The following is a 56,059-nucleotide window of genomic DNA, read 5'->3' as shown; positions in this document are numbered from 1 at the left end:
CCAGACCTTTCGGCAACACGCGCGGCAGGTTCTCGGTGATGCCACCGCCGGTGATATGGGCTGCGGCATGAACACCGCCCGCGCGGATCGCGGCCAGAACCGGCTTGACGTAAAGCCGCGTCGGGACCAGCAGGGCCTGACCCAAAGTGCCTGTGCCGAAGGGCGAATCCGAATTCCAGTCCAGCCCCGCATGTTCCGCGACCTTGCGCACCAGCGAGAAGCCGTTGGAATGGACGCCATCCGAGGCAAGGCCCAGCAGCACGTCGCCATCCTGAACGTTTGCGGGCAGCGCGGTGCCACGCTCCATCGCGCCGACGGCGAAACCGGCCAGATCGAAATCGCCTTTGGCATACATGCCCGGCATCTCGGCGGTCTCGCCACCGATCAGGGCCGCGCCGGAGCGACGGCAGCCTTCGGCAATGCCGTTGATGACGCGCGTGGCCTCATCGACCGACAACTTGCCGGTGGCGAAGTAATCAAGGAAGAACAGGGGTTCGGCGCCTTGGCAGACCAGATCGTTCACGCACATGGCGACAAGGTCGATGCCCAGACCGTCCAACTCACCGGTGTCAATGCCGATGCGCAGCTTGGTGCCCACGCCATCGGTCGCGGCGACAAGGACCGGGTCCTGATAGCCCGCAGCGCGCGGATCGAACAGCGCGCCGAAGCCGCCCAGACCATCCATCACGCCGGGACGCTTGGTCGCGGCTGCGGCGGGCTTGATACGCTCGACAAGAGCGTTCCCTGCATCGATATCCACGCCTGCTTCGGCATAGGAAAGGCCAGTTTTACGCTCGGTCATGAGAGGGTCCCCTTTGGCTTTGCGCCCCGATAACGCAGGCCGCCCGCGCAGGCAATCATCCACAGCACCTAGCGGCGCTTTTCAGGCGATCCCGGTCGACAATTCCCGCCCCGCCGCGATGACTGCCCGCGCAATCGCGTCCAGACGCCCGTCGCTCATCCGATGGATGGGCCCCGAGACCGAGATCCCCGCCGCCGCCTCGCCGTTCAGATCGAAGATCGGCGCGGCGATGCAGCGCATCCCCGGAGCGCGTTCCTCATTGTCCAGCGCATAGCCGCGCTCACGGGTCAGGATCAGGTCGGCGGTCAGGTCCTCGGGCGTGGCCAGCGTCGTCGGCGTGAAGCGCTCCAGCCGCAGGCCCCGGATCATTTGCCGCAACTCCTCAGGCCCGGCATGGGCCAGCAGCGCCTTCCCGATCCCCGATGCATGCAGAGCCGAGCGCGTGCCGGGCGGAAAGAATGCGCGGATCGTCTCATGCGTCTCGGCCTGACTTATGAACAGGACCGCGTCGCCATTCAGGATGCCCAGATTGGCGGTCTCTCCGGTTTCCTCCATCAACCGGCGCAGCACGGGACGGGCGCGATCGACCAGCCCTGCCCTGCGCATGAAGGCCGAGCCCAGCCGGAACGCCGTCGGCCCGATCTGCCATTGCTGGTTTTGCCGATCCGTCTCGGCCATGCCGCGCGCGGCCAGCGTCACAAGAACGCGATGCACGGTCGAGGGCGCCTGATCCAGCCGCTGCGCGATCTCGCTCAGCGTCAGGCCATTGCCCGCCGCGATCACGTCGAGAACGTCGAGCGCACGCTCCAAAGCACGCACGCCTCCGCTATCCTCGCTGCCCTCTGCGCGACCTTTCGGGCGTCCCCTTTTTCGTGGCTCGGTCAACATTCAAGAAAACCTTTCGACAGCATTTTCATTTCGTTGAAAACGACAATTCCAGTCTGGAAAACAGCAAACACCTGATGGTTAACGGAAATCAATGCATTTTCCGCCATTGCGAAATCATTTTCAGAAAAATTGCCGGAATGGACAGCGCGGCCTAGCCTGAGAGACAAGTGCAGGAGGAAGCACCATGACCAGTCAGAACCCCATCTTCATCCCCGGCCCCACCAATATCCCCGAGGAATTGCGCAAGGCCGTGGACATGCCCACGATCGACCACCGCTCGCCGGTGTTCGGGCGCATGCTGCACCCCGCGCTGGAAGGCGTGAAAAAGGTGCTCAAGACCAGCCGCGCGCAGGTCTTCCTGTTCCCCTCGACCGGGACCGGGGGCTGGGAAACCGCGATCACCAACACGCTCTCGCCCGGCGACAAAGTGCTGGCTGCGCGCAACGGCATGTTCAGCCATCGCTGGATCGACATGTGCCAGCGCCACCGCCTCGAAGTCGCTACCGTCGAAACGCCTTGGGGTGAAGGCATCCCTGCCGCCCGCTTCGAGGAAATTCTGACCGCCGACAAGGGCCACGAAATCCGCGTCGTCCTCGCCACCCATAACGAGACGGCGACGGGCGTCAAATCCGACATCGCCGCGATCCGCCGCGCGCTGGATGCGGCGCGCCACCCGGCGCTGCTGTTCGTCGATGGGGTCAGCTCGATCGGCTCGATGGATTTCCACATGGATGAATGGGGCGTCGATATCGCCGTCACCGGCAGCCAAAAGGGCTTCATGCTGCCCCCCGGTCTGGCGATTGTCGCCTTCTCGCCGAAAGCCATGGCGGCAGTGGAAACCGCCAAGCTGCCGCGCACCTTCTTTGACATTCGCGACATGGCCACGGGCTATGCCCGCAACGGCTATCCCTATACGCCGCCGGTCGGGCTGATCAACGGGCTGAACGCGGCCTGCGAGCGTATCCTGTCCGAGGGGCTGGAGAACGTCTTTGCCCGTCACCACCGCATTGCGGGCGGCATTCGCGCCGCCGTCGATGCCTGGGGGCTGAAGCTTTGTGCCGCGCGGCCCGAGCTTTATTCCGACACGGTCAGCGCGATCCGTGTGCCCGAGGGGTTTGACGCTAACCGCATCGTCAGCCACGCACTCGAAACCTACGACATGGCCTTTGGCACCGGTCTGGGCGAGGTCGCGGGCAAGGTCTTCCGCATCGGCCATCTGGGCAGCCTGACCGACGCCATGGCGCTGTCGGGCCTTGCTGTCGCGGAAATGGTCATGGTCGATCTGGGACTGCCGATCCGCCTTGGCGCAGGTGTCGCCGCCGCGCAGGAGCATTACCGCCAATCGACGGTTTCGGCGCTTCGGAAGGCGGCCTGAGGATGCGTGACGCCATGTATATCCCGACGCTTTCGGACATGCTGATCGCGCGCAAGCGGATTGCGCCGCATGTGCATGTGACACCGGTACTGACCTCGCGGTTCCTCAATGACCTGACCGGGGCCGAGCTGTTCTTCAAATGCGAGAACCTGCAAAAAGCCGGGGCCTTCAAGGCGCGCGGCGCGAGCAACGCGGTCTTTGGGCTGACCGACGAACAGGCCGCGCGCGGCGTCGCTACCCATTCCAGCGGCAATCACGGCACCTGTCTGAGCTATGCCGCTGGCCGGCGGGGCATTCCCTGCACCGTGGTCATGCCCCGCACCGCGCCGCAGGCCAAGAAGGACGCCGTGCGCGGCTATGGCGGGCGGGTCGTGGAATGCGAGCCCTCGACCAGTTCCCGCGAGGCGGTCTTTGCCGAGGTCGTCGCCGAAACCGGGGCCGAGTTCGTCCATCCCTACAACGACTGGCGGGTGATCGCCGGACAGGCCACCTGCTCGGCGGAACTGGTCGAACAGGTCGAGCGCCTTGATGCGGTCGTGGCCCCGATCGGCGGGGGTGGCATGGTCTCGGGGACCTGCCTGACGCTCTCGAACCTTGCGCCAAAGACCCGGATCTTTGCCGCCGAGCCGCTGAATGCCGATGATGCCGCCCGCAGCTTCCGCGCCGGTCACATCATCGCCGATGACGCCCCCGAGACCGTGGCCGACGGGCTGAAAGTGCCGCTCAAGGAACTGACTTGGCATTTCGTCCAGAACCACGTCTCCGACATCCTGACCGCGACCGAGGATGAGATCGTGGACGCCATGAAGCTGATCTGGAAGCGCATGAAGATCGTGATGGAGCCCAGTAGCGCCGTGCCGCTGGCCACCATCATCAAGAACCGCGACATTTTCGCCGGCCAGCGCGTCGGCATCATCATCACCGGCGGCAATGTCGATCTCGACCGCCTGCCCTGGAACTGAGGACCTGCCATGAACGCCAAGACAGATTTCGCCGGTTTCGAAGTCGGCTATGACATCCCCGCTCTGCCCGGCATGGCCGAGGCCGATATCCAGACGCCCTGCCTGATCCTCGATCTGGACGCGCTGGAGCGTAACATCAGGAAAATGGGCGATTACGCCAAGGCGCACGGCATGCGCCACCGCAGCCACGGCAAGATGCACAAATCGGTCGATGTGCAGAAATTGCAGCAGGAACTGGGTGGTGCCGCAGGTGTCTGCTGCCAGAAGGTCTCGGAAGCCGAGGTCTTTGCCCGAGGCGGCATCAAGGACATTCTGGTGTCGAACCAGGTCCGCGATCCGGCCAAGATCGACCGCCTCGCCCGCCTGCCGAAACTCGGCGCGCGGATCATCACCTGCGTCGATGATCTGGCCAATGTCGCCGATCTGTCGGCGGCGGCGCAGCGCCACGGCACCGAGATCGAATGTTTCGTCGAAATCGACTGCGGCGCGGGGCGTTGCGGCGTGACCACTGCGGCCGCCGTGGTTCAGATCGCGAAGGCCATCGACGCGGCACCGGGCCTGAAATTCACCGGCATCCAAGCCTATCAGGGCGCGATGCAGCACATGGAAAGCTTCGTCGACCGCAAGGCCAAGCTCGACGCCGCCATCGCGCAGGTCAAAGAAGCCGTGGCGGCGCTGGAGGAAGTCGGCCTGTCGCCCGAACTCGTCTCGGGCGGCGGCACCGGCAGCTATTATTTCGAGAGCAATTCCGGCGTCTATAATGAGCTGCAATGCGGTTCCTATGCCTTCATGGATGCCGATTACGGCCGCATCAAGAACAGCGAAGGCACCCGCATCGACAAGGGCGAATGGGAAAACGCGCTGTTCATCCTGACCTCGGTCATGTCCCACGCCAAGGCGGATAAGGCGGTCTGTGATGCGGGGCTGAAGGCGCAATCGGTCGATAGCGGGCTGCCCTTCATCTATGGCCGCGACGATGTCGAATATATCAAATGCAGCGACGAGCATGGCGTGATCGCGGACCCCAAGGGCGTCCTTCAGGTCAATGAGAAGCTGCGCCTTGTCCCGGGCCATTGCGACCCGACCTGCAACGTTCACGATTGGTATGTCGGCGTGCGGAACGGCAAGGTGGAATGCGTCTGGCCGGTCTCGGCGCGCGGAAAGGGCTATTGATGCTGGTCGTCGCGGAACGCGAAATCGCGGGGCTGATGACCCCCGAGGCCGCCTATGACGCCATTGAGGCGGTCTTTGCCGCCATGGCCAAGGATCAAGCCTATAACTTCCCCGTGGTGCGCGAGGCCATCGGCCATGAGGACGCGCTTTACGGCTTCAAGGGCGGTTTCGACGGTGCCGCGCTGACGCTTGGCCTCAAGGCCGGGGGCTATTGGCCGCAAAACCAAAAGCACGGGCTGATCAATCACCAATCGACGGTCTTTCTGTTCGACGCCGATACCGGACGGGTCGCGGCGGCGGTCGGGGGGAACCTGCTGACGGCGCTTCGGACGGCGGCGGCCTCGGCGGTGTCGATCCGCTATCTGGCACCGAAAGGGGCGAAGGTTCTGGGCATGATCGGCGCGGGGCATCAATCCGCCTTCCAGATGCACGCCGCCGCCCGCGTCCATGGCTTTGAGAAGGTCATCGGCTGGAACCCCCATCCCGAGATGCTGACCCGCCTTGCCGACACCGCCACCGAGCTGGGCCTGCCCTTCGAGGCAGTGGACCTGCCGACGCTTGGCGCGGAAGCTGACGTGATCATCTCGATCACCTCGGCCTTCTCGCCGCTGCTTCTGGACGCACATGTCACGGGCACGACCCATATCGCCGCCATGGGCACGGACACCAAGGGCAAGCAGGAGCTTGACCCGGCGCTGGTCGCCCGCGCGCGTCTGTTCACCGATGAGGTCGCGCAATCCGTGGCCATCGGAGAATTCCAGCACGCCGTTGCGCAAGGGCTGATTGCAGAGGAGGCAATCACCCAGATCGGCGCCGTGGTGAACGGCATCCACCCCGGACGCGGGGATGCGGCACTGACGATTTTCGACGGCACCGGCGTGGGTCTGCAAGACCTCGCCGTTGCCCAGGCCGTCGTGAAACTGGCCCAAGCAAAGGGCCTCGCCCAGAAGGTCGAAATCTGACCAGGGGCTAGACGCAAGACAAGGGAGGAGAACCATGTCACACGAAACCGCCGGCCGGGGCATAGACCCGGTCGAGGAAATCCTGCCGGCTCCACGCCTGTTCACGCTGGGTTTCCAGCATGTGCTGGTCATGTATGCCGGAGCCATCGCCGTTCCCCTGATCGTGGGCCGCGCCCTGCAGCTATCGCCGCAGGACGTGGCCTTTCTGATTTCGGCGGACCTGTTCGTCTGCGGTCTGGTCTCGATCATTCAGTCGCTGGGCGCGACGCAATGGTTCGGGATCAAGCTGCCCGTGATGATGGGCGTGACCTTTGCCGCTGTCGGGCCGATGGTCTCGATCGCCAGTGCCCAGCCGGGGGCCGAGGGCGCGCGGATGCTGTTCGGCGCGATCATCGCCGCCGGCGTCATCTCGATCTTTCTGGCGCCCTATGTCAGCCGGTTGCTGCGGTTTTTCCCCAGCGTGGTGACGGGCACGGTTATTCTGGCCATCGGCGTCAGCCTGATGCCCATTGGCATCAACTGGATCTTTGGCCTGCCCTTTGGCCCGACCGCGCCGAAGCTGGTCGATCCCGCGCAGCAGGACTGGCTGAACGCCGCCATCGCCGCAGGCTCGGCCCCCGAGGGTGTCAAGCTGCTGCCGACGGTCCCGAACCCGGCCTATGCCTCAAGCCAGAACATCATCATCGGTCTGGTGGTGCTGGGCGCGATCCTGTTGCTCTCGCGCTTTGGTCGCGGCTTCGTCTCGAATATCGCGGTGCTTCTGGGCATTATCGGCGGCGGCGTGCTGGCTGCCAGCATGGGGATGATGCATTTCGATGCGGTCTCGCAGGCGGCATGGTTCGCGCCGATCCGGCCCTTCCATTTCGGAATGCCGATCTTTGACCCGGTGATGATCGCCACCATGCTGCTGGTCATGTTCGTGACCATGGTGGAATCGACCGGCATGTTTTTGGCGCTTGGCGAGATCTGCAACCGCAAGATCACGCCGAAAACCCTGTCCGCCGGACTGCGCGTCGACGGTCTGGGCACGGCGCTTGGCGGGCTTTTCAACACCTTCCCCTATACGTCCTTCAGCCAGAATGTCGGGCTTGTCGGGGTGACCGGCATCCGCTCGCGCTTTGTCTGCGTTGCGGGCGGCATCATCATGATCGTGCTGGGGCTGATCCCGAAAATGGGCGCGCTGGTCGAAAGCCTGCCGACCACGGTTCTGGGCGGCGCGGGTCTGGTCATGTTCGGCATGGTCGCGGCAACCGGCATCCGCATCCTTGCGAATGTCGATTTCGCGGGCAATCGGCACAACCTGTTCGTGGTCGCGATCTCGCTGGGGATGGCGATGATCCCGATGGTGGCGCCCGATTTCAACCAGTGGATGCCGCACGCTTTGCACCCGCTGATCCATTCTGGCATCTTGCTCGCGACGCTTTCGGCGGTGGCGCTGAACTGGTATTTCAACGGCGCGCCCCATGCGACCGAGGATGATATCCGCGCCGCTGGCCACGCCGCCGAAGCCCACTGAAAGGACCCAATATGACCCGAACCCTGATCCGCAAGGCCGAGGTGGTCGTCACCATGGACGGAACCCGGCGCGAGATCGCGGGCGGAGACGTGTTGATCGATGGCGGGGTCATCCTCGCCATCGGCACGAACCTTCCCGGTGAAGGTGCAGACGTGGTCGAGGCCAAAGGCTGCGTCGTCACCCCCGGCCTGATCAACACCCATCACCACCTGTTCCAGACCCTGACCCGCGCCGTGCCCGCCGCCCAAGACGCGGCGCTGTTTGGCTGGCTACGCACTCTTTACCCGATCTGGGCGCGGATGACGCCAGGCGACATCAAGCTTTCGGCCAAGGTCGGTCTGGCCGAACTGGCGCTGTCGGGCTGCACCTGCTCGTCCGACCATTTGTATCTTTTCCCGAACGGTTCGCGGCTGGATGACAGCATCGAGGCGGCCTCCGAGATCGGCATCCGCTTCCACGCCACGCGCGGCGCCATGTCTATCGGCGAAAGCAAGGGCGGGTTGCCGCCGGATTCACTGGTCGAGAACGAGGCCGCGATCCTGAAGGACAGCGAGCGCCTTGTTTCCGCCTTCCACGATCCCAATCCCGGCGCGATGGTGCAGGTGGGCCTTGCGCCCTGCTCGCCCTTTTCGGTCAGCCGCGAGTTGATGCGCGACGCCGCGATCCTCGCCCGCGAGAAAGGCGTGCGCCTGCACACCCACCTTGCCGAGAATGACGAGGACATCGCCTATTCGCTGCAGAATTTCGGCATGCTGCCGGGCGATTACGCCGAAAGCCTTGGCTGGACCGGCGACGATGTCTGGCACGCGCATTGCGTGAAGCTTTCGGACAAGGAAATCGACCTATTCGCCCGCACGGGCACCGGCGTCGCCCATTGCCCCTGCTCGAACGCGCGGCTGGCCTCGGGCATCGCGCCGATCCGGCAGATGCGGGATGCGGGCGTGCCGGTGGGGCTGGGGGTCGATGGCTCGGCCTCGAATGATTGCAGCCATTTGGGTCTTGAGGCCCGGCAAGCCATGCTGATGGCGCGGCTGAAAAACGGCCCTGCCGCGATGGGCGCGCGCGAGGCTTTGGAGATCGCCACACTTGGCGGTGCCCGCGTGCTTGGCCGCAGCGATCTGGGCAGCCTTGCCCCCGGCAAGCGCGCCGATTTGGTGCTGTGGGATATCACGGAACTCGCGGCGGCGGGCGAATGGGACCCGGTCGCGGCGCTGGTCTTCTGTGCGCCGATGCGCGCAAAATCCGTCTATGTCGAGGGCCTCGCGGTCGTCCGTGACCATCAACTGCTGACCGCCGACACCCGCAAACTGAACGATGAGGCCCGCACGGCCACCATCCGTCTCGCCAATTGAAAGGACCCATGATGGCCGGATTTCTGACCACCCATGTTCTCGACACCGCCAATGGCGCGCCTGCCCAAGGCATGCGGATCGAGCTTTACCGCCTTGATCCCGACCGCCGCTTGCTGAAGGAAACCGTCACCAACCATGACGGCCGCACCGATGCGCAAATCCTGCCTGCAGCCGAATTCGAGACCGGAGAATACGAGTTGCTGTTCCATGTCGGCGATTGGCTTGACGCGCAGGGGCATGAGGCGGCGAAGCCGCGCTTCCTTGACGTGATCCCGCTGCGTTTCGGCATGTCCGAGCAGGACCACTACCATGTGCCGCTGCTGATCTCGCCCTATGGCTATTCGACCTATCGCGGCAGTTGAGCCGCCGTCGCCGCGACGCTTTCCGAGGGGGCCATGCCCCCTCTTTTCATTTATCTTTGGCCCAACGCCTCGCTGATACTGGCGGTAACGAAGTCAGCCCGCGCGGCGATATCGGTCAACGGCAGATCGACGATCCGGTAGCCCAATGCCCGGTAGGTTTCAGCCATGACCTTGCCGGTCGCCTTGGCCTCGGCGCGGTCCTGCTTCCGTTCGGCATCATTGGTGAAAATCCGCTCCCAATAAGGCGCAAGGAAGACACAGGTGTTATAGCGGCGCATCCGACTCGCCTCGACGATATGCCGAGGCACTGGCAGACCGCAAAGCGTCAGATAGCCCATGACGTCGGGTATGCCGCGATCCATCACCACAACATCTGAAAGTGCTGAAGCCTCGCGATGGGACCGCAATTCCCAGCACAGCATCACCTCGGCGAACATGGCGCGATTGGCCCAAGGCAGGGCCGTGCCGCCGATGGCGACCTGATCCTGAATGATGGCCCTGCCTGCCTCGGGCATGGTGCGCAAGCCGCGTCGGGCCAAAGCCTCGATCAGGCTGGTCTTGCCCGAACCGGGGCCGCCGGTGACGATGAACAGATGATCAGTCACGACGCAATCCACCGGAAATCTGAAAATAAAGCGAATTGTTCGTTTCCGGTGGAAACATGGGTGGTCTCCTGCTTGATCTGGATATGAAGGAATGACGGGAATTGCAGCAGGAAGATCCTGCCCGATCACGGCAGACCGGATAAATTGCGCGAAAGATTTTCAATACAAGCTTAAGACAGCCACGGCACTCAAGCCGATTTCCCGGCAGGCCCTTGATGAGTTAGGATTTCCCCAGCAAGACAGGAGCACTGCATGTCCGATTTCGCCGTGATCTGGGACTGGCTGGCCTTTGCGATACGCTGGACGCATGTCGTCACGGCGATGGCATGGATCGGCTCGTCCTTTTACTTCGTCGCCCTCGACCTAGGCCTTCAAAAAAGCCCCAGCCTGCCCAAAGGCGCGCATGGCGAGGAATGGCAGGTTCATGGCGGCGGCTTTTACCATATCCAGAAGTATCTGGTCGCCCCCGAAAAGATGCCCGAGCACCTGACTTGGTTCAAATGGGAAAGCTACATGACCTGGATCTCGGGAGCGGCGCTTCTGATGGTCACCTATTGGGTCGGCTCCGAGTTGTTCCTGATCGATCCCGCCAAGATGGAGCTGGCCCCTTGGCAGGCGATCCTGATCTCGGCCGCGTCACTGTCGGTCGGCTGGCTGGTCTATGACTTCCTTTGCAAATCCAAGCTTGGCGAAACGCCGACGCTGCTGATGGTGTTGCTATTCGCGATGCTGATCGCGATGGGTTGGGGCTATAACCAGATCTTCACCGGCCGCGCGACCATGCTGCATCTGGGCGCCTTCACCGCGACGATCATGACCGCCAACGTGTTCCTGATCATCATGCCGAACCAGCGCATCGTGGTGGCCGACCTGAAAGCCGGACGTGCGCCCGATCCGAAATACGGCAAGATCGCCAAGCTGCGTTCGACCCATAACAACTACCTGACGCTTCCGGTCGTGTTCCTGATGCTGTCGAACCACTACCCGCTGGCTTTCGCATCGCATTACAACTGGGTGATCGCGGGCCTGATCTTCCTGATGGGCGTGACCATCCGCCACTTCTTCAACACCATGCATGCCCGCAAGGGGAAACAATGGTGGTGCTGGGCAATCACGGCGATCCTGTTCATCCTCGTGATGTGGCTCTCGACCGCGCCGATGTTCCGCGAGACACTTGAGCAATCCGAAGCCCGCATCCTGACCCCCACCCAGCAGGCGATGATCGATGCCCCCGGCTGGGACGATGCCCAAAACGCCGTCATGGGCCGCTGTTCAATGTGCCACTCACGCGAGCCCAGCTATGAGGGCATCCATACCGCGCCCAAGGGGGTCCTGCTGGAAACCCCCGACGACATCACCCGCGCCGCGCGCGAGATCTTCATCCAGGCGGGCGTGACCAATGCCATGCCCCCGGCCAATGTCAGCTTCATGGAGCCTGCCGAGCGGCAGGCGATCACCGACTGGTATCGCGGCCTGCCCAAAGCCCTTGCCGCGAACTGAGTCTTTCCCCGCGTCCCGATCCGGGCTAGTCGTTCCCGTCACTTGAGGAAGCGGGATCATGGACAGCGGCAACGGATGGGACGAAAGCGCCGAAGCCTGGATCGCCGATATGGGCGAGACCGGCGATTTCTCGCGCCGCAACGTGCTGGACGCCCCGATGCTGGACCGCATCCGGGGGCGCGGCTTTGAAAATGCGCTGGATGTCGGCTGCGGCGAAGGGCGCTTTTGCCGGATGATGGCCGAGCTGGGCCTTGCCACCACCGGCATCGACCCGACCGCCCGCCTGATCGAGACCGCCCGTGCCCGCCACCCGCAGGGCGAATATCTGGAAGCCCAGGCCGAGGCCCTGCCCTTTGCCGATGCCAGCTTCGATCTGGTGCTCAGCTACCTGACCCTGATCGATATTGACGACAGCAACGCCGCGATTGCCGAGATGGCCCGCGTGCTGCGCCCCGGCGGCACGCTGCTGATCTCGAACCTGAACTCGTTCAGCACCGCCGGCTCATGGCAGGGCGAGGGCGACAGCGCGCGGGGCTACCTGATCGACAATTACCTCGAGCCGCGCGCCGAATGGGTCAGCTGGCGCGGCATCCTGATCCGCAACTGGCACCGCCCCTTCCACGCCTATATGCAGCCGTTGCTGGCGCAGGGGTTGCGACTGGTGCATTTCGATGAGCCTGCGGCCAAGGGTGGCGAGCAAGGACGGATCGCACGCTATAACCGCGCGCCCTACCACCACGTCATGGAGTGGACGAAGCCCTAGGCGCCCAGATAGCGCTTGCTCTCTCGCGCGATGAAGTCTGCGAATAGCCGGACCTTGGGGTCCTGCAAACGGCGATGTGGAGTCAGCACGCCGAATTGCGCGGGCGACGGCGGGCATTCCGGCAGGACCATAACCAGCCGTCCGGCCTCGATGTGCTCCGATACCTCGTAGAAGGGACGGTTCGCGATCCCGCAGCCGTCCAGCGCCCATTCGGTCAGTACATCGCCGTCATCGGCGTCGAAATGGCCGTTGACCAGCAGCTTCTGCGGGCCTTCGGGCGTCTTCAGCACCCAGTAATATTCCGGGCTACGCGGATAGCGCAGCAGCAGGCAGTTGTGCTTGACCAGATCCTCGGGCTTCTCGGGCGTGCCGTGTTTGGCCAGATATTCGGGGGTCGCGACCAGCACACGTTTGCATTCCGCGATCCGCCGCCACTTCAGAGCAGAATCCTGCGGCTCGCCGAGGAAAAAGGCCAGATCGATACCGTCCGCGATGATGTCGACGTTGCGGTCGGAAAGGCGCAGCCGGATCTCGACGCCGGGATATTCCTCGCAGAACTTCGGCACCAAGGGCGAGATGAGTCGCCGCCCCAATCCTAACGGCGCAGTCACCCGAAGCGCCCCATGCGGCATGCCGGAAAAGCCCGAAACCACCGCCTCGGCCTCGTCCAAGGTCTCGATCACGCGGCGAGCGCTTTCGTAGAAGGCACGACCCACCTCGGTCGGGACCAGCTTGCGAGTCGTGCGATTGAGCAGCCGCACACCGAAGCGCGTCTCTAAGTCTTTGATGCGATTTGAGGCAACTGCCGGAGACATACGCAGATCGCGCCCCCCCGCCGTGATGGACCCAAGTTCGATGACGCGGACAAAAACCCGCAGACTTTCAAGGTATGGCAACGAACCGACCCGCTTCTTTCAATGAACGGCTGAAAGTCTTATGCTCATTCTGTGATTTCGCAAAGGTCAATTCGCATCTAGATTTTTCTATGAGCGACCCGAGCGAGGACTAGATGGGCAGCGAGCTGCGCTTTCTTCTGAACGATACCGAGATCCGCCTGACCGAGGCGGGGTCCCGAGACACATTGCTGGATTTCCTTCGGCTGAACCGCCGCCTGACCGGCACCAAGGAAGGCTGCGCCGAGGGCGATTGCGGCGCCTGCACGGTGCTGGTGGGCCGCTTGCATCACGGTCATCTGCACTATGAGCCGATCAACGCCTGCATCCGTTTCGTCGCCTCCTGCCACGGCTGCCATATCGTCACCATCGAGCATCTGCGCGGTCCCCAAGGTGGCTTGCATCCGGTTCAAGCGGCCATGGTCGAGCATCACGGCAGCCAATGCGGCTTCTGCACGCCGGGCTTCGTCATGGCGCTTTACGGCCTTTGGATGCAGAACCCCCGCCCCGATATGGGCGCGATCGAAACGGCGCTTCAGGGCAACCTCTGCCGCTGCACCGGCTATGAGCCGATCGTGAAAGCGGCCTTCGCCGCAGGCGAGGCCGGCGGCCAGCATATGGACGCCCTCGCCGTCGAGCGCGACCGCGTGACCGCATGGCTGAGCGCCCTCCCCCACGAACGGGTCGAAATCGCCCGTGGCGAAGACCGCGCCATCCTGCCGAAAGACGCCGCCGATCTGGCGCAAGTTCTGGCGGAAAACCCCAAAGCCACCATCGTTGCGGGTGCGACCGATGTGGGTCTGTGGGTCACGAAATTCCTGAAAGACATCTCGCCTGCCGTCTTCATCGGGCATCTGGCCGACCTGAAACGCATCGAGATCACGCCGGGCCAGATCACCATCGGCGCAGGTGTGACCTATACCGAGTTTGAGCCCTTCATACTGGCCCATTTCCCCGAGGCGCTGGATTACTGGCGGCGCATTGGCGGCTGGCAGGTGCGCAACGCCGGGACCATCGGCGGAAACGTGGCGAATGGCTCGCCCATTGGGGAAACACCGCCTTTGCTGATCGCTTTGGGCGCGACGATGACGCTGCGCAGCGCGACAGGCACGCGCGATCTGCCGGTCGAGGATTACTTCGTGGCTTACGGCAAACAGGACCGCCTTCCCGGCGAATTCGTGGAAGCGATCCATGTGCCGCTGAAGGGCGAGGCCCTGATTGCCGCCTATAAGGTCAGCAAGCGCCTGCACGCCGACATCACTGCCTCGGCTGCGGCCTTCCGCGTCGAAACCGATGGCGCGACCATCATCGACGCCCGCGTGGCCTTTGGCGGCATGGCGGCGACCCCCAAACGCGCCGCCCATGCCGAGGCCGCCCTTCGCGGAAAACCCTTCGCCGCCGAGACCTTTGAGGCCGCCGCAAAAGCCGTCGCGAATGACTTCCAACCGCTCAGCGACTGGCGCGCAAGCGCCGAATATCGCCAGCAACTTGCCGCCAATTTCTTCCGCCGCTTCTGGCTGGAACAGTCGGGCGCGGAACACCGTCTGAGGAGGGTCGAATGAAACAGGACGTGCAAGTCAAGGGCGCGGCCCATAGCTCGATCATTCACGATTCCGCCGTCAAGCACGTCACCGGGCGCGCGGATTATACCGATGATATCGCCGAACCCGTCGGCACGCTGCATGCCTATCTGGGGCTGTCGACCGTGGCCCATGGCCGTATCACGGAAATGGACCTGTCGGCGGTGCGCGCGGCCCCGGGCGTGCATCTGGTCCTGACCGCCGATGACATTCCCGGCGTCAACGACATCAGCCCGAACGGGCTGCATGACGATCCGGTCTTTGCCTTCCCCGAGGTGCAGTTCCACGGCCAGCCGATCTTTGCCGTGATCGCCGAAACCCGCGACCAAGCCCGCCGTGCCTGCCAACTGGCCCGCGTCAGCTACGCCGAACTGCCCTTCGCGCTGGACGCAATCAGCGCCCGCGACGCCGGGATGGGCTATGTGACGAAGCCCTTGAAGCTCGCGCGCGGCGATATGGCCGAACTGGCCCGCGCGCCCCGCCGCCTGTCGGGTCGGCTGACCGTCGGCGGACAGGAACATTTCTACCTTGAAAGCCAGATCGCCTTCGCCATTCCCGGCGAGGATGAGGATGTGATCATCCACACCTCGACCCAGCACCCGTCCGAGGTCCAGCACATGGTCGCCCATGTTCTTGGCACGGCGGCGCATTCGGTGGTGGTCAATGTGCGCCGCATGGGCGGAGGGTTCGGCGGCAAAGAAACGCAGATGAACATCTTCTCGGTCATCGCCGCTTTGGGGGCCAAGAAGCTGCACCGCGCGGTCAAGCTGCGCCCCGACCGCGACGACGATTTCCAGATCACCGGCAAGCGCCATGACTTCGTCATCGACTATGACGTGGGCTATGACGACACCGGCAAGATCCACGCGGTCGAGGGAGATTTCTACGCCCGCTGCGGTTTCTCGGCGGATCTCTCCGGCCCGGTGACGGACCGCGCGCTGTTCCATGCCGACAACGCCTATTATTACCCGGCGGTGGAACTGCGCAGCCATCCGATCAAGACCAATACTTGCTCGAACACCGCCTTCCGCGGCTTTGGCGGCCCGCAAGGCGTGATCATGGCCGAACGCGTGGTCGAGGATATCGCCTATGCCCTTGGCCGCGATCCCTTGGAGATCCGCAAGCTGAACCTTTACCAGAACGGCCAGCTGACCCCCTATCACCAAGAGGTCGAGGACCAGATCCTGCCGCGCATCTTCGAGGAGCTCGAAACCAGCAGCGATTACCATGCCCGCCGTCAGGCCGTGCTGGACTGGAACGCACGCGGCGGCACCATCCGCAAGGGCATCGCGATCACCCCGGTCAAGTTCGGCATCAGCTTCACCGCGACTTGGTTCAACCAAGCGGGCGCGCTGATCCACCTCTATTCCGACGGCTCGATCCATCTGAACCATGGCGGGACCGAGATGGGTCAGGGCCTGAACACCAAGGTCGCCCAAGTCGTGGCCGAGGCGCTTGGCGTCGATATCATCCGCATCAAGATCACCAAGACCACGACCGAGAAGGTGCCGAACACCTCGGCCACGGCAGCCAGTTCAGGCTCGGACCTGAACGGCATGGCGGCGCTGGATGCGTGTAACCAGCTCATCGCCCGCCTGACGGCTTTCGCGGCTGAAGCCAAGGGCGTGCCCCCGGAACTGGTGACAATCGGAGAAACCACCCGCATTGGCGATCAGGAATTCCCCTTCGAGGACTTCATCAAAACCGCCTATATGGCGCGGATTCAGCTTTCGGCGGCGGGCTTCTACAAGACGCCCAAGATCCACTGGAACCGCGATACCGGCCAAGGCCGCCCCTTCTATTACTACGCCTATGGTGCCGCCTGCGCCGAGGTCTCGGTGGACACGCTGACCGGCGAATATGTGATCGAGCGCGCGGATGTGCTCCATGACGTGGGCCGCAGCCTGAACCCGGCACTGGACAAGGGACAGGTCGAGGGTGCCTTTGTGCAGGGCACCGGCTGGCTGACCAGCGAGGAGTTGTGGTGGGACGCCAAGGGGCAGCTCAAGACCCATGCGCCGTCGACCTATAAAATCCCTCTGGCCTCGGATCGGCCCAAGGTCTTCAACGTCGCGCTGGCCGATTGGTCGGTGAACCGCGAGAACACCATCAAGCGGTCGAAAGCCGTGGGCGAGCCGCCCTTCATGCTGGGCATCTCGGTCTTTCAGGCGCTGAACATGGCGGTGGCCAGCTTCAACGACTACCGCGAAAACCCCCGCATCGACGCGCCCGCCACGCCCGAGCGCGTGCTGATGGCGATCGAGAGGCTCAGATGATCCGGGTCACCATCACCCGCACGCGCGGCTCGGCCCCGCGCGAAGCCGGCGCCACAATGATCGTGACGACCGACCAGACCAGAGGCACGATCGGCGGAGGGCAGTTGGAATATATGGCGATCGACCGCGCAAGGCAGATGCTGGCGCGCGGCGAGACCGACGCGACAATGGACGTGCCCCTCGGCCCCGAAATCGGCCAATGCTGCGGCGGTCGGGTGGAACTCTCTTTGACCCGCATCACCGAAATGCCCGCCCCGCCCGAGCATCCCCAAGTCCTGATCTTTGGCGCGGGCCATGTCGGGCGCGCTTTGTCCCGCGCTTTGGCCCTGTTGCCTTTACGCCCGATCCTGATCGACCAGCGCGCCGAGGAACTGGGCCTTGCGCGCGGCGAAACCGTCCTGACCCCCTTGCCCGAGGCCGAGATCCGCTCGGCCCCCCTCGGCACCTCCTATGTGATCCTGACCCATGATCACGCGCTGGATTTCCTGCTGACCTCCGAGGCGCTGCGCCGCAAAGACGCGCCCTATATCGGCATGATCGGCAGTAAGACCAAGCTTACACAATTCCGCCGCTTTGCCGGGGCACAGGACCTGACCACTGAGCGCCTGACTTGCCCCATCGGCGCCGGTTTCTCGAAGGACAAACGTCCCGAGATCATCGCCGCCTTCACCGCCGCCGAGATCATCGGCCGGCTTACCCAAACCATTTCGGCAGCCCAACTCACATGCGACAACTGATCCGAGGGCGGACGCTCTCTTTCCACGCGGACCCGGTGGAGTCCGAGGATTCCTTCACCTATCTCGAAGACGGCGCGATCTTGGTCGAGAATGGCAAGATCGCTGCCATCGGCGATTATGACTCGTTGCGTGCCGATGGCCTGTCCGAGATCGACCACCGCCCGAACCTGATCCTACCCGGCTTCATCGACCCGCATCTGCATTTCCCGCAGGTGCAGGTGATCGCCAGCTGGGGCGCGCAGCTTCTTGACTGGCTCAACACCTATACCTTCCCCAGCGAGGCTCAGTTCAGCGACGAGGCCCACGCCACCCGCATGGCCGACGCTTTCCTGAAGCTGCTCTTGTCGCATGGCACCACCTCGGCCGTGGCCTTCTGCTCGAGTCATGCCCAATCGGCCGAGGCGCTTTTCTCTGCCGCCGAGGCGCGCAATATGGCGATGATTGCGGGCAAGGTAATGATGGACCGCAACGCCCCGGCGGGCGTGCTGGACACCCCCCAGACCAGCTATGACGACAGCAAGGCGCTGATCCAGAAATGGCATGGCCGTGGCCGCCAGCGCTACGCCATCAGCCCCCGCTTCGCCATCACCTCGACACCTCAGCAGATGGAGTCCGCAGGTGCCTTGGTCCGCGAACACCCCGATTGCCACATCCAGACCCATCTGAGCGAGAACCTCGCCGAGATAGAATTTACCTTAAGCCTTTATCCCAAGGCACGGGATTATCTTGATATCTACGAGACATATGGTCTGCTCGGTCCGAAAATTCTGCTCGGCCATTGCATCCACCTACGCGAACGCGAAATCGCCCGCATGGCCGAAACCGGCAGCCGCGCGATTTTCTGCCCGACCTCGAACCTGTTCCTTGGCTCGGGTCTGTTCGACGAAGCGGGCCTGCGCGCCGCGGGCGTCCCCACCGGCATCGCGACCGACATTGGCGGCGGCACCAGCTACTCGATGCTGCAAACCCTGAACGAGGGCTACAAGATCCTGCAACTGCGCGGCCAGAAGCTGCACCCCTACGCCGCCTTCCACTGGGCGACCCGTGGCAACGCGCTGGCGCTTGGGATGGAGGACCGCATCGGCACCCTCGCCCCCGACACCGACGCCGACTTCGTCGTCTTGGATAGCCGTGCCACCCCCGCGATGGCACTGCGCATGGAAAAGGCCGGAACGCTGGCCGAAGAACTGTTCGTGCTGCAAATCATGGGCGATGATCGCGCAGTGACCCAGACCTATATCGCGGGTCAGGCAATGCTGTGATCCTAGCCGCCCCAGGAGCAGACTAATCAAAGGAATGCGCAACACCCATCAAGCCCTGATCTCAGCACACAAAAAATTGCCTTGTGGAGATCAGGGTTGAAAGGTCGCTGCGACGGCAAATCCGTCTTCTTCTGGCCACGGATGCGATGGCACCTCCAAGAAGGAGAACGTCAGGCTCCGCCCAAGTGAGGTCGGCGTCAGAGGTCAGGTTGCGGAAACTGATGAAGTCGCGATGTATCCCCCGACATCATCCTAGGTTGGCACGCGCCGCTCGCCTGCATTGCGAGACGACGCCGCGAGCCTCGATGTCGCCATCTCGCGATACAGGAAACCCAACATCTCGCTTTTCGAAATGCCCTGAGACACCGCGAAGAGTTCGGCAGATCGACGAGGATCGCGGCGTTCGACCGTCCCGGATCATTCTGATGATTTCGACCGCTATCGCCTCGGCCACCAGCCTATCGGCCAGCAGTCCGGCGCGGATCCATTCATGCAATTTGCCTACCGTAACTTCTGCAAAGGTTACGGAAGATATGATGGCGCAATCCCCTAGCGGATGTGAACTGCGCCACTGCCTCCGATGGCTGCGCCAGCAACCGCGCCGACCGGTCCGGCAACGAGCGCACCTGCGGCGGCCCCCGTCGTAGCGCGCGTTGCTGTGTTCGGCCCGCAGGCGCTGACGGCAAGCGTCAAGGCACAAACAGCAATGACAGTCAATTTTGGCATAGGCCCATCTCCCATCCCCACCGATTGCCGCTGGGGTTCCGTTCATCTCGATCGGACGGCTTAGATGGTGATCGGAGGACCAAGGCAAGCCCCCGAGCCAGCAGATCAGCCAAACTTGATGCATCATCCGACAGGCATGGCGGACACCCGCCGATGGACCTTCGTCAAAAAAGGCCCGCCGATCAGGCGGGCCTTTCTAGCTTTATGGCGGGCGCCTCTATTCCATGAAAAAGGCGAAGCGGATGACAAACAGACCCGCCACGATCCAGGTCGCGAGATGCACCTCTCGCGCGCGACCGGTCATCAGTTTGATCAGCGCATAGCTGACAAAGCCAAAGGCAAGGCCATTCGCGATGGAATAGGTAAAGGGCATCATCACAGCCGTCAGGACCGCCGGGGCGGCCTCGGTGACGTCGGCCCATTCGATCTCCGCGAATTCGCGCAGCATCAGACAGGCCACATATAGCAGCGCCGGTGCCGTCGCATAGGCGGGAACCGAACCAGCCAGCGGCGCGAAGAAGATGGCCAGCAGGAACAGCACCGCGACGACCAGCGCGGTCAGCCCCGTCCGTCCACCCGCCTGCACGCCCGAGGCGCTTTCGACATAGGCGGTCGTCGAACTGGTTCCCAGAAGCGAGCCGGCAAGGATCGCCGTCGAGTCCGCCATCAGCGCACGACCAAGACCCTTGTTCGTATGGGTCGGGCCCTCGGTCAGCAGACCGGCGCGCTTGGCAACGCCGATCAGCGTACCGGTGGCGTCGAAGACCTCGACCAGCACCATGACAAGGATGACGTGGAAGATGCCGACCGTCAGCGCGCCCGCGATATCAAGCTGCATGAAGGTCGGCAGGATCGAAGGGGGCATCGAGACCACGCCGCCGAACGGGCTTGCGCCAATCGCGATCGAGATCACGGTGACGGCAAGAATGCCGATCAGGATCGCGCCTTTGACCTTCAGCGCGTCCAGCGCCGCGATCAGGAAGAAACCGAAGGCGGCCAACAGGACCGGAATCTGGGTCAGGTCACCCAGGCCGACCAATGTGACCTCGTTCGGGACGACGAAGCCAGAGGTTTTCAACGCAATCAGCCCAAGGAACATGCCGATACCGGCGGCAATTGCGCTGCGCATCGAATGGGGGATGCCCGCGATCAGCCAGCGACGGATGCCCGTGACCGAGAGGAACAGGAAGACGAGGCCCGAGATGAACACTGCCCCCAGCGCCTGCTGCCAAGTGAAGCCCAGCCCCGCCACGACGGTAAAGGCGAAAAAGGCGTTCAGCCCCATGCCAGGAGCCATGCCGATGGGCCAGTTCGCCCAAAGCGCCATGATGGCCGAACCAAGCGCCGCAGCCAGACAGGTCGCGACAAACACCGCATTGCGGTCCATGCCGGTCGTTGACAGGATGTCGGGGTTCACGAAAATAATATAGGCCATGGTCAGGAAGGTGGTGATACCAGCGATCACCTCGGTCCTGACATTGGTGCCCTTGGCCTCAAGGCCGAACTGTTTTTCTAGCATCAATCCTCCCACTGGCGGTTTGCCCGCCACGCCGGCCAGATTAGGATTAGCGGTCTTCTACGGGAATGCAGGCTCTGACGACAGAGTTTCAACGCAATATTTACAAAGACCGTATTTTCAACCGAACCTCGGTTTTGTTTCTACGAATTCACGGCTTGCCGTTACCCATCTACAGATGATGACTGCACATAGGCCGGAACACCAGAAGGACGCAAGTGATGCGATATAGCCGCGACATGATCGGATATGGCGAAAACGCCCCTGACCCCCGTTGGCCGGGTGGCGCAAAGATCGCGGTCCAGATCGTCGTGAACTACGAAGAAGGCGGCGAGAACAGCATCGAACATGGCGATGCCGCCTCGGAAGCGTTCCTGTCCGAAATCATCGGCGCGCAACCATGGCCGGGCAAACGCCATTGGAACATGGAGTCGATCTACGACTATGGCGCGCGGGCGGGCTTCTGGCGGCTGTACCGGATGCTGAAAGATATCCCCGTCACCGTCTACGGCGTCGCCACCTCGCTTGAGCGCAACCCCGAACAGGTCGCTGCCATGCAACGCGCCGGATGGGAAATCGCGACCCACGGGTTGAAATGGATCGACTACCGCGACATCCCCCGCGAGGTCGAGGCCGAGCACATCGCCAAGGCCATCGAACTGCACACCCTTGTCACCGGCGAGCGGCCGCGCGGCTTCTATCAGGGCCGGACCTCGATGAACACGGTCGAACTGGGCTGCGAGGAAGGCGGCTTCGAATATCTCGCCGACACCATCGCCGACGACCTGCCCTATTGGCACGTCCACAAGAACAAGCCGCAACTGATGGTGCCCTATACGATGGACGCCAATGACATGCGGTTTTCGTCGGGTCAGGGCTTCGGAACGGGCGTCGAGTTCTTCGACTATCTGCGCGACAGCTTCGACGTGCTTTATGCCGAAGGTCAGGCCGGTGCGCCCAAGATGATGTCCATCGGTCTGCATTGCCGTCTGGCCGGACGTCCGGGGCGGGCCATCGCAATCCAGAAGTTCCTCGACCACTGCCGCGCGCATGAGGGTGTCTGGTTCGCCTCGCGTCTGGATATCGCGCGCCACTGGGCCAAGGAACATCCTTATCAGCCGCGCCATCGCCCCTCGGGAATGGACCGCGACGCCTTTGTGCAAAAATTCGGCGGCATCTACGAACATTCCCCCTTCATCGCCGAGCGCGTCTGGGACGGCGAAATGGGCGCGGTTCATGATACAGCATCGGGGCTTGCCGCACGCATGGCGCAGATCTTCCGCGCTGCCAGCGATCAGGAGCGTCTTGGCGTTCTGATCGCCCACCCCGACCTAGCGGGCAAGCTGGCGCAAGCCAAACGGCTGACCGCGGAAAGCACCTCCGAGCAGGCCTCCGCCGGTCTCGACGCCCTGACCGACGGAGAACGCGCCGAGTTCCAGCGCGTGAACTCCGAATATGTGGCCAAGCACGGCTTCCCCTTCATCATCGCGGTCAGGGACCACGACAAGGCAGGGATCATGGCGGCCATGCAGGCGCGCCTTGCCAATGACACCAGAACCGAGCGCAGCACCGCAGAACGTCAGGTGATGCGGATTGCCGAATTGCGGCTGCAAGACGCGCTGAAAGGATGAGCGACATGAACCATCACGCCCCGAAACCGAAGCCGCATTATGCCGGCCCCTTCGCCGGTCTGCCGCCGCAAAGCGATCTCTCGACCGACACCGCCGTCTTCACCGAGGCCTATGCCGTCATCCCTGCCAGCACCATGCGCGACATCGTGACCAGCTTTCTGCCGGGCTGGAGCGGAATGCGGATGTGGGTGATCGCGCGGCCTTTGTCAGGCTTTGCCGAGACCTTCAGCCAATATGTCGTCGAGTTGCAGCCGGGCGGCGGATCGGGCAAGCCCGAGACCGACGAGGGCGCGCAGGCCGCGATCTTTGTCACCGATGGCAGCGTGACGGTGACCATCGACGGCCAAGCGCATGAGCTGAGCCCCGGCGGCTTCGCCTATGTTCCTGCGGGCATGGAATGGTCGGTAAGGAACGGCGAGCAGACCTCGCGCTTCCATTGGTGGCGCAAGCGCTGGCAGCCAGTCGAGGGCGTCGCGAAACCCGATGTCATCATTGCCAATGAACGCGACATCGCGCCGATCCCGATGCCCGACACGGGCGGCAGCTGGGCCACTACCCGCTTCATGGACCCGAACGATATGCGCCATGACATGCATATCACCATCGTGACGCTGACGCCCGGTGGCTCGATCCCCTTCGCCGAAACCCATGTCATGGAACACGGGCTGTTCGTCATCGAGGGTAAGGCCGTCTACCGCTTGAACCGCGACTGGGTCGAGGTCGGGCCGGGAGATTTCATGTGGCTGCGCGCCTTCTGCCCGCAATGCTGCTACGCGGGCGGGCCCGGCAATTTCCGCTATCTGCTTTACAAGGACGTCAACCGTCACGCGCCGCTCTGGCGCTGAGATCGGGGCCTTCGGGCCCCTTTTTCATTTCCCGCGCCAAGGCTAGATTGCCCGCATCAACAAGAAGGTGACACATGGCCAAGGCAATCCATTCGATGATCCGCGTGCTGGACGAGGCGCGCTCGGTGGCATTCTACCAAACCGCCTTTGGCCTGAAGGTCGCCGAGCGGCTGGATTACGAGACATTCACGCTGATCTATCTGTCTAACGCGGAAACCGAATTCGAGCTTGAACTGACCGTAAACAAGGGCCGTACCGAGCCTTACGATCTGGGCGATGGCTACGGCCACCTTGCCGTGTCGGTCGCGGATGTATCAGCGGAACATGCCCGCCTGTCCGAAGCCGGACTCGCACCGCGCAAACTGGTCGATTTCGCGCCGGGTGGCGAAGTCATCGCTCGGTTCTTCTTCATCGCCGATCCGGACGGCTACCAGATCGAGGTACTTCAGCGCGGCGGCCGCTACCTGTAACCCGCCAGCCGGAAGGTCAGATTGATCCGCGAGCGTCCCGTCTCGGGGTGCTCGCCCTGTTTCAGGGTCAGGATGCCATGCCATGCCAGACGCGCAGGCCCGCCCCAGACCACGACATCACCGTGCCGTAATTCGTGTCGCCGCACGGGATCACTGCGTTCGATCCCCCCGAACTGGAACGTCGCGGGCAATCCCAGCGAAACCGAAACAATCGGCGCGTCGAACCCCGCCTCGTCCTTGTCCTGGTGCAGCCCCATCTTCACCCCCGGCGCGTAGCGGTTGATCAGGCAGGCATCGGGTCGAAAGCTGCCAAACCCCGCCGCCCCAGCGGCCGCATTCGCCAGATCGCCGAACCCTTCAGGCATCGACGGCCAAGGCTTGCCGGTCAGCGGATCAGTCGCCTCGTAGCGGTAGCCGCGCTGGTCGCTGACCCATCCGAGCGAGCCGCAATTCGTCATCTCGACCCCGATCTGTCGCCCGCCCCGCGTCTGCATATGACGGAACGGTGCAGCCTTGGCGATGGTCGAAACCACATCGACCAATCCCCTGTCCAACGCAAAGCCGCGCAGGATCACCGCACCTTCGGCAAGCGGCTCCTTACACCGGTCTCCGAACAGATCCGTCATCATCGCCTTCTCCCACGCAAATGTCATATCGCCACGCTTGACCTGAGGCCACCGGACAGGCTTTCAGAATAGGACAAGTCCAAGGAGCTTCCCATGCGCCGCAGCCTCGCCACAATCGCCACCGCGCTACTTTTTGCCCTGCCCGTCGGGGCACAGGCGCAGGGCTTCACCGAAGCCGAGGTCGCCGCAATCAAGCAGGGTGTGTTCAACGACCCCGCCGCGCCTGTCATGGGCAATCTGCAAGGCGATGTGACGCTGGTCGAGTTCTCGGACTACAATTGTGGTTTTTGCCGCAAGGCGATGCCCACGGTGTCCCAATTGTTGAAAACCGACCCCAAGATCAAACTTGTGGTCCACGAGATCCCGATCTTTGGCGAAGGCTCGCGCTACGCGGCAATGGCGGCGCTGGCAGCGCAGAAACAGGGGAAATATGCCGAGTTTCACCGCGCATTGATGGCCATGCGGGGCGAGGCCGAAAAAGCCTCGGTGCTGCGGGTCGCGCGGGATGTGGGGTTGGACGTGGCGCGGCTCGAGCGTGACATGCAAGCCCCCGAAATCACCGCCCAGATCGAGAAATCCCTGACGCTTGCCGATCAGATCGGTCTGGCGGGAACGCCCAGCTTTGTCGCTGGCGATCGCGCCGTTTTCGGCGCATTGCCGATCGAGGATCTGGCCGAACTCGTGGCCGAGGCCCGCGCGGCCAAAAAATAGGACAGGGTGGGAATGCCGCCCTGCCCCCAGTCATTGATGCGTCAATTATCGTTCAGGAATTGCCAATCCGGCATTCCCTTGACGCCGACCAGCTTTCCGCTCGCGGCGTTATAGGTCAGGGTCACCCTTTCGAAATTCTCGCTGCCCGACGCGCTGATCACACCCTCACCGCGCAAGACCTTCACCCGCCCAAAGCCCTGATCGGCCAATTGCTCTGACAGCAGTTGATCGGTCGTCTGCGGGCTTTCCTGCGGCGGAAACTGGCGGACCGCCATAATCGTCTGGGCATGGGCGATCCCGCTCGTAAGACACGGAGCGGCGGCGAGTAGCGAGACTTGAAGCGCTTTCATGAACATTGCGGCCTCCTGTGCCTGTCATGGTCACGCGCGAAAAACGCAAAGGCGCGACAGGCAGTTTCGGCCAGTCGCGCCTTCGTAAATGTAATTGTCGGCCCGTGAGCACGCGCCTCAGGTGCGGATGTCAAAGCCCAGATGTTTGGCGACCGCGAAGATGTCTTTGTCGCCACGCCCTGACAGGTTCACGACCATGATATGGTCCTTGGGCAGTTCAGGCGCGATCTTGATGACATGGGCCAAGGCATGGCTAGGCTCAAGCGCGGGAATGATGCCTTCAAGACGGCACAGCGTCTGGAAAGCGCCCAACGCCTCGGTATCGGTCACGCTGACATATTCGGCGCGACCACGTTCCTTCAGCCAGGCGTGTTCCGGACCGATGCCCGGATAATCAAGTCCGGCGCTGATCGAATGGCCTTCAAGGATCTGGCCCTCGTCATCCATCAGCAGATAGGTCCGGTTGCCATGCAAGACGCCCGGACGACCACCGGTCAGGCTGGCGCAATGCTGCATGCGTTCGTCAACGCCCTTGCCACCGGCCTCGACCCCGATGATGCGGACCGAGGGGTCGTCAAGGAACGGATGGAACAGACCCATCGCGTTCGAACCGCCGCCAATGGCCGCGACGACGCTATCGGGCAGACGGCCCTCGCCCTCTTGCTCTTCAAGCTGCCAGCGGGTTTCGCGCCCGATGATGCATTGGAAATCGCGCACCATGGCCGGATAGGGATGCGGACCCGCCACCGTACCGATGCAATAGAAGGTGTCGCGCACATTGGTCACCCAATCGCGTAGCGCGTCGTTCATCGCGTCCTTGAGCGTGCCACGCCCAGAAGTGACCGGCACGACCTCGGCGCCCAGCAGACGCATGCGGAAGACGTTCGGCGCCTGACGCTCGACGTCATGCGCACCCATATAGACGATGCATTTAAGACCGAAACGCGCACAAACCGTCGCCGTCGCCACACCATGCTGGCCCGCGCCGGTTTCCGCGATGATTCGGGTCTTGCCCATGCGGCGCGCTAGCAGGATCTGGCCCAGCACGTTGTTGATCTTGTGGCTGCCGGTGTGGTTCAGCTCTTCACGCTTGAGATAGATCTTTGCGCCGCCAAGTTCCTCGGTTAGGCGGGGCGCAAAATACAAGGGGCTCGGACGACCGACATAGTGTTTCCACAGGTCTTCCATCTCGGCCCAGAAAGACGGATCGACCTTGGCACGCTCGTATTCCGCTTCAAGATCAAGGATCAGCGGCATCAGCGTTTCACTGACAAAACGGCCACCGAAAATTCCGAAGCGGCCCTGCTCGTCCGGGCCGGTCAAGAAACTATTGATAAGATCTTCGGCCATGGCTCTCCTCGCGCGGTCGGGATGGGGTGTCTATGGAACGGCGAAAGCCCGTCAGAGGGATTTCTTATAACCGATATGGGAAGCGGTAAAGCCGAGCCTGTCATAGAAACGATGGGCATCGGCGCGGGATTTGTTGGTGGTGAACTGCAACAGCGTGCAACCTGCCGCACGGGCGCGGGTTTCCGCGTCATGGATCAACGCCTGCCCGATGCGTTGTCTGCGATGGGCTGCGGCGACACGGACGCCCTCGATCTGTGCACGGCGGGCCGCAGAAAGCGACAGCCCCGAGATAAAGGTGATCTGGTAGCAGGCAACGATCTCGGCCCCGAACGTACCGACCACAAGATGATTGTTTCCCTCGGCCTGCATGGCGTCGAAGGCTGCGCTATAGCCCGCAAGTTCGCCCTGCTCGCGCTTTCTACCCAGCCTGTCATCGGCAAGAAGCGTGACGACGCTGGCCACATCCGCAGCCGTCGCTGGGCGGAAGACAACTTCGGTCACAGAATCGGAGCCGTGGCGCGCGCGATGAATTTGCGGATCTTGTCGGGGTCTTTGACGCCCGGTGCGCTTTCCACCCCCGACGACACATCGACCCCCTGCGTGCGGGTCAACCGGATCGCCTCGTTGACGTTTTCAGGGGTCAACCCGCCGGCCAGCAACCACGGCTTCAGGATCTGGCGTCCCGCCAGCAACCGCCAGTCGAAGGCCAGACCGTTACCGCCCGGAAGCACCGCATCTTTCGGGGCCTTGGCGTCGATCAGCAGCATGTCGGCAACGAGGCCGTAATCCCAGATCGCATCCAGATCGGTCGGCTCGGACACCCCGACAGCCTTCATCACCGGCAAGCCGGTCAGCGCCTTGACCTCGGCCACGCGGGCCGGAGTTTCGCCGCCATGCAGCTGGATGATGTCCAGAGGAACCTGCGCCAGCGTCGTTTCCAGCGCCGCATCGTCGGGGTTCACGAACAGCCCGACACGGGCAATGCCCAGCGGTACTGCCGAAACCAGACCTGCGGCCGTTTGCGGCGTCACATGTCGCGGCGATTTCGGAAAGAACACAAAGCCTAGATAGCGCGCGCCAGCCTTGATGGCGGCATCCACTCCGTCGGGCTCGTTCAGCCCGCAAATCTTGACGGAAACGGCCATGGTTTACCGCAATGCCGGAACGCTTGCACCGTTGGTCGTGCTGGCGGCAGGGGTGTCGAGGATGGCCAGAACTTCGTCTTTCGGTTTGGCGTGGCTGCGGCGCAGATCGCCAACCTCACGCTCGAGCCGGGCAAGCTCGCGGGCACGGGCCTTGGCTTCCGAACGCTGCGACGCCTCGCGCAGCCATTCCCAGACAAGTCCGACGATCAGGCCAAAGACCATCGCGACGAACAGCGCCAGAAACGCCGGCATCGTCATCGACCACTGCCCCTGCGTGAAACGGGACAGCCCTTCGGGGACAAGGTTGACCGTGATCGGATCGCGGTTCGCCACCGCCACAAGGATCAGCACAACGGCCAGAACAAAAAGAAGGAACAGCCGGAACACGCGCATGATTCACCTCGCAGCAGAAATTTCGCCGCTAATCTGGCCTATTCGTCCAGCCCGTTCAACCGCTCACGCAGCAGCTTTCCGGTCTTGAAGAAGGGGACATGCTTCTGATCGACGCTCACGGACTCGCCTGTGCGCGGGTTACGTCCTTGACGCGCATCCCTTTCCTTGACCGAGAATGCGCCAAATCCGCGCAGCTCGACCCTGTCGCCGCGCGACATCGCGTCAATGATCTCCTCGAAGACCGTGTTGACGATCCGCTCCACGTCACGCTGGAACAGATGCGGATTTTCTTCTGAAATCTTCTGGATCAGTTCGGATCGGATCATCTTGGTTCCCGGATTTGGCAAGTTCCAACAACGACCTGCTTCGATGATCTTAAATCAGCGAAACAAGCTTTCAATGGCTGAACGTGCCTAGAGGGAAAAGGTTGCCGTTTTTTTTGAAGAAGATCACGCGGTTCGGCGGTTTTTCGCAAAGAAAAATGCCCCCGACCTTGCGATCGGGGGCACCTGTTCACCTGAAATCAGGATCAGTTCTTGCTCTTCAGAGCGGCGCCGAGGATATCGCCCAGCGAAGCGCCCGAGTCGGACGAACCGAACTGCTCGACGGCTTCACGCTCTTCGGCGATTTCGCGTGCCTTGATCGACAGACCCAGACGGCGGGTCTTGGAGTCGATGTTGGTGACGCGGACGTCCACGTTGTCGCCAACCTGGAAGCGCTCGGGGCGCTGGTCCTGACGGTCGCGAGCCAGGTCCGAACGACGGATGAAGGATTTCATGCCGTTGTACTCGACCTCGACACCACCTTCTTCGATCGCGGTGACCGTGACAGTGATGACCGAACCACGCTTCACGCCTTCGACGGCTTCAGCCATGGCTTCGTTTTCCAGAGCCTTGATCGAGAGCGAGATGCGCTCTTTCTCGACGTCGACTTCCTGGACAACGGCTTTCACCACATCGCCCTTGCGGAAGTCCTGGATGGCGTCTTCGCCACGGGCATCCCATGAGATATCCGACAGGTGGACCATGCCGTCGATATCGCCTTCGAGGCCAACGAACAGGCCGAATTCGGTGATGTTCTTGACTTCGCCTTCGATGACGGTGCCGACCGGATGGGTCTCGGCGAAGACTTCCCACGGGTTGCGCATGGTCTGCTTGAGACCCAGCGACACGCGGCGTTTGGCTTCGTCGATTTCCAGGACCATGACGTCGACTTCCTGCGAGGTCGAGACGATCTTGCCGGGATGGACGTTTTTCTTGGTCCAGGACATTTCCGAAACGTGGACCAGACCTTCGACGCCGGCTTCGAGTTCAACGAACGCGCCGTAATCGGTGATGTTGGTCACGCGGCCGGCGTGAACCGAACCGATCGGGAACTTGTTGCCAACCGTATCCCACGGATCCTGCTGGAGCTGTTTCATGCCCAGGCTGATACGGTGGGTGTCTTTGTTGATCTTGACGACCTGAACCTTGACGGTTTCGCCGATCGACAGGATCTCGGACGGGTGGTTGACGCGGCGCCAGGCCATGTCGGTGACGTGCAGCAGGCCGTCAACACCGCCGAGGTCAACGAACGCACCGTATTCGGTGATGTTCTTGACAACGCCCTCGACCGTCTGACCTTCGGTCAGGTTGGCGATGACTTCGGCGCGCTGTTCGGCGCGGCTTTCTTCCAGGATGGCGCGGCGCGACACGACGATGTTGCCACGGCGGCGGTCCATCTTCAGGATCTGGAACGGCTGTTTCAGACCCATCAGCGGGCCAGCATCGCGCACGGGGCGCACGTCGACTTGGCTGCCCGGCAGGAACGCAACAGCGCCGCCCAGATCGACAGTGAAGCCGCCCTTGACGCGACCGAAGATGGCGCCTTCGACGCGCTCTTCAGCGGCATAGGCTTTTTCCAGACGGTCCCAGGCCTCTTCGCGGCGAGCTTTCTCGCGCGAGATCGAGGCTTCGCCGCGGGCGTTTTCGACGCGGTCGAGGTAAACCTCGACTTCGTCGCCAACCGCGATCGAGGGAGCTTCGCCGGGGTTAGCGAATTCTTTCAGATCAACGCGGCCTTCCATTTTGTAGCCGACGTCGATGATGGCCTGACCCGCCTCGATGGCGATGACACGGCCTTTGACAACCGAACCTTCATCCGGGGTGTCAATCGCGAGGCTTTCGTTAAGGAGGGCCTCGAATTCCTCCATGGTCGCTTTAGCGCACATATGTATTACAGTTTCCTTTGCGTGGTTTTCTGGCCTTGCGGTTGGCTCCGCCGGTCTTTTGTAGGACATCGTTCCAAGCACAAAGGGTCGCGGCAAAGCCCGACCCCTGACTGATTTGGCCTGTTATGGCCGTATCTCTTGTACCGACGGGGGCGATATAGCGATTAATCCACAGGCTGGCAAGCATTTCCGGCCTCTTCGCGCAGCAATTGCTGGCTGGACGGCCCGTTAACTGTCGCGAAATAACGTCGGAGCCAGAAACAGAAAAACGCCGCGTCGGCAGCGATCAGGCCCCTGCCCGCTTCGCGTGCTCGATAGCCAGTGCGATGGCCTGTTCGATCGAAAGCGTCGAGGTATCCAGAAGCACCGCGTCAGCCGCGGGCCGCATCGGCGCGACGTCACGGGCCGCGTCGCGGGCATCGCGTTCGCGCAGTTCGGTCAGGATCCGGTCCACATCCGCGTCGAGTTCGATCGCACGGCGCTTGGCACGAACTTCGTCCGAGGCGGTGACGTAAAGCTTCACCTCGGCCTGTGGACAGATCACCGTCCCGATGTCGCGACCGTCAAGCACCGCACCAGGTTCGCTGCGGGCAAAGCGTCGCTGGAATTCGGTCAGGGCCGCACGCACCTCGGGGATGGCGGCAACACGGCTTGCCGCCTGCCCCGCCTCGGCGGTGCGCAGGTCATCGCGGGTCAGGTCGTCAGGACCAAGATTTTGCGCAGCGGCCACCGGATCCCCCCCCTTCGCGCCGACTGCACGGTACAACAGGCCGGTGTCGAGGTGGCGAAATCCGAAATGACTGGCAAGCGCGCGGGCAATCGTCCCCTTGCCGGAGGCTGCCGGTCCGTCGATGGCGATGGTAAAGGGCATGTCATAATCCTGAATTCGGCCGCAGGCATTCTCATTGCCACGAGGCAAGGGGCCAGGTCCAGCCCTGCAGGTCTTGCAATCCCCGCCACAATATAGGTTGCTGGTATGGAACAGAAAAGGGACGGACATGGACCTGCGCCGAGACATCGACGCCATACTCTCCGCAAGATGCACCGAGGACGCCTGGCAACCCTATATCAGCGCGCTTCGGAAGGCCGGATTTGCGCAGGTGATCTATTTCAGTCACCGCATCATCCGCGCCGCGAACAAGGAGGTGGTGGACGAGGCGCTGGAACTGTCCACGCTGCCTGACGCCCTGATCGAGCAGATCGTGGCGGAAGATCTGATGTTCCACCTTCCGATGCTGCGCTGGATCATCCGCTCGCATGGAAGCAGCGGATGGAACTGGATGATCGAGCGGCAACGCAATGGAAGCCTCAGCGGTCCAGAACTGCGCTGCCTCACCTTGTTCAAGCGTTACGGAATGACGGCAGGGATCGCGCTAAGCCTGTCGGATCGGGTTCCACGGACGCGCGGCGGAATCTTGTTGGTCGGCAGAACCGGCACCACGCAGGACGCCATCGACGCATTGTGGCAGGAACATTATGCCGATATCGAGTTGCTCAGCGTGGTCCTGCACCAGCGGCTGGCCAGCCTGCCCTATCGCGATCCGCCGCAAAGGCTGACCAGCCGCCAGCGCGAGGCGCTGGAATTGACAGGAATCGGGTTCAGCACCGCCGAGATAGCCGAACGGCTGGAAGTGTCGGCTCCGACGGTCGAGAAGCATTTGCGGCTCGCCCGTCAAAACCTTGGCGCGCGGACGACGACGCAGGCGGTGCTGATGGCGACCCGTCGGCGGCAAATCTATGTCGATCACGGCGAACCCTGCCGGATTCCGAAAGCCGCAGGGGCAGCACGCGATACTTGGGCCTATCGGGGGTTTCCGGGCGCAGCCGGCAATCGCTCCAAAGCATGAGCGGAACGAAAAACGCCGACCCGAAGGGGCCGGCGTTTCGAATGTCGTCAGGAAAGAGCGAACTCAGTTGCCGCCAAGGGTCTTGGCGACCTCGGCTGCGAAATCCTCTTCTTTCTTCTCGATGCCTTCGCCGACCATCACGCGGGCATAGCCGGTGATTTCGACGCCTGCATCTTTCGCGGCCTGCTCGACGGTCAGGTCGGGGTTCATGACGAACGCTTGGCCCAGCAGGGTGTTCTCGGCGACGAATTTCTTCATCCGGCCCGGAATGATGTTGTTCTGGATGACGGCGTCGGGTTTCGGCTTGGCCGAAGCGGCGTTCTCTTCCAGAGCTTTCGCGGTCTGGACTTCCAGCTCACGCGCCAGCAGGGTCGGGTCCAGAGTGGCTTCCGACAGCGAAACCGGAGCGGTTGCAGCGATGTGCATCGCGAACTGCTTGCCGATGACTTGCGCTTTGTCCGCATCGCCGTTCAGGGCTACCAGAACGCCGATTTTGCCCATGCCGTCAGCCGCAGCGTTGTGCACATAAGAAACAACGGTGCTGCCATCCAGCACATGCATGCGGCGCAGGGTCAGGTTCTCGCCGATACGGGCAATGGCGTCGGTCAGGACTTCCGAAACCGGCTTACCGTTCAGCTCGGTGGCGCGCAGGACTTCGACATCGGTCGCCGATTGCACGGCAACTTCGGTGATCTCGCGGACCAGTTGCTGGAAGTCGGCGTTCTTGGCGACGAAGTCGGTTTCCGAGTTGATCTCGATGGCGACACCGCGACCGTCGACAACCTGAACGCCGATCAGGCCTTCAGCTGCAACGCGGTCGGCTTTCTTGGCGGCTTTCGCCAGACCTTTGGTGCGCAGCCAGTCGATGGCAGCTTCCATGTTGCCGTCGTTTTCGGTCAGCGCCTTTTTGGCGTCCATCATGCCTGCGCCGGTCGTCTCGCGCAGCTCTTTCACCATAGCAGCGGTGATAGCCATCCGATGTCTCCTTGTTCTATCAATGCGTCAGGCGGGGCTTATCCCCGCCTGATGAATATTCCGTGAAGCCCCCGCAAAGCGGGGCTACCCGCCCGGCACATGGGCCGGGCAGTGACCGATCAGGCTTCGGCGGTCGCTTCTTCGGCGGTGGCGTCCAGTTCTTCGTCGAGGCTGGCTTCCAGAGCACCGAGGTCGACACCGGCAGCACCCATCTGGGCGGTCATGCCGTCCAGAGCAGCGCGCGAAGCCAGGTCGCAATACAGCGAGATGGCGCGTGCAGCGTCGTCGTTGCCCGGGATGATGTAATCAACGCCTTTGGGCGAGCAGTTGGTGTCGACGACTGCGACGACCGGGATGCCAAGTTTCTTGGCTTCCAGGATGGCCAGGTCTTCTTTGTTCACGTCGATGACGACCAGCAGATCCGGCAGACCGCCCATTTCGCGGATGCCGCCCAGCGAGGCCTGCAGTTTGGCCTGCTCGCGTTCCATCTGGAGACGCTCTTTCTTGGTCAGGCCTTCGGCGCCGCCAGCCATGGTTTCATCGATGGCTTTCAGACGCTGGATCGACTGGGAAACGGTTTTCCAGTTGGTCAGCGTGCCACCCAGCCAGCGGTGGTTCATGTAATACTGAGCCGATTTTTCGGCGGCTTCGGCGACGGCTTTCTGGGCCTGACGCTTGGTGCCGACGAACAGAACGCGGCCGCCTTTGGCGACGGTGTCGCGGATCGCCTGCAGAGCGGCGTCCAGCATCGGGACGGTCTGGGTCAGGTCGAAAATGTGGATGCCGTTACGTTCACCATAGATGAACTCGGCCATACGGGGGTTCCAGCGTTGGGTCTGGTGGCCGTAGTGAACGCCAGCTTCAAGCAGCTGACGCATGGAGAATTCAGGAAGCGCCATATCAAGGTCCTTTCCGGTTTGAGCCTAAGCGGGGTATTCAGGACGGATGTCCCAACCGGTGGACCTGCGAAGGATTTCTCCCCTCGTCGGCCCGACCCCACCTGTGAAGTGCGCGCGATCTAGTCCGTTTTTTGCGTGATTGCAAGCCCCCGTGCCAGTTTCCCACCAATAACCCTACACGCGGCACTTGCACGCCACGCCGACAGTCGCTAATCGGATGTCAGTGCCGGTTTAGCTCAGCAGGTAGAGCAGCTGATTTGTAATCATTTCGAAACCGTATGATTACACCGACATAGGCCAAAAAAATCCCACAGACATATCGTGTACAAAGGTAGAACGTGGGAACTGCATCCGCTCCCCTAGTGAGCGGCTCGCCCATCAAAAAGCCGACAAAATCAAGTACCCTTTTAGCCGGAAGACGGGGTCTCCGCCTCGATCGCAGAAACCCAGCCATCGCTTCCTAGGGTGTGCACAACACGAGTGATCAGCCATTCTCCGGCGACACCAGTTCTGAACCCCGCCAGCATGAGACGCCCTTCGGCTATCAAGTCGGCTCGCCCTGGCAGTTGCATCTGGATTGTTCGCGCGGCGCGTTGACCACGTTTCGCCTCGGCGTCAGCGGCTGCTCTCGCTGCCGCCTCACTGGGATAGATCGACTTTAGCCGTTTGATCTGTGCGACACCCGTGACCCCCTCGGGCTTGGCCTCGACCTCGACATCGACCGGTTCGGACTGAGCGAAATCTCGATACGCGGCGACTACTTTCGCGTAGGCGACGCGTCGTGCCATCCTCATTGACCAGCGAGAGACATGCTTGGGGGTCAGCGCAATGATCGGCAAGGGCTGCCCACTCACTGCGGTGCTTTCCCCCGTCTTGCATACGACCAGTGTGCCGCCGGCCGGTTTGAAGATCAGTCCTTGGTCACGCGCGATACGGGTCAGGACATTGATGTCACTTTCATCGATCTGATCGATATGCGGCAGAACAACCTTCCCAGCCTCGTCTGAGACTGCCGTCTTGAAACCGCTATCGGCCGCTATTTTCGCGACCATATCGGCAACGGACGTTTCTTCGGGCCAGCTCCGGCTTCGGGCCTCGGTAATCGGCCCCTTGCCACCATCACTCTTGCCATGAGCCGTTGCATAGGCCGTGATCCGCATCTGGCCCGGCGGTCCCGACACCTCGACTTCATCCGCAATATAGATGCCGACCACCTGTGCCAAAAACATGTAGCCTAGCGAGATCTCGATCTCAGCCCCAGCGGGTGGAATTTCGAGCGGCGCGATCGGCAGATGGTCGGTCAAAACGATCTCGCAGGTATCCGCCTGAATGCCAGCCGTGTCGTTGATCATGATTGAGGAAACACGCGGCAGGAATACTGACGTCATATCCCGTCCGTTGACCCGCACTTTGAACGTCGGCTTCCAGTCGGTCAGCCCCATAGCCGCACGCCCTGAACTGGTGTCGGGTCCAGCGCATCCGGGATGCTGATGAGCAACCCTGCAGGCAGGACCGGGCCGCGATGCGCAAGACCGGGATTGGCTTCAAGAATGCCCTCGACCAGCCCCGCATCCTGACGCTCATAAACTTCCCATGCGATGCTGTCGGCGGTATCTCCGGCTTTAGAACGGTAGGAGCGCACGCAACCCTCCATCATAGCGCGACAGGCGCATATCGAATTCTATCCGCTTGGCCGCGCCGCGCTCCATGAACACGCTCTGTCGCTCGCTAATCTGCTCGACCACCCACAGCCCCCAGACCTTTCCCAATCCATCGATCATTGGTAGCGGCAGGCCAATGCTCGCTTGCAAGCGCATCTTGTTGACCTGATCCAAACCGCCGCGGAACAGCGGGAACACGACGCCGCGCAGGTCGACCGTCTCGGGACCGATGCCGGTGAACTGTAGCGCATCGTTGCTGCCGATCCGCTCTTGCCTTGCCCAGCGGTAGGATGCCGATCTCTGCAATTCCTGATAAGCGGCTGTATCCAGCGAAAACTTGTAAATGCCCAAGCGCATCATCACACGCGCCATCAGAAGCCCCCAACATCGTAAAGTGCCCCGCGAGCGCGGCGATCCAACTCGCGCAACACCTCATCGGCAATTTGGCGAGGGGACTGTCCCGGGCTGGATATGATTGTAATGCCCCCGACGCTGATTTGCGGTTGCGTCGGGATGGCCGGTGCGGTCGCAATGGCGGCACCGCGTTGGTTCCCGGGGAGGATGTCATCCAGCGGCAAGGCAGCAGCCGGAGTTGCGCCCAGCGCCGCGCCCAGTGCGCCGATCTGTGCTACAGCACCGGCCATGCGATTCAACTGACGGTTCGTGGCGATGAAGCCACCACGGTTCGCAAAGAGCGCCTCCGCACCGCGCTCGCCAACGACTAGTGGACCTGGACGGAACGACCCGCCAACTGCGCGTGCCTGCGGGGCCCCATGAACGCGGCGCTGCCATTCTTCTTCGGCGGTCTCGCCTTCTCGCCGGCCGGTGAAAAATCCGGACGCCCGGTCTCCGAACCGCCCCACGGCTTCCTCGACCTTGGCACCGTTATTGACCACCCATGTCAGCCCGTCGATGATGGGCTTGATCACTCTCCAAGCAGCAGTGAACTTATCCGAGATAAAGGTCAGTGTTGGGGCAAAGAAAGACTTCAGCCCTTCCCACGCCGTCTTGATAGGATCAAGCAGGCCGAACTGATCTAGGATAGGAGCGATTATATCCGTCCATGTCGCGGTGAAAATACCACCGATGCCCTCAAGGACCGTCTTAAAGAAGCCAATTGCTCCGTCCCACATGTCCTTGATACCGCCCAGCGCGCGGCCAAGATCAAGTGTGAACACGCCAGCAACGAAATTGCCAAAGCCGGTGAAGTAGGTTTTCACGCTACCCCATAAACGCCCGAACCATTCTTTGAAGCCCGCCCAATTTCGATAGAGCAGGTAGACTGCAGCACCTATCGCAGCCACCGAAGCGCCGATCGGGTTCATGGCAAAAGCCATACCTACCCCCCTGATCGCCAGAGACACCAGCCTTAGCGGATTCAGAAGTCCGAGTGCCGCTCGACCGATCATGCTCAGGGCAGCCCCCGGCCCGCCAATGGCGGTCACAGCCGAAAATGCCATCATACTGGCTCGTATCTTACCGAGACCAGCGACGACGGGACTAACTGACAGGCTGACAGCCTTGAGCCCGAAGGAAATGGAAGAAAGCGCCCCTCCCTTTCCCAACAAACCCACAAAGCGCAGTGCTGCTAGAGCACCACGGAATGCGATCAGGCCGCCAACAACAGTTGCCAATCCGGCAGCGAGCTTGGGGTTGGCTGCCGTCCATTCGCCAACGGCACCGATAACCGGCACAATTCCATCCAGCAGATCATTCAATACCGGCAATAGCGCGGTGCCGAAGGTAATGTTCAGATCCTGCACGCTCGCATTCCAACGGTCCTGCGCCCCCTGTGCCGTGCGGATGCGTCGCTCGTAATCGGCGTCCAGCACACCCTCCGCCGACATGGCCTTTGCACGGATGTCGCGGTATTCCTCCATCCCCTGGATCAGCGACCGCAAACCGGCCTGCACTTGCGCGTCCTCGAACAGGTTGCCCATCTTAGACAAGTCGCCATTCAGCGTTCTGTCGGTGATTTCGGCAATCGCCTCAATCGGAGTCAGGCCTCGCTTGGCGGCGGCATCCATCTCCTTGAAGATATCTACGCCTGCGTCTCCGAATTTCTTCACCGTCGCGGGTGCGTAGATCTTCTGCAGCACGTTCTGCAGGTTCGTCGCAGCAGTTGAGGCGTCGCCAGTGCCCTTGCGTACCACCTGCAAGGCCGATGCGAGGTCCGCGACTGCGCCCACGCCCTGTTGCCCGAGTCCCTGATAGGCCGCTCCGAGCGATGGGAAATAGGTCGCCATATCGCGCAACTCGAAAGCGCCGTCTTTCCCTGCCTGCGCCATAGCGTCCAGCGCAATTTCGATCTGGCTTGCCGGTACCTTCAGATTGTCCACCGCAGCCCAAGATGCGGCGGCCAGATCATCGGTAGCGGCGCGATAGGCTACAGCCGCGCGACCGATAGGATCGGCGGCGGTGAGCGCCACATCAAGATCGGCCCCACGCCCGGCCAATGCATCAACTGCAGCGCCGATTTGCATCGCGCCTTGGTTGGTATCGCGTGCAACCTGCTTGATCTTATCACCCAGCTCACCGAGCTTCTCGACGGGCACGTCTGATTTCTGCCCGATATCCTCGAGGACGGTCTCGAACTCGGCCGCCGCACGCACCGGCGCACCAATGGCCGCCTTGAGTGAGTAATAGGCCCCGATGCTATCTATGATGCCCGTGCGGGCCTTTTCCAACGCAGCATCATTACGACGAATAGCCGTACCGATCTGGTTATGGGCTGAGTTTAGTCCGGCCCCCACGCGGCCCAACCTGGCGTTTGCCTCTTCAACGGCACGGCCCAGTGTGGCCGCGACGGTCCCGCCAATGGTGATGGTCGCGTTAAGCCTTTGGTTTCCGGCCACGGGGCAGTCCTTCTATCCACCAGACAAACCGGCTCACTGGCATCGCGCCGATTTCAGCCGCCCCCCAGCCGGTATGGCTCGCCAGGGCCAGCGCGCCCCGGCGAACATCATTGGGCGTCAGTCGAAAAAATGCTTCAGCCCGGACTGAATGCGCAAATAGTTGCGCGAGGTCATCTTCTTGATCTCGTCCGGCGCAAGCCCGCACAAGTTGCTGATCAGGCCAAATTCAGCCTGTTGGCTGTTGCCCTTCACTGCCAGCTGATCCTCGACGATAGGCTCGCGCATGGCGATGACCCCGCCGTCGCGCAAGGTGATGGACAGACTGCCATCAGCGTTCTCAGTGATGTAGTCGGGAAGTTTGGCAGGTTCCGAAAGTTCGGTCATCTTATCTACCTAATATAGTGATCAAATGCCCAGCGCCGCGCGCTGCTGGGCCAGACGGTCGACACCACCCACAATGCGGATCATGTTCACCACGTCGATCTCATGGGTCACGACGCTGTTATGCGTCTCTTTGTAATAGTCGAGCCTCATGGTGATGGTCAGGGTCGGCTTTTGTCCGGGGGTCCACGTCCCGCGGGCAATGGTCGTGATGCGGCCCCGCATCGAATGCTCGAGCGGCTTAACGGTGCCGTCATAGCTTTCCAACGCAGCGCGGGCGGTAAACGCCACCGTTTGACCTTCAGCCACCCCCCACAAAGCGAGCACGTCCGCGTCATAGGAAATCAGCGCGAAGCTGGTTTCCAGCGCCTCTTGGCCCATATCCAGTGCCACCGGAGCATCCATGCCGCCCCCACGGTAATCCTCCGTCTGGATCGTCAGGTCCGGGGGATTGTATTCGTCAATCTGACCGGCATAGCCGCGGCCATCAACGAACAGATTGAGGTTTTTGACAACGTCACGGGCAGCCATCAGATCAGCTCCTCAAGATAGTCCAGCGTCAGGATCGACCGGAAGGTGATGTGTTCGGCCGGATAGGGCGCGGAGAAGTCGAAGTTGAAGAACACCTTGCCGTCGGCAATGTTCGCTGCGCTGTTCAGATCCGGATCGGCCCAGCAGCGGCCACCGATCAGCGCACCTTGCGCGACCAGCGAGCGGATGTAGGCGTTCACGCCTTCCTCGACATCGCGCAGATAGGTCTTGGTGATATTGCGATCCACGGCCCAAAGATGCGCGCGCTGCAGGCTGTCGTTCAGCATGTCAGCGGTGCGGCGCACCGAAAGGAAGGCCCATTTCGGATCGGAGGACAGGGTGCGGTTGCCCCAAAGACGATAGCCGTCCTGCCGGATGATCGTCGCGACGTCCTGCTCATTCAGCAGGTTCGCTCGGCTGTTGGCATCGCCCATCTTGAAATCGACGGCGCGGGCCGTACCTACAATGCCGTTGATCGTCTGGTTCGACGGCGACCACCAGAAGCCGCGGTCATTGTCGATCTTAGCGATCAGGCCCGCGACACGGGCCGAGGCGGGCTCTGCCACCAGTGCGCCGGCGCTATTTGCGACCAGCACCCAAGGATCAACCACATAGACCCGGGGCGATCCGAAATCGCCAGCATAGGCGATGACCGCAGCATCCGTCGTATTGGGCCCATCGGAAATGATGACGGCGCGCAGCCGCTCGGCGATCCCGACCAACTCAGCGACGACGGCATTGCCAACGGTCCCTCGCGTGACAGTGAAAGTCGCACCGGTCCCCGCACCAGCGCTGCCAGGCATGGCAATGGTCGGATCGGTCGTATAGCCGGAGCCGGGATTGACGATGGTAACGGTAGTAACCACTCCCCCTACGACGGTCGCATCGATCTGCGCGCCGGTGCCAGTGCCGCCTGTGACGGTCAGCCGGTGCACGCCGTTGGTATAGCCGGACCCGCCTGCAGTGCGCGTTACATTGACGATACCGTTCTGGGCCCGCTGATGCGTAAAGCCGGGGGCGCACAGCACGCGGGGTGAATATCCCACAACGCTTTCTGCAGCGAGCAGCGCGTGGACGCCCTCATATTGACCATCCAGCGCGTTCACGCCCCCCAGTATATTTGCCAGCGTCTCGGCCTCGGTCGCACCCTCTTCGACGCGGACTACCACGACGACGGCCCCAATCTGGTCTAGAATGCCATCCAGCGCGGCGGGCAGCGTACCTTCGCCGGTCTGTGCTTCGGACATGTCCAGCTTTGCTGCTTCGGCGCGGCTGCCAGCGATCAAGACCGGGGTGTTCAGCGGAAACGCGGTAGGGTCAGCCTCGGGAGCCGTGCCGACGATGCCGATCACGGACGAGCGCACCGTGCGGATCGGGCGCGGGCCGGTGTCGATCTCGATCACCTCGACGCCGTGGAGGAAAATCTCGGCCATGGTGCCTCACATGCGGGTTTGAATTTCTTCCCGCAGGATGGCGTCGCCGCGCCCTCGTTTCCTCTGGCGCAATTTCATCCGCGCGCTACGCGGTGATTTGCATGGCGCTACGGAAGAGGTCGTCAATTTGCTCGTCGGACAGGCCAAGGCGCGCGCCCAGCGCAGCAATGGTCGGGCTGTGACGCCGGAATTCGCCCGCGTCGGCCCAAGCCAGCTGCACCAAGGCGTCTGCTTCTGCAACCGCCACCTCGGCCGCCTGCAGAAGGCCGGCCTGAAGAAGCGATGCCCGCGCCTGAAACCGGCTACACACCATCCGCGCACGCTCGGCAGTCAGCAGTTGTTCGGCTGTCAGAGGATCCTTTTCGCGCAACATCGGCAACCCATCGGAGCTGACTACAATCTGCATTCCGTCGGACTGGCCAAGAAGAAGTTCGGCATGGCGTTCAGCCGAAATTTCCTGAGCATCGTCAGGTATCACTTCATGGATATCGCTATCGAAGAACGAAAGTATTTCGCCAGAGAAGAACAGCGGCATCACGACCCCACGGCAAAGTATTTGAATTGGGTTGGTCCGATCGAACCGTCAAATGTGGTTCCCAAAGCGGTGAACCCCGTCCGCGTCTCTCCATGCGTCGAGATGATGTGCGCGTTGCCAGCTGTGAGTGCTACAGCAACGTCGCTGACGACGACGGTGTGAACAGCGGTCGGGAAGGCAATCGGGAAAACGACGGCAGTCGAGCCGCCGCTTTCGGTTGCGCCGCCTCCCCACTGAAGAATTAATCCCGAGGGCAGTCTTTGATAGCCATTCGTGGTGGCGGAGTAATCTGCGGAAACACCGTCCCATACTCGCCGCCACGGCGTCCAAGCTGCTGTGGTAAACCTACGCTCCCAAACGGCGTCGCTGAAAATCTGTCGCCATGATTGCAACAGGCTGCCACCATCCAGCCTGTGCACTTGTAGAACGCCGGTCCGTCCGTCTCCGGTCACCCCGCTCGGAAAGGCCCCTGAAACGGTATCCGCAAGTGTGGTGCGATACATTCCGCTGACGAGGGAACTGTCGTTGATGTTGCTGATCACCGGCGAAACTGTCGCGCCAACTCCGAACGCGCCGACACTCAGCAGCCGCCCCGCGGTGGCGTCAGTAGCGGAGGTCTGCACATTAGATCCGGTCATGACCTCCACCCAAGCGGCCCACGCGCCAGCCTGTTTGCGCCGCATCCACAGGCGGTTAATGGTGCCGATCCGGCCGGCGATCTGGAACGCGGCATTGGCATTATTCGATGGGATATGCAGCACCACGGCGTTTGCCGCACTGTCGGGCGATCCGGCAGCGGTCCCAGCGCCAACATAAAGGCCACCTGCCGTGATCGCGTCGAAGCTCGTGACCGACACCAGCGTCTGGACACCGATGCCGGCATTCTCGACAAGCTGCTTGAGCCACAGCGTTCGCTTTGCGAGCTGCAACGCCGGAATATTCGTCAGGCCGGCACCGGTCGTTTCGTTGGGCGCGCCGCCCAGCACCGGGTCGGTCTGCTCGATCTGGTAAATCCCGGCGATCCATTCAGCGAGTTCAGGTAGATCTGCCATCATGCGGCTCCATGGCTGGCGGCGCCGTCATAGCGCAGCGTCGCGTCGTAAAGATAGGTGACCTGCTGGAAGTCCAGCTGCTTCAGGTGGCAGCGCAGCGGCGCGATGGCATCAAGTATGGCGCGCACTTTCTGGGCCTGTGAGAGAGTGATCGGGCGGGCCATTTTTACCCGGTATTCGGCCCAGTGATCGGCCGAGGCATAGGTCTCGGACCCATCATGCAACAACGAGCCGTCATAAGTCCGCTCGGCCCACCGCTCTATGATCTCAGCATCGCCATAGCCGGCATTGATCAGGACGCGGCGGATCGCGCCGACCGTGCCCTTGCGGCGATGGACGCTGACGCTTTCGCGGATCGTGTCGCGCTTCGCCTCCTCCGACCATTCAGCATCCCACTCGTCGACGCCCAGCGCCCAGGCCAGCCATGGCAGCATCTCGACCGGGCAGCTGTCCGGATTCCAGATCGACCGCAGCGGCGCACCATGCTCGACGATCCGCGCGGTCGTCAGGTCCAACGCGATCTCTGCGGCCGTTGCGTTTGAGGGAAGCAGCGTCTCCGTCATGGTCAGGCCATCGTGACGCTGATGGCGGTGCACCAGCTCGCCTGAGTCTCACTGATGGTTATGTTCGCGGTCGGGCTGGTCAGGTTCACTTGTGCGACGCCCGGACGGTGCAGCGCGGCGTGAATGCCCGAGATCGCAATATCCAGCCCCATCCGGTGCTGTGCAGCGGCATAGGTAGCAACTGCCACCTGAGCCTCAGCCAGTACGACGCTGGGATCCGGCCCCGGCAGCATCTGCAGCGTGGCGGAGATAGCATAGCTCACGATCCCGGCCGCCTGCACGGTCACGGTGTCGCAAAGCGGACGCACGGATTCGTCATTCAGCGCGGCCTCGACGACGTTCAGGACGTCTGTTCCGGGCACGCCGCTACCGCTGCGGGACAGAATGCTGATCAGCACATCGCCCGGCGTGGGGCTGGTGGCGCTGACATCAAGCACGTCGCCATGCGCCGACAGGGCGTGATAAATATAAGCCCCCGACGGTCCCGCAGTGCTGAAGCCTTCCAGCGAAAGCTGTGTGCGCCGGCGCAGGTCCGTATCGGTCTCATATGTGGCGGGTACTGGCGGCAGCGCGTCAGGATCGCCGGGATCGATCACCAGTCGGGTCACCCCGAACAGCGCGGCCAGATTCTCAAGATCCGTGCCGGTGGCATAGGACAACATGACTGCCCTCGCGGCCTCGTTCACCCGTTGTCGCAGGATCACCTCGCGATAGGCGCACACTTCAAGGATCTTGTAGGCCGGATCGCTTTCGACCAGCGCGGTGAATGCGGGCATGCGCAGCCGCAAATCCTCGATCATCTGGGCCAGTATGATTTCATAATCGATCGTCTCGACCACGGACGGCGCCGGAACCTGCGACAGGTCGATTGCGGTATAAGTGCCGGCCATCAGGTCACCTCGATCCCGTCAATCGTCACCGGCTCGCCCGTCGGCGTGTAAACCCCCACCAGCGACAGCTCCACCCGGCCCGGGGCGGGTAGCGATGCCGTAACCTGTTCAACGTCAATGCGTGGCTCCCATGTGACCAATGCGGTGACCGTCTCGGCGTAGAGATCGACCAGCGTCTCGTCATTCAGCGGCGCGTCGACCAGATCGGGCAGCCGCGATCCATAGGCGCGCCGCATCACCCGCGTTCCGACGCGCGTGGTCAGTATGTCGCGAATGCTCTGCCGCAGATGGTCGATCCCCGACAGAGCCGCGCCGGTGCTGGCATTGGTCCCGATCATGACGGCATGATGCAAAGAGAGGCCGCCTCGTTCCTCTGGCGTAATTTCAGCCGGACGGCTCGCTCGTATTCGATCCGCCGGACTGGACGCCGCCATGCACGTGTGTCGTCAGACTGATGCCATCGGCAATCACATCGCCATTAACGACGACATTTCCGGGCGCAGTGATGCTGATCGATCCGCCCGCCACGCTGATCGAGACCCCGCCGGGCATGTCGATGCGATAGGTTCCACCGTCTCCGGACGGGGCGGGGAATGCATTGCTCGGCAGACTCCCCATGATGATGCCCTGTCCGGTATCACCCATCGGACTCAGCACCACCACCTGCTCGCCGGTTACGGGCGGCGACCAGACTCGTGCGCCGCCGGCGCGGGCAGTGCTGAAATGCAACCAGGCGCTGGCGGTCTCGCGACCGAATGTCACCCTTGCTCGCGCATTGCCGGGATCGACCTCGGTAATCGTGGCAAAGCGCACCACATTCGCCAGCCGCCGCTCAAGTTCGGCGATGGTCCATCCATCCTGCGTCACGGGGCGCCCCCGACGATGTCGCTGTAATCGCTCTCATAGTCTGCGCCGATTTCGGGCGACCAACTGGCCAGCACCTGTCGCGGAACCGGACCGTCGCTTTGCCACACACTTTCGCCGATATGGATTGTTTGATGCCATTCGACCGCCCAGATCTCGAACTGGTCAAGCTCCGGTTCAAAGTCGCTAGGTGCAATGGCCGCAATCGTCGCGGGTTCGACCGGCAAACCCCAACGCTCGCCTTGAACGTGGTGGGCAACGGCTGCAGCTAGCTTTGCCACCTGAACCTTTGCATCAAGCTCCCGAAATGCGACCAGTATATATGCCTCGAACCGCGCGAGCACCGCCAATTGCTCGGTACCGGGATTGTCCACTGGCTCAAGCTCGATCAGCTCAACCAGGCAAGCTGGTGTCGGAAGATTGAGCCGAATTTCCGGATAGGCTTCGACCATCTGCAGTCGCGGGACCGCGGCAGAGATTGAGGCGGTTATAGAGGAGATCATTGTCGCGAGATCGATGGCGGTGTCCGGTTGCGTCATCTATTTCTCCTGCCGTTCCATTCTTTGCCGACGCCATAGAGCGTGCGGGCCCGAAGATCAGCGACGAAGTGCTTCATGAAGATATCGACAGCGTCAGGCAGCACCTCGTCCTCCAAGATCACATCGGCGCGGTCCTTGATCGGCAGCGTCTGCTCGACGAGTGGGAAACGAGATTCATGTTTGCGACGGAATATGGATCGGCGGCCTTCCTGGCTCTTTGCCACGAACGCACCAGGGAACTCATGATCCCGAAATTTTGCTCCGCCAGCATATTCACTAGCGCGGCCCTTGAACTTCGACACGCCCATGTCGTTCAAGCCCACCCAGATTCCGACCTCACCATGGTTGCGCTTTATCCGGGTACGCATTTGCTTGAGCCGTTTCCGAAAATCACCAGCCTTCCGCAACTGTAACTCTGGCACAACGCGCTTCGAAGACATCACCCTCAAAGTCGTGGCCGTACGGCGCAAGGCACGGGACATGGCCTTGCGCACATCATCCTCGTCGGCTTTCAGCTCTTTGATGACGCGATCGAAATCTGCTTCCAGATCCAGTGTCACATCAGCGCCGCGAATACGCCTGCTCCAGGGACGGCTCATCTGCCGGCCTGTCTATGGCGCGGGGCCAAACGCAATGTCGCCATGCCAGTGCCGTCGATCTGTGGTGACCCCATGATGTCGAACTCGCGCCCGTCGATGGTGATCAGGTTGCCCTTGATCACCCCGTCAAAATCTGCGGCTCTGCCTAGTAGCCGGGGCTGTGATGTCTCAAAGCGATACTCGCCTAGTTCCGCATCGAGAAAGGGTTCATCGAAAATGCCCCGCACCTCACGAACAATGCCGCCTGCAAGCCGAAGCTCGCAGGCGTGAGCAAATTCATCAACCTGAAGGAACTGACTCAGGTCCTCTTTGAAAGGCATGTCGCCCTCCGTCAGATGCCGTATTGCTTTTGACCGATCACGGCTGCTGCGAGCGTGGCGGTCGCGCCCGAGGAAACAGTGCAATGCAGGCGCACGTCATCCTTGAAGCCGTCGGCGTCCACCTCAATCACTTGGGTTCCACCCGAGGCGTTGGTGATCGCAGCGAATGCGGCACCGTCGATATCCTCCCACGCGTCGGTGCCATTGCGATGCTGCAGTTTCGCGGTCACGGTCTGGCCCGCCCCACCGCTTGCGCCATGCATCAAGATCACCTTGGCGCGGCCGTGGAACTCAGCCATCGAGACGCCGGTCAGACCTGCGGTCGCGCTGATCGCGGCAAGTGCCGCAAGCTGTTTGATCGACGCTTTCATTTGCCACCTTCCTTGGGTTTCGTTTTCGCCGCCTCTACTGCGGCTTTGGCCTCAGCTTCAGCCTTCGCGGCTTCCGCCTCTGCTGCGGCTTCGTCCTCGTCGCCCAGTTCGACATCGTCGATAGTCGCCAGATCGGCCTTGCCAGCGTCAAGCAGGCGGCGGGCCATACGGTCGTCGACCTCGACCACGCTGCCCGCACGAGCTGGAGCGCCATTCACAACGACAGCCGAGGTCAGTTTCAGCTTATAGGTTTTCGACATTGCTTCCTCGCTATGCTGTCGGGGCCGGTTGCCCAGCCCCGCTATTGCTCAAGGATCAGGGGATCAGGGGATCAGGCGGCCCAGGCACAGGGACTGGACGCGGCGTACAGCGATATCAACGTCCTGCATCATGACGATGCGGATGCGGCCACGTGCCGAGTGGGTAAAGGGGTCAACCGTCACGTCAAGACCACCCCACATGCCGATCAGCACATCACCGAAATTGCCGTGGAACACGTCGCCATTGGCGATCTGGTTGGTGACTTCGGTACGGTAGCCGTTCACGGTGGCACCGGGCTCCCAGATCACGCCCTGATCGGTACCCGAGGTGAATTTCGGCGTGGTCTTCAGATGGCCGCGCATGCGGGCATTGAAGACATAGGCCATGTTGTTCACATCGGCATTGTCGGCCGAGATCTCCGTCTCCATCCCGACCAGTTCGGCATAGGTCGGGTTGGTGGCAGCGAAATCGACCGCGTTCAGACCCGGCGTCATGGCGATGCCGCGCGGCGTGTGATCCGTGCCTTTGCCATAATAGCCGGCATAGTCGACCGCCTGCGCCAGCGCGGCCGACAGATCACGGCGCATCATGGCTTCGACATCGAGGCTGGATTGCATGATCAGCTTACGCGTGACCTCGGTCATGCCGGCGACAGTCTTCGGGCGCAGGCCGAATTGATCGAAGGACATGGTCGACAGCGTCGCCTCGTCATCCTCGCCCAGCCAGTAGCCGCTTGCGCCACCAGCTTGGGTGGGAACGTCGATATTGCCGACCAGACCACCGATCGGCGTGGCGAGCTGTAGTAGCGTCGTGCGATTGCGAAGCATGTCGACAAAGGACTGCGACAGCAATTCGGTTGTGACGAGCACACCACCAGTGTCTCCAGAACCGGTATTTCCGGTGCCGGTGTTCAGGGCTCGGGTCAGCACGTCGACAGGAATCAACGTCCCTTTCGGGCTTCGTTCCGCACGCTCGGCAGCAGCTGTCGCACATTCGAATTCGAAGGCGGCAGCCTCGCGCAGACTGCGGTCATTGGGATTCGTCAGTGCCTGGAATAGGCGCATAAATGAATAGCGCTGCACTTCACGCTCGGTCAGGCCAAGCTGATCCCCGCCTTCTGTCACCGCCCGGCCGCGATTTGCAGCCATCTGCTCCAACAGCGCTGCGCGGAATTGATCGACGTTGCGACCATCGCGGACTGCGGTTGCAGCTAGTTCTGCGGCACCGTACTGACGGCCCATCTCGAGGATTGAGGCAGTCCGGGCGCGTTCGGCAGCTTCACCCGCACCGCGTTCAGCCCCGGCTTCCTCGACCACTTCCAGTTCACGGACAACTGCGCCGGCTTCATCGACCTCAGCCCACACGAGCTGGCCCGAGGCGTTGCGAACGAGTTTCTTTTTCATCGAGCCATTTCCATTCTCGGGTTTCGGATCGGGCGCTGCCCGCGTGAGGGCAGACTGCGCCGGGTGCTTGCCCGGTTCCTCTGGCGCAATTTCATGTGCTCGACCGACGCCGACGGTTGGATCGGCAGGTACGCTGACCAGCGAAATCTCATAGGGTTCCCAATCGGTGACGCGGATCAGATCGGGCTGTCCTGCCCGTTTTTCGACCTCGATGGCATGGACGGCATAGCCAAAGGAAACATGCCTCTTCACGCCATCGACCACGTCCTGCAAAATGTCGGATGCACGGGGACCGCGACCAAAACGTACCTTGGCGCGACCGATCCGGTCCTCGCCGATTTCGACGTTTTCCACCACGCCGATGTGATCATTCCAATCATGGTTGACCAGCAGCGCCGCGCCACCGCGCAGACGGTCAAGCCTGATCGCGGCGGCGGAATGGTCCAGCACCTCATCCCCGAACCAGCGCTGCACGGGCGTCTCGCTGGAAAAAGCGAGCTCGACCGTTCTGCTTTCGAAATCGATCTGCCGCACTTCGCCGATGTGTCGAAATTCGCCGCCATCGCGAGTGCGCGCGTTGATCTGTTCAGGAGTGATGGATCGGGTCAGAAATGCCCCGACTATGCTCGGAAGGTTCATGCCGCCCTCATAAGGTTTGGGGGCATTAGGCTGCGCAACTGCGCCGTGTTCCTCTGGCGAGATTTCACGGCGAATCGCGTTTGCGAGCTAAGAATGCGTAAGGGCGGTGCACGGCTGCGCCGCCCTCCAGGCAGCTTCGCCATTGGGTTCGCCGTTGCAATTGAGGGGTTGTCAAGCCTCCGTTTAGCTCGTCGGTCGCCGCAGTCTGGCTTTCCAGCACAATATGGCGGCGACCAACGTTGAGACAGTCTGCGCGCACTTGAACGGCGGCTTAGGAGACGGCACCCACGCCGAATGATGACAAGTGCCGGGCAATTCGAGGCTAAATCTGCATCATGTCAAGAGCGGCACGCCCATTAAGTCCATATGGATTGCCCAAGGATTCCCATGTTTCCTGATGGTGAAGCGTGCCGCCGATAAGAGCGACCGGCTTGCCAGTGGCCTGCACCGCCGCCGTGAAATCTTTGGCCTGACGCTGGAACTCGGGCGTCTCGTAGCTGCCGTAGGTGATAGTCAGAGACGCAGCGATACGGTCGATATGGCGCTGCGGGCTCATGGCGGCCTCCATCTCGTCAGTGAAGGCAAGGTAGCTGCTCCGCCAAGAGAGGCGCACGGGCTCGAGGTCATACATCCCGCTCATGCATAACCCGCCCTTAATGACGTCGCGGGGCAGGCCGAATTCTGCCACCCAGTCCGTGGTGAGCGCCACCGCGCAGAGATGCCCGCCCGAGGAATGGCCGCCGATGTAGATGCGCTCCGGATCGGCACCGAGGCTGGCCGCATTTCGTGCGATCCACGCGATGCCTCGCCGGACCTGTGCCGCCTGTGCGGCCAGATCGCCGCCAAGTTCTGTGACAGGCGCAAAGTCGAGCGCGGCGAAATGCGCGCCGTGATCCATAAACATTTCTGCCGCGAACCCGCTTGTCGCCGCATCCAGATGAATCCAGATGCCGCCGTGGATGAAAATGAAAATCGGCGCGGGCGTCACCGCGGTTCGGTAAAGATCCAGCTTCTCGTCCGGATGCTCACCATACGTCAGTCGATCTGGATAGCCGCGCCGGAACCGCAGATCGAAGCTTTGCGCGCCGAGGCGGTCATTCACCCGATCCAGATGTGCCTGATAAAAGGTCTGATTATAGGCCGCATCCAGTTCCGCCTGATCGTAATCACGCCAGACCGCGGAGCCCTTCACATGGCCGGGAAGGCCAAGCTCACAACTGGGCTGGGCGAGTACTGGGCTGCACAACATTCCCACGCCCGCGCCAAGCGCTGAGCGGCGCGTCAAGGATACGGATTTTGCGTGGGTCACAATTTCCCCCGTCTGCGGAGTCACCGAGCAGATCATACCATAAAAAGGGTCGAAGTTCCCCTTCCGATGCACCGTGGACCGCATTCGACTGGCGGTAGCTCGTCGAGCTCCATTGACATACGCACGTTGTGTCCGGGATGCCCTCCAGTTAACCTGCTTTTCACGGGAATTTTCATTGGCTGGCTTGATGGTACACAAGGTTTACGAAGACGCAGAAACGTCCGTCTACTTCAAAGGCAACAACCAGAAGGTAGCGGCAATTTCCTATAGCTCGATGGGCTACAACTTCAAAGAGAAAGGCATCCCGGGCGGCGAGATATTGACGAGCTTTGGCTACGACGTCTTTGGAGTCGTCGCTAAGCGAAACAATTGGTTTCCAGTTTCATCAATGCAGAGAGTCGCTGCGGCTCTAGCGCCGCGGCTCATTGGCTATGACAATAGATTGTCTTATGGGAGTAGCATGGGCGCCTATGGGGCAATTAAACACAGCGCTAGGATGAATAGCGATGTGACACTGGCACTCGCACCGCAGTATTCTATCGATCCGGCTTTGGTCTCCGGTTGGGATAGAAGATACCTCAGATTTTTCGATTCTTCTCTGAATTCGGGTATGGAGATCAACAAACTGGATCTTGGGGGTCGTGTAGTTGTAGTTGCGGACCCCATGTTTGAAAAAGACATTCGTCACGCCAGGTTGATTGCAGAAAATGGCGAGGTAGAAATTGTCCCAGGATTCGGTTGCGGGCATCTGGTCATTCAGCCTTTAGCCTCCAAATTGGTTTTAGCGAAATTCCTGTCCGCGATCCTGTCGGGCGATATGAATGAAGCAAAGATAATCTACCGAAAATCCCGGAAAGCATCATCTTATTATCGCGGCAATTTGCTGCGGGTTCTCGCGGATAGACAATTTGCCCGGGGCGATATCACTTCGGCTGCTCGCACCATCGAGCTATCTCTCTTGGCCCACACAAAAACTTCGGCGCCATTCGTTACTGCGAGTAGAATTCATCAAAAGCTAGGGGAGTACGACAAAGCCATTGATGCGGCACTTGAAGCTCAGCAGCGAGCCCCAAAAAGCCAATGGATCGCGAATATCGTGCAAGAACTGCGCTCACTAGAATCTGCATGACGACATCTCACGGTGGTTAAAGAGCAGCCCTCAGACATGCCAAACCGTCCCTCCCTCGTGCGGGGCTTCTCTATTGGGGGAGTGTCTGTCAAGGATTTCTGATGCGCCAGAGTGCAGTGTAGGGCCTGCTAGTTTCTCAGTTCATCGAGTCACATTGAGCCAAGCAACCAGCGCATCAACGATCCTGTTTACCGCTGTTCCACTGGCATCCCGGTCCGGGTGCAGGCCGTCAGGCATCCAGACCTCATTCATTTCCAGCGTCTGGATCGAGCCACCGGACGGCATCCATATCCCAGTATTGCCGGTCATCTGCCAGTATCCTTCGGTCGTAACTGACCGGACCCTAGACCAGCCCAGCGTCTCATAGAGCGGGCAGATCGGGCGCCCCCACAGATCTGCGACCCGCTTTTGGCCCGGCACCATGCTGGCCCTGACAAAGTCATCATCGGTATAATGGCCGATGAAGAAGATCCGTGCGCGGGGGTTATCGTTGAGAATAAGGTCGATCAGATAGTTAGACGCTCCGAGGAACGTGCCACGATCCCGAGTATCGTCTTCTCCTTCCAGCAGATCATCTGCCGTACCAGCATCGTTGACGCCGTGATCGAACACCCATAGATCGCGCCCCTGCCCGAGATGCGGGGCGATCCTTACCTCCCAACTGCTGTTCAGCGTATCAGCCTGTTGCGCCGCCGACAGGTTGACCGGAGGACTAGACGACGCGCGGAATCTGGTCCGCCAAGTCGCCCAGTTGTCAATGATGGCCTGTTTTTCGGCCGTGGTCATGGACAGGCTTCGGGTGATGATACCCCAATTGGCATTGGCCCATCCGAATTCATCATCCGGCACGACATTGCGGGCAGAGGCGACGCCGTTACGCAGGCACGATCCTGCCCGCGCAATATTGTGGACAGTTGCACCCAATGCGGCCCCGACCTGATCAGGATATTTCAGACCAGTGGTTTCGCCCGCAGGGATTGAGGTTCCCATCCAGACGATGTCTTTCCCTGACCAGAAACCACCCGCACCCGATCCGAGAATACGGCTGTCAATCAGCGCGGTCAGACTCGGCGCAATCGTCGAGACCTCAGCATGCGGCACCAGATTGGCGCCGTCGGCATTGCGGTAAGTCATCCCATACCTGATCGCGCCAGCCGGAACGGTCAGCACCACGTCACGATATTCGACTGGCGCTGTATTCGATCCCTGCCCTTCAACGCTAAGATAGGTGTCACCAACGCCATACCAGACGACCAGCCCGACGCCAGTTCCATAAAGATTGGCCGAGAACCGCATAGTCGATCCGGGAATGCACTCGCCGAAAGCGTGGCTGTAGTTTTCATTGACCAGAACAACGCCATCGGAACGCCGGATATTACCGGAGGCCCAGACTAACGTTTCCGCCGTCCAGAATTGTCGTTCCTGCTCAACGGCCGCTTGCACCATCGCCGGAACAGCATCGAGATTTTCCCGCACATAATCGGGGACGCTTCCTATCCGACCCGTTCGGCGCTCGATCGAGAAAGGCGAGACCGCATTGATGTTCCGTCCTAAGGTCATGGTCGCTGCGCCCGGAGGCACGACCACGACTTGACCAGAAAACGCGATGGCAGGCGTTGCGCCCCGTTTGTAGGGATAAAGCACCGCATCGCCTGCGTCCCTGAACAGAGCCAGCGACAGATTTACGCCATTCAGTTCGTTGGATAGTCGATAGACCTCGCCCGGAGTTACCGAGACAACCGCATATTGGTAGTTGGGATTTGAAGAGAACGCGCCTGTATCGAGCCGATAGAAGCCGCCGCTTGTCCATGTGATGGAAACGTTTTCCCATTCGCTTAGCGGTTCCACCTCGCGAGCCCGCGCCTGGCTGTTAACGAGACGCTCGGCTAGCGGAAATATGGCGGCGACGTTCTCTGTCGTCATCCAAAGCCCGGATGCTCCGACCGGCGCTGCCAAGATTACCTTTTCGTAAACAGTCTCGGTATTGGACCCGATGTTGAGGCGATCGATGACGCGACCACTGCTATCCACAAATGTGGCAAGCGCCGTGCTCGTCCCGCGCACCCCCGCCGAGAGGCGAAGCACATCACCCTCTGAAACAGCGACAAACATCGCACGATAAGAGGAGTTTGAAAGAACCTGCCCGAGTGCAGAGTTATAAATATAGCCTACCTGTGGCACGGTATTGATAACCGAAAAATCCGCATCAGGCCTGATCGCTGCCTCGAGTTCGGTGCGGCGCTGCGCCTCAGTCGCAACTTCGGTCGCTGCGATAATCTGCACGATCATCGACTGGGTCGTCTCACTATCTCGCCTGAAAACTGTCGAGCGCGTCAGCCCGTCAGCACCACCGGCACGCACGCCGAATTGTGCTCCGTCCGAGACGGTTGCCCGGCCGATCGCGATGGTATCGTAAAAATGGGCGGCAGTTGCGCCAGCGGCTGCAAATGCCTCGGCCTCGGACCGGGCACGTTCAGCTGCAATCTGATCCGCGGCCACCTGTGCACGGTCCGCTGCAACCTGCGCACGGTCTACAGCGGTGGCGCTCCGGTCACTCCCCGTCGCCAAGCGGTCCTCCGCCACCCGCCCAGCCGCCGATACGGTTTCAGTGTGCGCCGTCTGCATTTCAGCACGCACGGCAGTCAGGTTGTTATTGACGTCGATGGCCGCGTCGATCCGGGTGCGATCTTCCTCGGGAATTTCGCCAGGCTCACCCTGATCACCCTTGTCGCCCTTGATGGTCGGGATGCCCAGGATGGGCAAAGCCAGAACAGTAGCTTGCGTATTAGCGCCCCAGATCGTGATCTGCATCAGCGCGTCGCTCCCTCGATGATCTTCAGCGGAATATTGTTAGATCCCGGAAAGGGCAGCAGCTCGCCGTCCTTGGTGATCCAGTAATCAAAGCTGGCGTGCTCGGTGCCGGTAAGCGGCCACGCCGAGGTGTCTGCAGCCGTGGCAGTGATTTTAAAGTTCACGGGGTCCACCGTAACCACAAGAGGATAGCGCCGATGTCCGAACTTCACGGCCGCCGACACGCTGTCATGCGGATAGACAAACGCCCATTCCGTAGCGTCGTCGAATTTCAAATCGGCCTTAAAGGTAGCGCCGCGTTTGAATTCAGCCGGTTGCATTGCCACCATCCTCTTCTTTTTCTTCCTGGGGTTTCGGGTTCAACTTCCGGCCCATGGCCTGCAGGATGTATTCATCCGGGATGCCGGCCTCGCGCATCTGGGCGATATCCTCGGCCACCTCGCGCCAGACGGTTTGCGGATCGCGGCCCTGATCGCGGATAAACTGGCCGAAGCTGCCCATCAGATTGTTTTTCATCTCAACGGCCGATGCGACATCGGCGCGCGGATCGATCCACGCCCAGCGGCGCGGTTGCCAAGTCACGACCTGGTAGCGTTCCAACCTGTCAGCGCGTAACGGTCGGCCAGAGACGACGATCCGTTGCGACAGCAACGCCACCTTGAGCCAGCTTCGGAAGATACGATCGACAAGTAACTCGATCATCCACTCCTGAAGATCCTTCCAGTGCTCGCGCTCATCCAGTGCGCCTTGCCGGATACTGGAGAAGTTCACGCCCTCAAGGTCATTCGCCAGGTTGTTATAGGCCACACCAAGTCCGGTCGCGATCGCACGCAAAGAAGACTTCATGAAGGGTGCGAACTCACCGCTCGGATATTGCGGCGCCCATTCCTTGAATTCGACCCCGGCCGGAAGCTCCTGGAACGAGCCAGGCTCTGCTTCCATCGTAAGCTCTTCGCCCTCTTCCTGCTCGGGGCCATAGCCTTCTTTCCACTGGAAGAAGCCCCCTTTGCTGGCCGAAACTCGGGCGTTGACCAGTGCGGCCTTTTCGAACCCGTCCAGCATTTTCATGCGCCATAGCGCGGTAGCCCCCGATGTCAGGAGAGTTGTCACCCGTTCTCGATCTGAAATGATAGATTTGGCGGGCGGGATAGGACGACGACTTGGGTTACTCACCGGAACGAAAGGCAGCGGTTCTGACGAAGATGCTGCCGC

At 61.7% G+C, this 56,059-nt stretch carries 59 protein-coding genes (1 of these 59 cut by a window edge); 19 read left to right on the top strand and 40 right to left on the bottom strand.

Annotated elements, in window-relative coordinates; genetic code table 11:
- Together purM and bhcR are read right to left on the bottom strand one after the other, a co-directional pair.
- On the bottom strand, positions 1-802 hold the 5' portion of the coding sequence (purM, locus tag GL286_RS13775) for a phosphoribosylformylglycinamidine cyclo-ligase (protein ID WP_155096152.1). 245 nt of this gene lie to the left of the window's left edge; the window shows 802 of its 1,047 coding nt (coding positions 1-802); the start codon lies at positions 800-802; its stop codon lies beyond the left edge, outside the window.
- A gap of 81 nt (positions 803-883) precedes the next feature.
- Positions 884-1,690 carry an HTH-type transcriptional regulator BhcR gene (bhcR, locus tag GL286_RS13770; protein ID WP_155096151.1) on the bottom strand — a complete coding sequence of 269 codons (807 nt, stop codon included), beginning with the start codon at positions 1,688-1,690 and terminating at the stop codon, positions 884-886.
- 184 nt (positions 1,691-1,874) lie between these two features.
- On the opposite strand from bhcR, the gene bhcA reads away from it, so the two are divergent.
- Genes bhcA through uraH form a run of 7 tightly spaced genes read left to right on the top strand, consistent with a single transcriptional unit; the run spans position 1,875 to position 9,392 of the window.
- Positions 1,875-3,065, top strand: a complete 1,191-nt coding sequence (bhcA, locus tag GL286_RS13765) for an L-aspartate--glyoxylate aminotransferase BhcA (protein ID WP_155096150.1) — start codon at positions 1,875-1,877, stop codon at positions 3,063-3,065.
- 2 nt (positions 3,066-3,067) lie between these two features.
- Complete coding sequence (gene bhcB / locus GL286_RS13760; RefSeq protein ID WP_211596343.1) at positions 3,068-4,027, top strand: beta-hydroxyaspartate dehydratase BhcB; 960 nt, start codon at positions 3,068-3,070, stop codon at positions 4,025-4,027.
- A gap of 9 nt (positions 4,028-4,036) precedes the next feature.
- Positions 4,037-5,200 carry a 3-hydroxy-D-aspartate aldolase BhcC gene (gene bhcC / locus GL286_RS13755; protein WP_155096149.1) on the top strand — a complete coding sequence of 388 codons (1,164 nt, stop codon included), beginning with the start codon at positions 4,037-4,039 and terminating at the stop codon, positions 5,198-5,200.
- Positions 5,200-6,162, top strand: coding sequence for an iminosuccinate reductase BhcD (gene bhcD / locus GL286_RS13750; protein WP_155096256.1), 963 nt, complete (start codon positions 5,200-5,202; stop codon positions 6,160-6,162). Before bhcC ends, bhcD begins: the two co-directional genes overlap by 1 nt.
- A gap of 34 nt (positions 6,163-6,196) precedes the next feature.
- Positions 6,197-7,678, top strand: coding sequence for a nucleobase:cation symporter-2 family protein (locus tag GL286_RS13745; RefSeq protein WP_155096148.1), 1,482 nt, complete (start codon positions 6,197-6,199; stop codon positions 7,676-7,678).
- An 11-nt stretch (positions 7,679-7,689) separates the two neighbouring features.
- On the top strand, positions 7,690-9,030 hold the full coding sequence (locus GL286_RS13740; protein WP_155096147.1) for an 8-oxoguanine deaminase: 1,341 nt from the start codon (positions 7,690-7,692) through the stop codon (positions 9,028-9,030).
- An 11-nt stretch (positions 9,031-9,041) separates the two neighbouring features.
- The gene (gene uraH / locus GL286_RS13735) at positions 9,042-9,392 is read left to right on the top strand and encodes a hydroxyisourate hydrolase (protein WP_155096146.1); all 351 of its coding nucleotides are present in this window, start codon (positions 9,042-9,044) and stop codon (positions 9,390-9,392) included.
- A 50-nt stretch (positions 9,393-9,442) separates the two neighbouring features.
- Here the strand turns inward: uraH and GL286_RS13730 are convergent, their stop codons facing one another.
- The gene (locus GL286_RS13730) at positions 9,443-9,997 is read right to left on the bottom strand and encodes an AAA family ATPase (RefSeq protein ID WP_170295194.1); all 555 of its coding nucleotides are present in this window, start codon (positions 9,995-9,997) and stop codon (positions 9,443-9,445) included.
- A gap of 252 nt (positions 9,998-10,249) precedes the next feature.
- Between GL286_RS13730 and GL286_RS13725 the strand changes: the two genes are divergently transcribed.
- Positions 10,250-11,497 carry a urate hydroxylase PuuD gene (locus GL286_RS13725; protein ID WP_155096145.1) on the top strand — a complete coding sequence of 416 codons (1,248 nt, stop codon included), beginning with the start codon at positions 10,250-10,252 and terminating at the stop codon, positions 11,495-11,497.
- Positions 11,498-11,555: 58 nt separating this feature from the next.
- The gene (locus GL286_RS13720; protein ID WP_155096144.1) at positions 11,556-12,260 is read left to right on the top strand and encodes a class I SAM-dependent methyltransferase; all 705 of its coding nucleotides are present in this window, start codon (positions 11,556-11,558) and stop codon (positions 12,258-12,260) included.
- Here the strand turns inward: GL286_RS13720 and GL286_RS13715 are convergent.
- Positions 12,257-13,156, bottom strand: coding sequence for a LysR family transcriptional regulator (locus GL286_RS13715; RefSeq protein ID WP_155096143.1), 900 nt, complete (start codon positions 13,154-13,156; stop codon positions 12,257-12,259). The two genes, GL286_RS13720 and GL286_RS13715, sit on opposite strands and share 4 nt — an antisense overlap.
- Before the next feature lie 113 nt (positions 13,157-13,269).
- Between GL286_RS13715 and xdhA the strand changes: the two genes are divergently transcribed.
- From xdhA to guaD, 4 genes are read left to right on the top strand one after another with little or no spacing between them, the layout of a single operon-like run.
- Complete coding sequence (xdhA, locus tag GL286_RS13710; protein WP_155096142.1) at positions 13,270-14,715, top strand: xanthine dehydrogenase small subunit; 1,446 nt, start codon at positions 13,270-13,272, stop codon at positions 14,713-14,715.
- On the top strand, positions 14,712-17,009 hold the full coding sequence (xdhB, locus tag GL286_RS13705; protein WP_155096141.1) for a xanthine dehydrogenase molybdopterin binding subunit: 2,298 nt from the start codon (positions 14,712-14,714) through the stop codon (positions 17,007-17,009). Before xdhA ends, xdhB begins: the two co-directional genes overlap by 4 nt.
- The gene (xdhC, locus tag GL286_RS13700) at positions 17,006-17,746 is read left to right on the top strand and encodes a xanthine dehydrogenase accessory protein XdhC (RefSeq protein ID WP_155096140.1); all 741 of its coding nucleotides are present in this window, start codon (positions 17,006-17,008) and stop codon (positions 17,744-17,746) included. The genes xdhB and xdhC overlap by 4 nt, the downstream gene beginning before the upstream one ends.
- Entirely contained in the window at positions 17,734-19,008 is a 1,275-nt protein-coding gene (gene guaD / locus GL286_RS13695; protein ID WP_155096139.1) for a guanine deaminase, read from the top strand. The genes xdhC and guaD overlap by 13 nt, the downstream gene beginning before the upstream one ends.
- 549 nt (positions 19,009-19,557) lie before the next feature.
- On the opposite strand, the gene GL286_RS22155 is transcribed toward guaD, so the two are convergent.
- Both GL286_RS22155 and GL286_RS13690 read right to left on the bottom strand, forming a co-directional pair.
- Complete coding sequence (locus GL286_RS22155; RefSeq protein ID WP_170295193.1) at positions 19,558-19,734, bottom strand: hypothetical protein; 177 nt, start codon at positions 19,732-19,734, stop codon at positions 19,558-19,560.
- Positions 19,735-19,951: 217 nt separating this feature from the next.
- Entirely contained in the window at positions 19,952-21,253 is a 1,302-nt protein-coding gene (locus GL286_RS13690; RefSeq protein ID WP_155096138.1) for an NCS2 family permease, read from the bottom strand.
- A 218-nt stretch (positions 21,254-21,471) separates the two neighbouring features.
- Between GL286_RS13690 and puuE the strand changes: the two genes are divergently transcribed.
- From puuE to GL286_RS13675, 3 genes are all read left to right on the top strand, one after another.
- Positions 21,472-22,881 (top strand): allantoinase PuuE, encoded by a 1,410-nt coding sequence (gene puuE, locus GL286_RS13685; protein WP_155096137.1) that lies wholly within the window; start codon positions 21,472-21,474, stop codon positions 22,879-22,881.
- Positions 22,882-22,886: 5 nt separating this feature from the next.
- Positions 22,887-23,726 (top strand): bifunctional allantoicase/(S)-ureidoglycine aminohydrolase, encoded by an 840-nt coding sequence (locus GL286_RS13680; protein ID WP_155096136.1) that lies wholly within the window; start codon positions 22,887-22,889, stop codon positions 23,724-23,726.
- A gap of 74 nt (positions 23,727-23,800) precedes the next feature.
- Positions 23,801-24,196, top strand: coding sequence for a VOC family protein (locus GL286_RS13675; RefSeq protein ID WP_155096135.1), 396 nt, complete (start codon positions 23,801-23,803; stop codon positions 24,194-24,196).
- On the opposite strand, the gene alkB is transcribed toward GL286_RS13675, so the two are convergent.
- Positions 24,187-24,825, bottom strand: a complete 639-nt coding sequence (gene alkB, locus GL286_RS13670; RefSeq protein WP_246184952.1) for a DNA oxidative demethylase AlkB — start codon at positions 24,823-24,825, stop codon at positions 24,187-24,189. The genes GL286_RS13675 and alkB overlap by 10 nt on opposite strands.
- A 90-nt stretch (positions 24,826-24,915) precedes the next feature.
- On the opposite strand from alkB, the gene GL286_RS13665 reads away from it, so the two are divergent.
- Positions 24,916-25,533 carry a DsbA family protein gene (locus GL286_RS13665; protein ID WP_155096133.1) on the top strand — a complete coding sequence of 206 codons (618 nt, stop codon included), beginning with the start codon at positions 24,916-24,918 and terminating at the stop codon, positions 25,531-25,533.
- A gap of 41 nt (positions 25,534-25,574) precedes the next feature.
- Here the strand turns inward: GL286_RS13665 and GL286_RS13660 are convergent, their stop codons facing one another.
- The 8 genes from GL286_RS13660 to GL286_RS13625 form a co-directional block, all read right to left on the bottom strand.
- Positions 25,575-25,883, bottom strand: coding sequence for a hypothetical protein (locus GL286_RS13660; protein WP_155096132.1), 309 nt, complete (start codon positions 25,881-25,883; stop codon positions 25,575-25,577).
- A 117-nt stretch (positions 25,884-26,000) separates the two neighbouring features.
- The gene (gene trpB, locus GL286_RS13655) at positions 26,001-27,233 is read right to left on the bottom strand and encodes a tryptophan synthase subunit beta (RefSeq protein WP_155096131.1); all 1,233 of its coding nucleotides are present in this window, start codon (positions 27,231-27,233) and stop codon (positions 26,001-26,003) included.
- Between the two features lie 51 nt (positions 27,234-27,284).
- Positions 27,285-27,734: a GNAT family N-acetyltransferase gene (locus GL286_RS13650; protein WP_170295191.1), complete on the bottom strand. Its 450-nt coding sequence runs from the start codon at positions 27,732-27,734 to the stop codon at positions 27,285-27,287.
- Positions 27,731-28,378, bottom strand: a complete 648-nt coding sequence (locus GL286_RS13645) for a phosphoribosylanthranilate isomerase (protein ID WP_155096130.1) — start codon at positions 28,376-28,378, stop codon at positions 27,731-27,733. The genes GL286_RS13650 and GL286_RS13645 overlap by 4 nt, the downstream gene beginning before the upstream one ends.
- 3 nt (positions 28,379-28,381) lie before the next feature.
- On the bottom strand, positions 28,382-28,771 hold the full coding sequence (locus GL286_RS13640) for a LapA family protein (RefSeq protein ID WP_155096129.1): 390 nt from the start codon (positions 28,769-28,771) through the stop codon (positions 28,382-28,384).
- A 38-nt stretch (positions 28,772-28,809) separates the two neighbouring features.
- A complete protein-coding gene (gene ihfB, locus GL286_RS13635) occupies positions 28,810-29,097 on the bottom strand; it encodes an integration host factor subunit beta (protein ID WP_155096128.1) in 288 nt (95 codons plus the stop codon).
- A 203-nt stretch (positions 29,098-29,300) separates the two neighbouring features.
- A complete protein-coding gene (gene rpsA, locus GL286_RS13630) occupies positions 29,301-30,980 on the bottom strand; it encodes a 30S ribosomal protein S1 (protein ID WP_155096127.1) in 1,680 nt (559 codons plus the stop codon).
- A 286-nt stretch (positions 30,981-31,266) separates the two neighbouring features.
- Positions 31,267-31,851 (bottom strand): (d)CMP kinase, encoded by a 585-nt coding sequence (locus GL286_RS13625; RefSeq protein WP_155096126.1) that lies wholly within the window; start codon positions 31,849-31,851, stop codon positions 31,267-31,269.
- Between the two features lie 127 nt (positions 31,852-31,978).
- On the opposite strand from GL286_RS13625, the gene GL286_RS13620 reads away from it, so the two are divergent.
- On the top strand, positions 31,979-32,827 hold the full coding sequence (locus GL286_RS13620; protein ID WP_155096125.1) for a helix-turn-helix transcriptional regulator: 849 nt from the start codon (positions 31,979-31,981) through the stop codon (positions 32,825-32,827).
- A 63-nt stretch (positions 32,828-32,890) separates the two neighbouring features.
- Here GL286_RS13620 and tsf read toward each other — a convergent pair whose 3' ends face one another.
- From tsf to GL286_RS13510, 22 genes are all read right to left on the bottom strand, one after another.
- A complete protein-coding gene (tsf, locus tag GL286_RS13615; RefSeq protein ID WP_155096124.1) occupies positions 32,891-33,802 on the bottom strand; it encodes a translation elongation factor Ts in 912 nt (303 codons plus the stop codon).
- Positions 33,803-33,921: 119 nt separating this feature from the next.
- Positions 33,922-34,701: a 30S ribosomal protein S2 gene (gene rpsB, locus GL286_RS13610; protein ID WP_155096123.1), complete on the bottom strand. Its 780-nt coding sequence runs from the start codon at positions 34,699-34,701 to the stop codon at positions 33,922-33,924.
- 407 nt (positions 34,702-35,108) lie between these two features.
- Positions 35,109-36,143, bottom strand: a complete 1,035-nt coding sequence (locus tag GL286_RS13605) for a phage late control D family protein (protein WP_155096122.1) — start codon at positions 36,141-36,143, stop codon at positions 35,109-35,111.
- Positions 36,134-36,343 carry a tail protein X gene (locus GL286_RS13600; protein ID WP_343038898.1) on the bottom strand — a complete coding sequence of 70 codons (210 nt, stop codon included), beginning with the start codon at positions 36,341-36,343 and terminating at the stop codon, positions 36,134-36,136. Before GL286_RS13600 ends, GL286_RS13605 begins: the two co-directional genes overlap by 10 nt.
- Positions 36,324-36,734 carry a phage tail protein gene (locus tag GL286_RS13595; RefSeq protein ID WP_155096121.1) on the bottom strand — a complete coding sequence of 137 codons (411 nt, stop codon included), beginning with the start codon at positions 36,732-36,734 and terminating at the stop codon, positions 36,324-36,326. The genes GL286_RS13600 and GL286_RS13595 overlap by 20 nt, the downstream gene beginning before the upstream one ends.
- Positions 36,734-39,115 carry a phage tail tape measure protein gene (locus tag GL286_RS13590; RefSeq protein WP_170295190.1) on the bottom strand — a complete coding sequence of 794 codons (2,382 nt, stop codon included), beginning with the start codon at positions 39,113-39,115 and terminating at the stop codon, positions 36,734-36,736. The genes GL286_RS13595 and GL286_RS13590 overlap by 1 nt, the downstream gene beginning before the upstream one ends.
- 219 nt (positions 39,116-39,334) lie before the next feature.
- Positions 39,335-39,601 carry a phage tail assembly protein gene (locus tag GL286_RS13585; RefSeq protein ID WP_155096119.1) on the bottom strand — a complete coding sequence of 89 codons (267 nt, stop codon included), beginning with the start codon at positions 39,599-39,601 and terminating at the stop codon, positions 39,335-39,337.
- 21 nt (positions 39,602-39,622) lie between these two features.
- On the bottom strand, positions 39,623-40,129 hold the full coding sequence (locus tag GL286_RS13580; RefSeq protein ID WP_211596341.1) for a phage major tail tube protein: 507 nt from the start codon (positions 40,127-40,129) through the stop codon (positions 39,623-39,625).
- Entirely contained in the window at positions 40,129-41,562 is a 1,434-nt protein-coding gene (locus GL286_RS22540) for a phage tail sheath subtilisin-like domain-containing protein (protein ID WP_155096117.1), read from the bottom strand. The genes GL286_RS13580 and GL286_RS22540 overlap by 1 nt, the downstream gene beginning before the upstream one ends.
- An 85-nt stretch (positions 41,563-41,647) precedes the next feature.
- A complete protein-coding gene (locus GL286_RS13570) occupies positions 41,648-42,097 on the bottom strand; it encodes a hypothetical protein (RefSeq protein ID WP_155096116.1) in 450 nt (149 codons plus the stop codon).
- A complete protein-coding gene (locus tag GL286_RS13565) occupies positions 42,097-43,149 on the bottom strand; it encodes a pyocin knob domain-containing protein (protein ID WP_155096115.1) in 1,053 nt (350 codons plus the stop codon). Before GL286_RS13565 ends, GL286_RS13570 begins: the two co-directional genes overlap by 1 nt.
- Positions 43,149-43,712 (bottom strand): phage tail protein I, encoded by a 564-nt coding sequence (locus tag GL286_RS13560; RefSeq protein WP_155096114.1) that lies wholly within the window; start codon positions 43,710-43,712, stop codon positions 43,149-43,151. The genes GL286_RS13565 and GL286_RS13560 overlap by 1 nt, the downstream gene beginning before the upstream one ends.
- Positions 43,713-43,714: 2 nt before the next feature.
- Positions 43,715-44,602: a baseplate assembly protein gene (locus GL286_RS13555; RefSeq protein WP_155096113.1), complete on the bottom strand. Its 888-nt coding sequence runs from the start codon at positions 44,600-44,602 to the stop codon at positions 43,715-43,717.
- Positions 44,602-44,940 (bottom strand): GPW/gp25 family protein, encoded by a 339-nt coding sequence (locus GL286_RS13550; protein ID WP_155096112.1) that lies wholly within the window; start codon positions 44,938-44,940, stop codon positions 44,602-44,604. Before GL286_RS13550 ends, GL286_RS13555 begins: the two co-directional genes overlap by 1 nt.
- A gap of 46 nt (positions 44,941-44,986) precedes the next feature.
- Positions 44,987-45,469: a phage baseplate assembly protein V gene (locus GL286_RS13545; protein WP_343038897.1), complete on the bottom strand. Its 483-nt coding sequence runs from the start codon at positions 45,467-45,469 to the stop codon at positions 44,987-44,989.
- The gene (locus tag GL286_RS13540) at positions 45,466-46,005 is read right to left on the bottom strand and encodes a hypothetical protein (protein ID WP_155096111.1); all 540 of its coding nucleotides are present in this window, start codon (positions 46,003-46,005) and stop codon (positions 45,466-45,468) included. The genes GL286_RS13545 and GL286_RS13540 overlap by 4 nt, the downstream gene beginning before the upstream one ends.
- Positions 46,002-46,604, bottom strand: coding sequence for a phage tail protein (locus tag GL286_RS13535; protein WP_155096110.1), 603 nt, complete (start codon positions 46,602-46,604; stop codon positions 46,002-46,004). Before GL286_RS13535 ends, GL286_RS13540 begins: the two co-directional genes overlap by 4 nt.
- On the bottom strand, positions 46,601-46,924 hold the full coding sequence (locus GL286_RS13530; protein ID WP_155096109.1) for a head-tail joining protein: 324 nt from the start codon (positions 46,922-46,924) through the stop codon (positions 46,601-46,603). Before GL286_RS13530 ends, GL286_RS13535 begins: the two co-directional genes overlap by 4 nt.
- Before the next feature lie 11 nt (positions 46,925-46,935).
- On the bottom strand, positions 46,936-47,295 hold the full coding sequence (locus tag GL286_RS13525) for a hypothetical protein (RefSeq protein WP_155096108.1): 360 nt from the start codon (positions 47,293-47,295) through the stop codon (positions 46,936-46,938).
- Complete coding sequence (locus GL286_RS13520) at positions 47,292-47,555, bottom strand: hypothetical protein (RefSeq protein WP_155096107.1); 264 nt, start codon at positions 47,553-47,555, stop codon at positions 47,292-47,294. Before GL286_RS13520 ends, GL286_RS13525 begins: the two co-directional genes overlap by 4 nt.
- Positions 47,556-47,618: 63 nt before the next feature.
- Positions 47,619-49,598, bottom strand: a complete 1,980-nt coding sequence (locus GL286_RS13515; protein WP_155096106.1) for a phage major capsid protein — start codon at positions 49,596-49,598, stop codon at positions 47,619-47,621.
- A gap of 322 nt (positions 49,599-49,920) precedes the next feature.
- A complete protein-coding gene (locus GL286_RS13510) occupies positions 49,921-50,907 on the bottom strand; it encodes an alpha/beta hydrolase fold domain-containing protein (RefSeq protein ID WP_170295189.1) in 987 nt (328 codons plus the stop codon).
- Between the two features lie 187 nt (positions 50,908-51,094).
- Between GL286_RS13510 and GL286_RS13505 the strand changes: the two genes are divergently transcribed.
- Entirely contained in the window at positions 51,095-52,036 is a 942-nt protein-coding gene (locus tag GL286_RS13505) for a tetratricopeptide repeat protein (RefSeq protein ID WP_170295188.1), read from the top strand.
- 141 nt (positions 52,037-52,177) lie between these two features.
- On the opposite strand, the gene GL286_RS13500 is transcribed toward GL286_RS13505, so the two are convergent.
- The 3 genes from GL286_RS13500 to GL286_RS13490 all read right to left on the bottom strand — a co-directional run.
- Positions 52,178-54,847 carry a hypothetical protein gene (locus GL286_RS13500; RefSeq protein WP_155096103.1) on the bottom strand — a complete coding sequence of 890 codons (2,670 nt, stop codon included), beginning with the start codon at positions 54,845-54,847 and terminating at the stop codon, positions 52,178-52,180.
- Positions 54,847-55,167: a hypothetical protein gene (locus GL286_RS13495; protein WP_155096102.1), complete on the bottom strand. Its 321-nt coding sequence runs from the start codon at positions 55,165-55,167 to the stop codon at positions 54,847-54,849. Before GL286_RS13495 ends, GL286_RS13500 begins: the two co-directional genes overlap by 1 nt.
- The coding region (locus tag GL286_RS13490; protein ID WP_155096101.1) for a phage portal protein at positions 55,154-56,059 on the bottom strand (906 nt) is incomplete at its 5' end. The genes GL286_RS13495 and GL286_RS13490, both read right to left, overlap by 14 nt.

It is taken from the genome of Paracoccus aestuariivivens, from assembly GCF_009711225.1.
In the GTDB taxonomy this organism is placed as follows: domain Bacteria; phylum Pseudomonadota; class Alphaproteobacteria; order Rhodobacterales; family Rhodobacteraceae; genus Paracoccus; species Paracoccus aestuariivivens.
Note: the sequence above shows the minus strand (reverse complement) of the source record. Positions and strands in the feature narration are given on the sequence as shown.

What these genes read in the sequence shown, in the direction of transcription:
- bhcR (WP_155096151.1), bottom strand. Translation starts at nt 1,690, where the DNA reads ATGTTGACCGAGCCACGAAAAAGGGGACGCCCGAAAGGTCGCGCAGAG.
- bhcA (WP_155096150.1), top strand. Translation starts at nt 1,875, where the DNA reads ATGACCAGTCAGAACCCCATCTTCATCCCCGGCCCCACCAATATCCCC.
- bhcB (WP_211596343.1), top strand. Translation starts at nt 3,068, where the DNA reads ATGCGTGACGCCATGTATATCCCGACGCTTTCGGACATGCTGATCGCG.
- bhcC (WP_155096149.1), top strand. Translation starts at nt 4,037, where the DNA reads ATGAACGCCAAGACAGATTTCGCCGGTTTCGAAGTCGGCTATGACATC.
- bhcD (WP_155096256.1), top strand. Translation starts at nt 5,200, where the DNA reads ATGCTGGTCGTCGCGGAACGCGAAATCGCGGGGCTGATGACCCCCGAG.
- GL286_RS13745 (WP_155096148.1), top strand. Translation starts at nt 6,197, where the DNA reads ATGTCACACGAAACCGCCGGCCGGGGCATAGACCCGGTCGAGGAAATC.
- GL286_RS13740 (WP_155096147.1), top strand. Translation starts at nt 7,690, where the DNA reads ATGACCCGAACCCTGATCCGCAAGGCCGAGGTGGTCGTCACCATGGAC.
- uraH (WP_155096146.1), top strand. Translation starts at nt 9,042, where the DNA reads ATGGCCGGATTTCTGACCACCCATGTTCTCGACACCGCCAATGGCGCG.
- GL286_RS13725 (WP_155096145.1), top strand. Translation starts at nt 10,250, where the DNA reads ATGTCCGATTTCGCCGTGATCTGGGACTGGCTGGCCTTTGCGATACGC.
- GL286_RS13720 (WP_155096144.1), top strand. Translation starts at nt 11,556, where the DNA reads ATGGACAGCGGCAACGGATGGGACGAAAGCGCCGAAGCCTGGATCGCC.
- xdhA (WP_155096142.1), top strand. Translation starts at nt 13,270, where the DNA reads ATGGGCAGCGAGCTGCGCTTTCTTCTGAACGATACCGAGATCCGCCTG.
- xdhB (WP_155096141.1), top strand. Translation starts at nt 14,712, where the DNA reads ATGAAACAGGACGTGCAAGTCAAGGGCGCGGCCCATAGCTCGATCATT.
- xdhC (WP_155096140.1), top strand. Translation starts at nt 17,006, where the DNA reads ATGATCCGGGTCACCATCACCCGCACGCGCGGCTCGGCCCCGCGCGAA.
- guaD (WP_155096139.1), top strand. Translation starts at nt 17,734, where the DNA reads ATGCGACAACTGATCCGAGGGCGGACGCTCTCTTTCCACGCGGACCCG.
- GL286_RS22155 (WP_170295193.1), bottom strand. Translation starts at nt 19,734, where the DNA reads ATGCCAAAATTGACTGTCATTGCTGTTTGTGCCTTGACGCTTGCCGTC.
- GL286_RS13690 (WP_155096138.1), bottom strand. Translation starts at nt 21,253, where the DNA reads ATGCTAGAAAAACAGTTCGGCCTTGAGGCCAAGGGCACCAATGTCAGG.
- puuE (WP_155096137.1), top strand. Translation starts at nt 21,472, where the DNA reads ATGCGATATAGCCGCGACATGATCGGATATGGCGAAAACGCCCCTGAC.
- GL286_RS13680 (WP_155096136.1), top strand. Translation starts at nt 22,887, where the DNA reads ATGAACCATCACGCCCCGAAACCGAAGCCGCATTATGCCGGCCCCTTC.
- GL286_RS13675 (WP_155096135.1), top strand. Translation starts at nt 23,801, where the DNA reads ATGGCCAAGGCAATCCATTCGATGATCCGCGTGCTGGACGAGGCGCGC.
- alkB (WP_246184952.1), bottom strand. Translation starts at nt 24,825, where the DNA reads ATGATGACGGATCTGTTCGGAGACCGGTGTAAGGAGCCGCTTGCCGAA.
- GL286_RS13665 (WP_155096133.1), top strand. Translation starts at nt 24,916, where the DNA reads ATGCGCCGCAGCCTCGCCACAATCGCCACCGCGCTACTTTTTGCCCTG.
- GL286_RS13660 (WP_155096132.1), bottom strand. Translation starts at nt 25,883, where the DNA reads ATGAAAGCGCTTCAAGTCTCGCTACTCGCCGCCGCTCCGTGTCTTACG.
- trpB (WP_155096131.1), bottom strand. Translation starts at nt 27,233, where the DNA reads ATGGCCGAAGATCTTATCAATAGTTTCTTGACCGGCCCGGACGAGCAG.
- GL286_RS13645 (WP_155096130.1), bottom strand. Translation starts at nt 28,378, where the DNA reads ATGGCCGTTTCCGTCAAGATTTGCGGGCTGAACGAGCCCGACGGAGTG.
- GL286_RS13640 (WP_155096129.1), bottom strand. Translation starts at nt 28,771, where the DNA reads ATGCGCGTGTTCCGGCTGTTCCTTCTTTTTGTTCTGGCCGTTGTGCTG.
- ihfB (WP_155096128.1), bottom strand. Translation starts at nt 29,097, where the DNA reads ATGATCCGATCCGAACTGATCCAGAAGATTTCAGAAGAAAATCCGCAT.
- rpsA (WP_155096127.1), bottom strand. Translation starts at nt 30,980, where the DNA reads ATGTGCGCTAAAGCGACCATGGAGGAATTCGAGGCCCTCCTTAACGAA.
- GL286_RS13625 (WP_155096126.1), bottom strand. Translation starts at nt 31,851, where the DNA reads ATGCCCTTTACCATCGCCATCGACGGACCGGCAGCCTCCGGCAAGGGG.
- GL286_RS13620 (WP_155096125.1), top strand. Translation starts at nt 31,979, where the DNA reads ATGGACCTGCGCCGAGACATCGACGCCATACTCTCCGCAAGATGCACC.
- tsf (WP_155096124.1), bottom strand. Translation starts at nt 33,802, where the DNA reads ATGGCTATCACCGCTGCTATGGTGAAAGAGCTGCGCGAGACGACCGGC.
- rpsB (WP_155096123.1), bottom strand. Translation starts at nt 34,701, where the DNA reads ATGGCGCTTCCTGAATTCTCCATGCGTCAGCTGCTTGAAGCTGGCGTT.
- GL286_RS13605 (WP_155096122.1), bottom strand. Translation starts at nt 36,143, where the DNA reads ATGGGGCTGACCGACTGGAAGCCGACGTTCAAAGTGCGGGTCAACGGA.
- GL286_RS13595 (WP_155096121.1), bottom strand. Translation starts at nt 36,734, where the DNA reads ATGGCGCGTGTGATGATGCGCTTGGGCATTTACAAGTTTTCGCTGGAT.
- GL286_RS13585 (WP_155096119.1), bottom strand. Translation starts at nt 39,601, where the DNA reads ATGACCGAACTTTCGGAACCTGCCAAACTTCCCGACTACATCACTGAG.
- GL286_RS13580 (WP_211596341.1), bottom strand. Translation starts at nt 40,129, where the DNA reads ATGGCTGCCCGTGACGTTGTCAAAAACCTCAATCTGTTCGTTGATGGC.
- GL286_RS22540 (WP_155096117.1), bottom strand. Translation starts at nt 41,562, where the DNA reads ATGGCCGAGATTTTCCTCCACGGCGTCGAGGTGATCGAGATCGACACC.
- GL286_RS13570 (WP_155096116.1), bottom strand. Translation starts at nt 42,097, where the DNA reads ATGCCGCTGTTCTTCTCTGGCGAAATACTTTCGTTCTTCGATAGCGAT.
- GL286_RS13565 (WP_155096115.1), bottom strand. Translation starts at nt 43,149, where the DNA reads ATGGCAGATCTACCTGAACTCGCTGAATGGATCGCCGGGATTTACCAG.
- GL286_RS13560 (WP_155096114.1), bottom strand. Translation starts at nt 43,712, where the DNA reads ATGACGGAGACGCTGCTTCCCTCAAACGCAACGGCCGCAGAGATCGCG.
- GL286_RS13555 (WP_155096113.1), bottom strand. Translation starts at nt 44,602, where the DNA reads ATGGCCGGCACTTATACCGCAATCGACCTGTCGCAGGTTCCGGCGCCG.
- GL286_RS13550 (WP_155096112.1), bottom strand. Translation starts at nt 44,940, where the DNA reads ATGATCGGGACCAATGCCAGCACCGGCGCGGCTCTGTCGGGGATCGAC.
- GL286_RS13540 (WP_155096111.1), bottom strand. Translation starts at nt 46,005, where the DNA reads ATGACGCAACCGGACACCGCCATCGATCTCGCGACAATGATCTCCTCT.
- GL286_RS13535 (WP_155096110.1), bottom strand. Translation starts at nt 46,604, where the DNA reads ATGAGCCGTCCCTGGAGCAGGCGTATTCGCGGCGCTGATGTGACACTG.
- GL286_RS13530 (WP_155096109.1), bottom strand. Translation starts at nt 46,924, where the DNA reads ATGCCTTTCAAAGAGGACCTGAGTCAGTTCCTTCAGGTTGATGAATTT.
- GL286_RS13525 (WP_155096108.1), bottom strand. Translation starts at nt 47,295, where the DNA reads ATGAAAGCGTCGATCAAACAGCTTGCGGCACTTGCCGCGATCAGCGCG.
- GL286_RS13520 (WP_155096107.1), bottom strand. Translation starts at nt 47,555, where the DNA reads ATGTCGAAAACCTATAAGCTGAAACTGACCTCGGCTGTCGTTGTGAAT.
- GL286_RS13515 (WP_155096106.1), bottom strand. Translation starts at nt 49,598, where the DNA reads ATGAACCTTCCGAGCATAGTCGGGGCATTTCTGACCCGATCCATCACT.
- GL286_RS13505 (WP_170295188.1), top strand. Translation starts at nt 51,095, where the DNA reads ATGGTACACAAGGTTTACGAAGACGCAGAAACGTCCGTCTACTTCAAA.
- GL286_RS13500 (WP_155096103.1), bottom strand. Translation starts at nt 54,847, where the DNA reads ATGCAGATCACGATCTGGGGCGCTAATACGCAAGCTACTGTTCTGGCT.
- GL286_RS13495 (WP_155096102.1), bottom strand. Translation starts at nt 55,167, where the DNA reads ATGCAACCGGCTGAATTCAAACGCGGCGCTACCTTTAAGGCCGATTTG.